Source organism: Gallibacterium genomosp. 1, assembly GCF_001678575.1.
GTDB lineage: Bacteria > Pseudomonadota > Gammaproteobacteria > Enterobacterales > Pasteurellaceae > Gallibacterium.
The window spans coordinates 1-47,606 of sequence record NZ_JTJP01000008.1; the positions used below are offsets into that span (position 1 = coordinate 1).

The 47,606-nt window shown below is 39.4% G+C and carries 46 protein-coding genes, 1 pseudogene and 2 riboswitches; of the genes and pseudogenes, 14 read left to right on the top strand and 33 right to left on the bottom strand.

Annotation, left to right across the window (positions count from 1 at the left end):
- On the bottom strand, positions 1 to 841 hold an 841-nt coding region (locus QV04_RS02275; RefSeq protein WP_065233136.1), incomplete at its 3' end, for an ABC transporter substrate-binding protein.
- 285 nt (positions 842 to 1,126) lie between these two features.
- On the opposite strand from QV04_RS02275, the gene QV04_RS02280 reads away from it, so the two are divergent.
- Complete coding sequence (locus QV04_RS02280; RefSeq protein WP_065230752.1) at positions 1,127 to 2,479, top strand: MFS transporter; 1,353 nt, start codon at positions 1,127 to 1,129, stop codon at positions 2,477 to 2,479.
- A 147-nt stretch (positions 2,480 to 2,626) separates the two neighbouring features.
- On the opposite strand, the gene QV04_RS02285 is transcribed toward QV04_RS02280, so the two are convergent.
- From QV04_RS02285 to ribB, 4 genes are all read right to left on the bottom strand, one after another.
- A complete protein-coding gene (locus QV04_RS02285) occupies positions 2,627 to 3,454 on the bottom strand; it encodes an HlyD family secretion protein (protein ID WP_197494779.1) in 828 nt (275 codons plus the stop codon).
- A 3-nt stretch (positions 3,455 to 3,457) separates the two neighbouring features.
- Positions 3,458 to 3,634, bottom strand: coding sequence for a biotin/lipoyl-binding protein (locus QV04_RS11945; protein WP_419177505.1), 177 nt, complete (start codon positions 3,632 to 3,634; stop codon positions 3,458 to 3,460).
- A gap of 281 nt (positions 3,635 to 3,915) precedes the next feature.
- Entirely contained in the window at positions 3,916 to 4,176 is a 261-nt protein-coding gene (locus tag QV04_RS02290) for a DUF3302 domain-containing protein (protein WP_082985555.1), read from the bottom strand.
- Between the two features lie 180 nt (positions 4,177 to 4,356).
- Positions 4,357 to 4,995, bottom strand: coding sequence for a 3,4-dihydroxy-2-butanone-4-phosphate synthase (gene ribB, locus QV04_RS02295; protein WP_065230753.1), 639 nt, complete (start codon positions 4,993 to 4,995; stop codon positions 4,357 to 4,359).
- A gap of 148 nt (positions 4,996 to 5,143) precedes the next feature.
- Positions 5,144 to 5,283, bottom strand: a riboswitch (FMN riboswitch).
- A gap of 89 nt (positions 5,284 to 5,372) precedes the next feature.
- On the opposite strand from ribB, the gene ubiK reads away from it, so the two are divergent.
- The 3 genes from ubiK to QV04_RS02310 all read left to right on the top strand — a co-directional run bounded on the left by ubiK (position 5,373) and on the right by QV04_RS02310 (position 7,761).
- Positions 5,373 to 5,633, top strand: a complete 261-nt coding sequence (ubiK, locus tag QV04_RS02300; RefSeq protein WP_065230754.1) for a ubiquinone biosynthesis accessory factor UbiK — start codon at positions 5,373 to 5,375, stop codon at positions 5,631 to 5,633.
- A gap of 166 nt (positions 5,634 to 5,799) precedes the next feature.
- Entirely contained in the window at positions 5,800 to 7,062 is a 1,263-nt protein-coding gene (gene nadR, locus QV04_RS02305) for a multifunctional transcriptional regulator/nicotinamide-nucleotide adenylyltransferase/ribosylnicotinamide kinase NadR (RefSeq protein WP_065230755.1), read from the top strand.
- 6 nt (positions 7,063 to 7,068) lie between these two features.
- Positions 7,069 to 7,761 (top strand): metallophosphoesterase family protein, encoded by a 693-nt coding sequence (locus QV04_RS02310; RefSeq protein ID WP_039172520.1) that lies wholly within the window; start codon positions 7,069 to 7,071, stop codon positions 7,759 to 7,761.
- A gap of 47 nt (positions 7,762 to 7,808) precedes the next feature.
- Here QV04_RS02310 and QV04_RS02315 read toward each other — a convergent pair whose 3' ends face one another.
- Entirely contained in the window at positions 7,809 to 8,042 is a 234-nt protein-coding gene (locus QV04_RS02315) for a heme iron utilization protein (protein WP_039172518.1), read from the bottom strand.
- Between the two features lie 399 nt (positions 8,043 to 8,441).
- Here QV04_RS02315 and QV04_RS02320 point away from each other — a divergent pair, with 399 nt between their 5' ends.
- Positions 8,442 to 9,290, top strand: coding sequence for a TonB-dependent receptor domain-containing protein (locus tag QV04_RS02320; RefSeq protein ID WP_082985556.1), 849 nt, complete (start codon positions 8,442 to 8,444; stop codon positions 9,288 to 9,290).
- Positions 9,291 to 9,344: 54 nt separating this feature from the next.
- Here the strand turns inward: QV04_RS02320 and QV04_RS02325 are convergent, their stop codons facing one another.
- From QV04_RS02325 to ttrB, 4 genes are all read right to left on the bottom strand, one after another.
- A complete protein-coding gene (locus QV04_RS02325; protein WP_197494781.1) occupies positions 9,345 to 10,367 on the bottom strand; it encodes an ABC transporter substrate-binding protein in 1,023 nt (340 codons plus the stop codon).
- Positions 10,368 to 10,485: 118 nt separating this feature from the next.
- Positions 10,486 to 10,574, bottom strand: a riboswitch (TPP riboswitch).
- 100 nt (positions 10,575 to 10,674) lie between these two features.
- Complete coding sequence (locus tag QV04_RS02330; protein ID WP_065230757.1) at positions 10,675 to 13,764, bottom strand: tetrathionate reductase subunit A; 3,090 nt, start codon at positions 13,762 to 13,764, stop codon at positions 10,675 to 10,677.
- Positions 13,757 to 14,797, bottom strand: a complete 1,041-nt coding sequence (gene nrfD / locus QV04_RS02335) for an NrfD/PsrC family molybdoenzyme membrane anchor subunit (RefSeq protein WP_013746062.1) — start codon at positions 14,795 to 14,797, stop codon at positions 13,757 to 13,759. The genes QV04_RS02330 and nrfD overlap by 8 nt, the downstream gene beginning before the upstream one ends.
- Entirely contained in the window at positions 14,797 to 15,522 is a 726-nt protein-coding gene (gene ttrB, locus QV04_RS02340; RefSeq protein WP_013746061.1) for a tetrathionate reductase subunit TtrB, read from the bottom strand. The genes nrfD and ttrB overlap by 1 nt, the downstream gene beginning before the upstream one ends.
- A 134-nt stretch (positions 15,523 to 15,656) precedes the next feature.
- On the opposite strand from ttrB, the gene QV04_RS02345 reads away from it, so the two are divergent.
- The 3 genes from QV04_RS02345 (at position 15,657) to QV04_RS02355 (ending at position 19,607) form a co-directional block, all read left to right on the top strand.
- Positions 15,657 to 17,375, top strand: a complete 1,719-nt coding sequence (locus QV04_RS02345; protein WP_065230758.1) for a sensor histidine kinase — start codon at positions 15,657 to 15,659, stop codon at positions 17,373 to 17,375.
- A 9-nt stretch (positions 17,376 to 17,384) separates the two neighbouring features.
- Positions 17,385 to 17,966: a response regulator gene (locus tag QV04_RS02350; protein ID WP_065230759.1), complete on the top strand. Its 582-nt coding sequence runs from the start codon at positions 17,385 to 17,387 to the stop codon at positions 17,964 to 17,966.
- A gap of 252 nt (positions 17,967 to 18,218) precedes the next feature.
- A complete protein-coding gene (locus QV04_RS02355; RefSeq protein WP_065230760.1) occupies positions 18,219 to 19,607 on the top strand; it encodes a glucose/sorbosone family PQQ-dependent dehydrogenase in 1,389 nt (462 codons plus the stop codon).
- Between the two features lie 53 nt (positions 19,608 to 19,660).
- Here the strand turns inward: QV04_RS02355 and QV04_RS02360 are convergent, their stop codons facing one another.
- The 3 genes from QV04_RS02360 to QV04_RS02370 form a co-directional block, all read right to left on the bottom strand.
- Positions 19,661 to 20,563 (bottom strand): DMT family transporter, encoded by a 903-nt coding sequence (locus tag QV04_RS02360; protein WP_065230761.1) that lies wholly within the window; start codon positions 20,561 to 20,563, stop codon positions 19,661 to 19,663.
- 21 nt (positions 20,564 to 20,584) lie between these two features.
- Positions 20,585 to 21,358, bottom strand: coding sequence for a M48 family metallopeptidase (locus tag QV04_RS02365; RefSeq protein ID WP_039165939.1), 774 nt, complete (start codon positions 21,356 to 21,358; stop codon positions 20,585 to 20,587).
- A gap of 84 nt (positions 21,359 to 21,442) precedes the next feature.
- A complete protein-coding gene (locus tag QV04_RS02370; RefSeq protein ID WP_065230762.1) occupies positions 21,443 to 22,366 on the bottom strand; it encodes a cupin domain-containing protein in 924 nt (307 codons plus the stop codon).
- Positions 22,367 to 22,461: 95 nt separating this feature from the next.
- On the opposite strand from QV04_RS02370, the gene QV04_RS02375 reads away from it, so the two are divergent.
- A complete protein-coding gene (locus QV04_RS02375) occupies positions 22,462 to 22,800 on the top strand; it encodes a carboxymuconolactone decarboxylase family protein (protein ID WP_021461617.1) in 339 nt (112 codons plus the stop codon).
- Between the two features lie 74 nt (positions 22,801 to 22,874).
- Here QV04_RS02375 and ppa read toward each other — a convergent pair whose 3' ends face one another.
- From ppa to argE, 4 genes are all read right to left on the bottom strand, one after another.
- Positions 22,875 to 23,402: an inorganic diphosphatase gene (ppa, locus tag QV04_RS02380; RefSeq protein ID WP_039091130.1), complete on the bottom strand. Its 528-nt coding sequence runs from the start codon at positions 23,400 to 23,402 to the stop codon at positions 22,875 to 22,877.
- A 111-nt stretch (positions 23,403 to 23,513) separates the two neighbouring features.
- Positions 23,514 to 24,137 carry a LysE/ArgO family amino acid transporter gene (locus QV04_RS02385; protein ID WP_065230763.1) on the bottom strand — a complete coding sequence of 208 codons (624 nt, stop codon included), beginning with the start codon at positions 24,135 to 24,137 and terminating at the stop codon, positions 23,514 to 23,516.
- A complete protein-coding gene (gene trmL, locus QV04_RS02390) occupies positions 24,134 to 24,619 on the bottom strand; it encodes a tRNA (uridine(34)/cytosine(34)/5-carboxymethylaminomethyluridine(34)-2'-O)-methyltransferase TrmL (protein WP_013746051.1) in 486 nt (161 codons plus the stop codon). Before trmL ends, QV04_RS02385 begins: the two co-directional genes overlap by 4 nt.
- A gap of 67 nt (positions 24,620 to 24,686) precedes the next feature.
- Positions 24,687 to 25,835 carry an acetylornithine deacetylase gene (gene argE, locus QV04_RS02395; RefSeq protein WP_065230764.1) on the bottom strand — a complete coding sequence of 383 codons (1,149 nt, stop codon included), beginning with the start codon at positions 25,833 to 25,835 and terminating at the stop codon, positions 24,687 to 24,689.
- 78 nt (positions 25,836 to 25,913) lie between these two features.
- Here argE and argC point away from each other — a divergent pair, with 78 nt between their 5' ends.
- From argC to argH, 3 genes are all read left to right on the top strand, one after another.
- Positions 25,914 to 26,921 carry an N-acetyl-gamma-glutamyl-phosphate reductase gene (gene argC / locus QV04_RS02400; RefSeq protein WP_065230765.1) on the top strand — a complete coding sequence of 336 codons (1,008 nt, stop codon included), beginning with the start codon at positions 25,914 to 25,916 and terminating at the stop codon, positions 26,919 to 26,921.
- Between the two features lie 4 nt (positions 26,922 to 26,925).
- Positions 26,926 to 27,699 carry an acetylglutamate kinase gene (gene argB / locus QV04_RS02405; RefSeq protein ID WP_065230766.1) on the top strand — a complete coding sequence of 258 codons (774 nt, stop codon included), beginning with the start codon at positions 26,926 to 26,928 and terminating at the stop codon, positions 27,697 to 27,699.
- Positions 27,700 to 27,772: 73 nt separating this feature from the next.
- Positions 27,773 to 29,146 carry an argininosuccinate lyase gene (gene argH / locus QV04_RS02410; RefSeq protein WP_065230767.1) on the top strand — a complete coding sequence of 458 codons (1,374 nt, stop codon included), beginning with the start codon at positions 27,773 to 27,775 and terminating at the stop codon, positions 29,144 to 29,146.
- A gap of 261 nt (positions 29,147 to 29,407) precedes the next feature.
- Here argH and QV04_RS02415 read toward each other — a convergent pair whose 3' ends face one another.
- The 7 genes from QV04_RS02415 to napF are packed head-to-tail and all read right to left on the bottom strand — an operon-like array spanning position 29,408 to position 35,445.
- Complete coding sequence (locus tag QV04_RS02415; RefSeq protein WP_039082664.1) at positions 29,408 to 30,025, bottom strand: cytochrome c3 family protein; 618 nt, start codon at positions 30,023 to 30,025, stop codon at positions 29,408 to 29,410.
- Between the two features lie 10 nt (positions 30,026 to 30,035).
- Positions 30,036 to 30,506 (bottom strand): nitrate reductase cytochrome c-type subunit, encoded by a 471-nt coding sequence (locus QV04_RS02420; protein ID WP_065230768.1) that lies wholly within the window; start codon positions 30,504 to 30,506, stop codon positions 30,036 to 30,038.
- Positions 30,507 to 30,509: 3 nt separating this feature from the next.
- On the bottom strand, positions 30,510 to 31,373 hold the full coding sequence (gene napH / locus QV04_RS02425) for a quinol dehydrogenase ferredoxin subunit NapH (RefSeq protein ID WP_018345504.1): 864 nt from the start codon (positions 31,371 to 31,373) through the stop codon (positions 30,510 to 30,512).
- On the bottom strand, positions 31,373 to 32,128 hold the full coding sequence (gene napG / locus QV04_RS02430) for a ferredoxin-type protein NapG (RefSeq protein WP_039141336.1): 756 nt from the start codon (positions 32,126 to 32,128) through the stop codon (positions 31,373 to 31,375). Before napG ends, napH begins: the two co-directional genes overlap by 1 nt.
- 29 nt (positions 32,129 to 32,157) lie before the next feature.
- The gene (napA, locus tag QV04_RS02435) at positions 32,158 to 34,635 is read right to left on the bottom strand and encodes a nitrate reductase catalytic subunit NapA (RefSeq protein WP_065230769.1); all 2,478 of its coding nucleotides are present in this window, start codon (positions 34,633 to 34,635) and stop codon (positions 32,158 to 32,160) included.
- Positions 34,636 to 34,656: 21 nt separating this feature from the next.
- Complete coding sequence (locus tag QV04_RS02440; protein ID WP_065230770.1) at positions 34,657 to 34,932, bottom strand: chaperone NapD; 276 nt, start codon at positions 34,930 to 34,932, stop codon at positions 34,657 to 34,659.
- Positions 34,933 to 34,935: 3 nt separating this feature from the next.
- On the bottom strand, positions 34,936 to 35,445 hold the full coding sequence (gene napF / locus QV04_RS02445; protein ID WP_039141329.1) for a ferredoxin-type protein NapF: 510 nt from the start codon (positions 35,443 to 35,445) through the stop codon (positions 34,936 to 34,938).
- A gap of 189 nt (positions 35,446 to 35,634) precedes the next feature.
- Between napF and narQ the strand changes: the two genes are divergently transcribed.
- Positions 35,635 to 37,374, top strand: coding sequence for a nitrate/nitrite two-component system sensor histidine kinase NarQ (narQ, locus tag QV04_RS02450; RefSeq protein WP_065230771.1), 1,740 nt, complete (start codon positions 35,635 to 35,637; stop codon positions 37,372 to 37,374).
- Positions 37,375 to 37,451: 77 nt separating this feature from the next.
- On the opposite strand, the gene fucP is transcribed toward narQ, so the two are convergent.
- The 8 genes from fucP to def form a co-directional block, all read right to left on the bottom strand.
- The gene (fucP, locus tag QV04_RS02455) at positions 37,452 to 38,738 is read right to left on the bottom strand and encodes an L-fucose:H+ symporter permease (protein ID WP_013746038.1); all 1,287 of its coding nucleotides are present in this window, start codon (positions 38,736 to 38,738) and stop codon (positions 37,452 to 37,454) included.
- A gap of 27 nt (positions 38,739 to 38,765) precedes the next feature.
- On the bottom strand, positions 38,766 to 39,413 hold the full coding sequence (gene fucA / locus QV04_RS02460; RefSeq protein ID WP_013746037.1) for an L-fuculose-phosphate aldolase: 648 nt from the start codon (positions 39,411 to 39,413) through the stop codon (positions 38,766 to 38,768).
- Positions 39,414 to 39,416: 3 nt separating this feature from the next.
- Positions 39,417 to 39,857: an L-fucose mutarotase gene (gene fucU / locus QV04_RS02465; protein ID WP_013746036.1), complete on the bottom strand. Its 441-nt coding sequence runs from the start codon at positions 39,855 to 39,857 to the stop codon at positions 39,417 to 39,419.
- Positions 39,858 to 39,866: 9 nt separating this feature from the next.
- Positions 39,867 to 41,276 carry an L-fuculokinase gene (fucK, locus tag QV04_RS02470; protein WP_065233137.1) on the bottom strand — a complete coding sequence of 470 codons (1,410 nt, stop codon included), beginning with the start codon at positions 41,274 to 41,276 and terminating at the stop codon, positions 39,867 to 39,869.
- Between the two features lie 61 nt (positions 41,277 to 41,337).
- Entirely contained in the window at positions 41,338 to 43,095 is a 1,758-nt protein-coding gene (gene fucI, locus QV04_RS02475) for an L-fucose isomerase (protein ID WP_021461605.1), read from the bottom strand.
- 219 nt (positions 43,096 to 43,314) lie between these two features.
- Complete coding sequence (locus QV04_RS02480; RefSeq protein ID WP_021461604.1) at positions 43,315 to 44,067, bottom strand: DeoR/GlpR family DNA-binding transcription regulator; 753 nt, start codon at positions 44,065 to 44,067, stop codon at positions 43,315 to 43,317.
- A 294-nt stretch (positions 44,068 to 44,361) separates the two neighbouring features.
- Positions 44,362 to 44,967, bottom strand: a complete 606-nt coding sequence (locus QV04_RS02485; RefSeq protein ID WP_231924146.1) for a transposase — start codon at positions 44,965 to 44,967, stop codon at positions 44,362 to 44,364.
- Positions 44,968 to 45,348: 381 nt separating this feature from the next.
- Positions 45,349 to 45,864: a peptide deformylase gene (def, locus tag QV04_RS02490; RefSeq protein WP_021461603.1), complete on the bottom strand. Its 516-nt coding sequence runs from the start codon at positions 45,862 to 45,864 to the stop codon at positions 45,349 to 45,351.
- A 200-nt stretch (positions 45,865 to 46,064) separates the two neighbouring features.
- On the opposite strand from def, the gene dprA reads away from it, so the two are divergent.
- Entirely contained in the window at positions 46,065 to 47,267 is a 1,203-nt protein-coding gene (gene dprA / locus QV04_RS02495) for a DNA-processing protein DprA (protein ID WP_065230773.1), read from the top strand.
- A 183-nt stretch (positions 47,268 to 47,450) separates the two neighbouring features.
- Here dprA and QV04_RS11260 read toward each other — a convergent pair.
- Positions 47,451 to 47,606: pseudogene (locus QV04_RS11260) on the bottom strand (IS1595 family transposase); the annotation flags it as partial.

Consider the following 47,606-nt stretch of genomic DNA (forward strand, 5'->3'; position numbering starts at 1 on the left):
CAAAATATTGTATAGAAAAAACTTTATTTCTATGATTATCTAATAATGTATAAATAAACTTTTCAGCTTCTTTTTTATTTTTACTATACTGATGTATGGCAATAAAAGTAGGAGAAGCAATAGAGTTAGGGAAATAAACAAACCCCACATTAGGATCATTTAGTTCATTATTAGCATAACTATCAATACTTATACCAGCTATAGCTAATCCCATTTTTACTTTATCAACAACATTAAAACTACGAGATGATATTACAGATATATTTCCTACAATAGAAAGAAAATCTTGCCATCCTTGTTTCCATCCTTTTTGTTGTAATAACATCTCTAACATAATATGATTACTACCAGAACGGGAGGGAGAACTCATTAAAATACCATTAAAATAATTATTATTTTCTAAACTACTCCAATCTGAGGGAGTCTCAATATTATATTTCTTTAATAATTTTCTGTTATAAAAAATTCCATATCCTGAAAAAGCAACTGCTGCTGTAGTTTCACTAAGTTCATTAGGAACATATTTACTATTAATACGTAAATTTATAGGTAACGTTGATAAAAGATTACGTTTTTGTAAATGATAAAATAAAAAAGGCGATGAACTAATAATCAAATCTACTTCATTAACACTCTGATTCATTAGTAATTTTTCAAGAGACATTACTGTCGTATTAATGAACCTAACACTACTATTCTCCGGTTCTGTTTTCCATTGTTCTGAAATATAAGATGCAACTTCCGGAGAAAATGAAGTTGCAATAACTAAATTCTTTGCATTTACCGTGATAGATAATAAAGTGCAGAATAAAAAAACAGAGAGTTTCTTCTTTAATGTCATTTTTTTCCTCCACAATTTGTGATCAAAATCACAAATTTAAAATATTTTTTTATATTATCTGTATTCAGTAGAGTTTATTTTTTCTCAAAAAAATTATTCTCCAGTATTTATTTAAAATACTCCTTTATTTTTGAGTCAAAATTGACACTATAATTTCCTGTTTTGAGTCATTTTTAACTCAAAAAATAAAATTTTATCTTTCAATTTCAATATATTAGCATATGTTACGATTTCTTATCGTAGAAATAAATATGTATTTATTTTTATTATTAATTGGAGAATTTTATGCTTTCATTTTTAACATCTAAACCCGGAATACCTGTTCCTGAGGCAGAAATACAAGACCGTTATAATCGTTTAAGATGGCATGCACTATTTGGCATTTTCATTGGTTATGTTGCTTATTACATTCTACGCAATAATTTTTTACTCTCTTCTCCGGAACTTATTAGTGATTTTGGTTTTACCAAAAAAGACATTGGTTTTATTTCCGGCACAATGCTAATTGTATATGGCATAAGTAAAGGTGTGATGTCTGCATTAGCTGATAAATCAAATCCAAAACATTTTATGATTTTTGGTGTATTAATGTCGGCAATCGTTAATCTACTAATGGGGTTTAGTGCTTCATTTTGGATTTTCTTATTTTTATGTATTTTAAATGGTATTTTCCAAGGTATGGGAGCTGGCCCTGCTTATGTTGTATTAGCCAGCTGGTTTCCTAGGAAGTCTCGTGGCGTTACCACTGCTATTTTTAATATTTCTCACAATGTTGGTGGCGGTCTAGTTGCACCTATTGCTGGAATAAGCATCGCTTGGCTAGGTCAAGAACATTGGCAAGCTGCACATTTTATTGTTCCTATGGCTATAGCAACATTTATCGCACTAATTTTCTATCTCTTCGGAACTGGTAGAACTTACAATGAGGGATTACCACCAACTAGTAAAATTTTGGGTACAGAAAAAGAAGAGCTTGTAGTAACTAAAGATGAAAATATTAATCTCTCTACTTGGCAAATTTTAAGAGATTATATTTTAAAAGATATCAATGTCTGGTTCGTTTCTTTTATTGATGTATTCACCTATATGATCCGCTTTGGCGTATTAACTTGGTTACCACTCTACCTATTGGAAACTAAAGGATTTTCTAAAGGTGAGATGTCTGCTGCATTTGCAATTTTTGAATGGGCAGCAATACCGTCAACATTGCTAGCCGGGTGGCTAACTGACACCTATTTCAAAGGGCGTCGTATGCCTTTAGCCATCATTACTTTAATCGGAGTTGGATTAGCGATGTTTGCTTATTGGGGCGGTCAAGATCTACTCACAGTTACTATTGGAGCTGGAATCATTGGTTGCCTAATTTATGTTCCTATGTTCTTATCTTCTTTACAAACAATAGAATTAGTACCATCTTTTGCTGCCGGTTCTGCAACAGGATTACGCGGATTATTAAGCTACATTCTAGGAAGCTTCTCTGGTACAGCATTATTCGGTATTCTTGCAGAGCGTTTTGGCTGGGATGCTGGATTCTATTTACTCTTATTCGCAGTATGTGCTTGTATCTTCTGTTGTTATATGACACATCTTGGCGTTCTCCGCTTAGAGAAACGAAAACTAACTACAACACAGCAATAACTAGATAATATAAAGGATACGCTTCTGCGTATCCTTAGCTACTGACAATTTACGGTTTGTCATCATATTGGTGTTATCAACTTCTGCAAGAAGTTCATATAGGGATAACATTATTTTCATCTCAAAGTTCGAGAGTATTCTCTAAGATTAATGATCTAAATAGAGATAATTCTTCCAACTATTCATCCGTAATAAAATCTTCCGCATCATTGATAAATGGTGAGCGTGTTCAGTGTAAACAGCCACTTCAGCCGTTACCCCATATGGAAGATGGTATTCTGACATATCACTCTTCATTTTTAATAACACTAATGGCATCGCTGTATTATCAATAAAAGCTTTAGTATAAAGTGTACCATTTGCCTGTACTTCGTGTTCCCCAATCGTTGGTAAAATTGCCACCACTTCAGCTTGAAAAGTTTTACCTGGAATAGCTGGAAACACCATTTCCGCTTCATTACCAACACTCAATCGCAATAAAGAATTCTGACGAAACGCTGCAATATACATCTTTTCTTGTTGATAGGTAAATGTCATTACAGGGCGAAATGGTAAAGTAGTCGCCATCATTCCCTCTTTAAGATAATTTTGTGAAATAAAACCGTCCGTTGGCGCTCGAACAACTGTAGAATCTAAATCAAATTTAGCTCGATCTAATGCTGCTAGAGCCTGAGCAACATTAGCATGTTGCTCCTTATACTTCATCTGATACACTCCCCTAGCTTTTTCTAAATTAGCTACGGCAACTTCATAATCTGATTTTGCTGAATGATATTCTCGTTGTTTCACATCAAAATCATATTGACTGACTGATTTCAACTTAATTAATGCATTATAACGAGCAAATTCTCTCTGTTTTTGTTCCATAGTTAATTTTAGAGAAGTGACTTTAGATTGTGCTGCTTGATAATCAGCTTCTAAATTTTTAACAGTTTGCTCTGCAATAGCCAATTCCGCACGACGCTGATCAACCATTGCCTAAAAAGGAGTAGGATCAATCTTAAACAATACATCTCCTTTCTTAACAAGTTGATTTGACTTTACAGGATTAACTTCAATTATTGTTCCTTTTACATTCGGAATAATCGGTGTTGAAACATAGTATTGAGTCGCTAATTTAGTATGTGGATGATTATAGTTCATCACTAATAGCATAGATAACAATAATATTATGCCTCCAGCCACTGCTGTGGGTACTGACTACTTATTAAGCGGGATTTTGAAAAATTTAAATACTCCAACACAAAGGCTTGCATAAATAACGATGCTCATTAACTCCATCTATTTGTTCTCCTGTTTATGATGTTTTTCTATCATCGCTAATTTAAGCGATAAAGTATGTACTTCATTACGTAAAAAGGCGAGTTCTGTCGCTAATTTCTGATCCTTTTCATATAATAAAGGTAATTGTTCTGAAATTTCTCGATTAAATTTTTCTAAATTTTGAGCATCTTTCTGATAATTACCATTTTCCCACCCTTTTTTTCATCCCAAAGCGTTGCCCAAATCCATAAAAAAGGCCAAATCACATGAAGAGTAAATAAACTAACCCAACCTGCATAATGAAGCGCTTCAAGATGAGGATGATTACGTTTTTTTGCAATTTCATAAGGAATATCATGAATGATGATAATGGTATAAAAAATAGCAATACAAGCAAATATTAAAAAGAACAAAGCAAGATAACCTAAAAACATAAATATCCTCGTATGATTATAATTTAATAGTTAAAATATTGTATTAATTTAATAAGTTATCTATTAATTTCAGCTATTTTAATAAAAAAGAAAACCTACGATAAAAATCGCAGGTTTATCAATAAGTTAATAATAATTTTTTACATATCCTTCACTATATTTATTTCACTCTATAGTTTATTAATGGCTACTCTTATATTCAACTAAATCCTCAATTGTGACCACCGGATAGCCTTGTGCTATAGCAAATCTTACAATTTCAGGTGTTCTTGCCATTGATCCATCGTCATTAGTAATCTCACAAATAACTCCTGCTCGCTTAAAACCTGCCATTTCGGCTAAATCAACGGAAGCTTCTGTATGCCCCCGTCTTCCTAAGACACCTTTGTCATTTGCTCGCAATGGAAAAATATGTCCTGGACGGTGTAAATCACTCGGTTTTGCATTATCTGCAATCGCTGCTTTCACTGTTGTTACTCGATCCTGTGCTGAAACTCCTGTTGATACACCTTGTGCTGCTTCAATAGTCACAGTAAATGCGGTGCGATTAACACTGGTGTTATGTTCAACCATTGGAGGCAAATCAAGTTTTTTGCACAATTCATCGGTAATACAAAGACAAACAATACCGCTACCATAACGGATTAACTTAGCCATTTGTTCTTTTGTAATGGTTTCTGCCGGATAAATAAGATCGCCTTCATTTTCACGATCTTCATCATCCAATACTAGCACCCCTTTTCCTTGTTTTAATGCATTAATCGCATTAAGTACACGTTGTTCCGGGCTACCAAATTGAGAAAGAATTGACTGATTCATAGTAATTTCCTTGGTTAATGTAATATTATCGCTACTAGAATCAGGGCTTGAGGGAAATACGGTAAGACACATTACAATAATGTGTTTTTAAACGTAATTAAAAAGCGAATTACATAAATAATACATAACTCACTTATTACAACAATACCGCGATTCTCTACCATCCAGACTGTTACTGTCGGCTTTGGATTTTCACCAAATCTGCTTGACTTCATAAAAATATGAACGCTCGTGGGCTTACTTTCGTTTACCACCGGTGGGGAATTTCACCCCGCCCTGAGAATGCGAAAGAAAGTATAAAAGAAAAACAGATACTTGCCTAGTAAAATTCTATTTTTTCCCCTACAATTAACCAAGAAAAATTTAGTGGGGTACATATGTTAAATCCAAAAAAAATAGAAGAGATTATTCAACAAGTTCAGAACAATTTACCACAAGGCATTAAAGATATCGGTAGCGATGTTGAATCAAAATTAAAACAAGTTTTGCAGGCACAATTAGCTAAACTTGATGTAGTGGCACGTGAAGAATTTGATGTACAAACTCAAGTTTTATTGCGTACTCGTGAAAAATTAACCGCTTTAGAAGCCAGAGTTGACGCCTTATTGCAACAACAAAATGATGTTGCACCAAAATAATCTTATCATTTTAATAAAACATAATAATTATTACTTAACTTTCTCTGTTAATGATAATTTGTATTATCTGTTAAAAAAGATAACAATAAATAAATCTGTTGTAGCGCATAAATTATTTCAGCGCTGAGTTTCAACTTTCTGATATTCTATTCATAAGGTGCAGAAAATGACTGATTTTCTTTATTTACAACAAAAACGCAAACAATTGGGAATGAAGGTTGCGGAAGTATGTGAAAAAGCACAAGTAACTCGCGCGTACTATAATCAACTCGTCGGTGGTAAAATTCAAAATCCGAGTGCAAAAAAATTAAATGCCATTCATCACGCTTTGCAGATCACCGATACCCCTAATAAACAAGTAGGTGTTATTTTTGGAAAATTTTATCCTGTTCATACCGGTCATATTAATATGATTTATGAAGCCTTCAGCAAGGTGGATGAATTACATATTGTAGTTTGCAGTGACACAGAGCGTGATTTAAAACTTTACTACGACAGTAAAATGAAGAAAATGCCAACTGTGCAGGATCGTTTACGTTGGATGCAACAGATCTTTAAATATCAGCAAAAACAGATCTTTATACATAACTTAATTGAGGATGGTATTCCCTCTTATCCGAACGGTTGGCCGGCTTGGTCAGGTCGTGTGAAAGCATTATTCAGCGATAAACATTTTAATCCAAGCGTGGTTTTCACCAGTGAACCGCAAGATAAAGAACCTTACGAAAAATATTTGCATTTAGATGTTGTGCTAGTTGATCCAGAACGTACATTTTTTAATGTTTCTGCAACAAAAATCCGAACCCACCCATTCCAATACTGGAAATTTATCCCAAAAGAAGTGCGTCCATTCTTTGCCAAAACTATCGCTATTTTAGGAGGAGAAAGTAGTGGTAAGACTGTTCTAGTGAATAAGTTATCTGCTGTTTTCAATACAACTTCTGCTTGGGAATATGGTAGAGAATTTGTTTTTGAAAAGCTGGGTGGTAATGAACAGGCTATGCAATATTCAGACTATCCACTAATGGCGCTTGGCCATCAACATTATGTCGATTACGCATTACGCCACGCCAATAAAATTGCTTTTATTGATACTGATTTTATTACTACACAAGCTTTTTGTATTCAGTACGAAGGTAAAGCGCATCCATTCTTAGATTCAATGATTAAAGAGTATCCTTTTGATGTTACTATTTTATTAAATAATAATACAAAATGGGTCGATGACGGTATGCGTAGCTTAGGCACTCAACAACAACGCCAACGTTTTCAACAGCTATTAAAGAAATTATTGGAAAAATACAACGTCCCTTATATTGAAATTGAATCTCCTAGCTATTTAGAACGTTATGCTCAGGTAAAACAAATTGTGGAACGCATCTTAAATGACGAATCAGTTTATGATTCCGTTGAGTACAAGGAGAAATAGAGCTTAATGTTGTTATTCGCTGGTGATCCCCACGGTTCATTTGAACATCTTTATCCATTTATTCAGGGTAATCAATCTGTGTCATTGATTATCTTGGGTGATCTTCAACTTACTGACTGTCGAGAGCTAGATAAACTAGCACATTATTGCGACCTCTGGTTTATTCACGGCAATCACGATAGTAAAACACCAGCAGCATTTAAAGCGATTTGGGGTAGCGAATGGAAAAGTAGGAATCTACACGGTCGAGTGGCAGAAATTGAAGGAGTTAAAGTTGCTGGGTTAGGTGGTGTTTTCCGAGGTCAGATCTGGATGCCACCAAATAAACCACTATTTTTTGATCCAATCCACTATTGCCAATATTGTTCACAAGAAAAAATTTGGCAAGGTGGTTTACCGTTACGTCATCGTACTTCCATCTTTCCTTCCGATTTTGAATTATTGGAACAGCAAACAGCGGATATCCTTATTTGTCACGAAGCGCCAAAACCTCATCCCTCTGGTTTTTCTGTTATTAATCAACTTGCAGAAAAAATGGGGGTGAAAAAAATTTTTCACGGTCATCACCACGATAATTTTAATTACACGGCACTTAAAACTCGCCCTCGTCCATATCAAATTTTTAATATTGGTTTTCGCAGTTTAAGTGATATAGAGGGGGAATATTTATTGATTGGAGTAGATGATAGGGAAAAATAGTGCTTGTATTTGCCTCAAATTATCACACAAGCACGGTTTATTACTTTTTACTTAATATGACCTTGATCGAGGTGAACCACATCAATTTGCTTATTCGGCTTTACTTCAAAAGCTTGCCCAAAACCTTTTACAAATAACCCTTGTTGCGGAATTAAGTGAAACAGCGAAAAATCTTGAAATTCTATTAACTCCAACATAATGTCACCATATCGTTGGCGTAATAATTGTGTTCCTACTATCCATTTTTCACTATCTTTAACAACTTCCTCAACTTTCGCCATTGCACTAAAACGACGACGAGCAAAAAATTACAGATCGCAGCATCCAGTTAAACTATAGTCTTAATCCTGACTCCAAATATATCGATACCCAATTTACACTCTATCACAACAACACAAAAGAGTTAGAAGATCAAATAGATAATGATCTCCATGACACAACAAAATTCTCGACTTGGGGCTTTAACTTACAAAACAACAGTGCATTTGATTACATCACATTAACCTATGGAGTTGATTATTATCAAGATAAAGCAAAAACATTTAGACAAACCAATCAAACGGAAGCCGGCTTATTCCGCCCTAATAACTATAATGCTCAATCAGATGTAGTTGGTACTTATTTATTAAGCTATATTCCAATGTTTAATGATAAATTAGTACTATCACCAAGTATTCGTTATGGCAATTATCGAAGCAAAGAAAAAAGCCAAGGAAATTATTAGGAACATCGCTGATCCTTCTTTAACGTTGTTATTGAAAGCCACAGATTGGTTAGATCTTTCCGCACGTTATAATGAAGCCTTCAGAGCTCCCTCATTACAAGAAAAATTTACTTCCGGAAACCATTTTGGCTATAGTAGTCGTAGTCGAGCAACCTCAAATAAATTTGTTTCTAATCCTAATTTGAAACCTGAGGTTGCAAAAAATAAAGAAATTTCAGCATATTTTCATTTTAATAATTTAATCACACAAAACGATCAAGCGGAATTAACCACCACCTTTTTCCAAAATGATGTGAAAAATCTTATTAATCTCGAAACCTACTATTCACATCCGAATAGTGCTTTTAATTTTATGCCGAATCTTTCGCAATATCGTAATATTGCAGACGCTCGTTTGCGAGGGTTTGAAATAGAAGGCAAATACAGCATAGACAATCTTTCTTTTGCATTCAGTTATGGTCAAACACACGGTAAAAATAAAAATAGTGGGGAATATTTAGAAAACATCAACGCCGATAAATATTCAGCCGCTATTGATTATGCTTTATTTGCAAATGCACTCAAGCTGGGAGCAAGAATCAGTTACTATGCAAAACAGGATCGTGTCCCTAAAGGTTATACATCTTATCCAAGTTATACATTAACGGATTTAACAGCTAGCTTTTCGACACTATCGGGAAGTTTAAAAAATATACGTATTGATTTAGCTATTGATAACCTATTTGATAAACATTATGTATCAGCATTTAACTTAATGGAAGGAACCGGTCGCAATGTGAAGGTTGGTGTAAGTTACTACTTCTAAATGTCATTAAAAAAGGAACGAGAGTTCAATCTCTCGTTCCCATTCCAACGTGATCTATTTCAATTTCACTTCATCAAGCCATTTCTTTGTTAAACGTTTACCTTCTTCATCTGAACCGAAACGATCAAAATCAAAATTAATTAAATGTAATTTCTTTGGATCAGCTGAATTTGGAGAAGCTTCTGCGTAAATATTAGTTGGAATTTGATACATTTTTTCTTTACGCCACGGTATTTCTTGTGCTTCTGCACTCAATGCCCAATCCATAAATAATTTAGCATTTTTTAAATTACGTGCGCCTTTGATAATACTGATACCACCTAAAGAATAACTATCCCCTTCACAAGGTAAAATTGCTTTAACCGGTGCACCTTTTTCTTTTTCAGTCTCATAGCCATGAATAAAACCGACAGTTACCGCAGCATCACCTCGCGAAAGATTGGTTTTTTCTGTTCCACTTTGAGCATAATTTGAAATATTTTTATGCAAAGCTTTCAAATAACGGAATGCTTCATCTTCACCAAATAACTGTACCAATGTTGCAATAAAAGTATAACCCGTACCGGAACTTCTCGGATCCGGCATTTGTACTTGATCTTTAAACTTCGGATCAATCAAATCTTTCCAACATTTCGGATACTCTTTAATGCCTAATTGCTTAAATTTTTCCGTATTTACGCCCATTCCCAACACAATCATATAGCCAATTGAAGTATATTCACCGTGCTTATCCAATAATGATTTCAATTGAGGAATAGTTTCTGCCTGCTTGGGGGAACGATAAGGATAAAGTAACCCTAAATCTGCAGCTTGGAAATGTGGTTCAAGCGTACCTCCATACCAAATATCACCTTGTGGTTTTGTTTTTTCTGCTTTAATTTTAGATAAAGTTGAACCAGTACTGTTACGTACAAATTTCGCATCAACATTATATTTTTCACTAAAAATCTGTGTCATTCTTTCGCAAACCCGATATTGAACACTACAGTAAATAGTAAGTTGACCTTCAGCTTTTGCCTGATGAACTGGCATAAACATTACCAATAAACCAGAAAAAATCAGCGTTTTTAATAACATATTTTTAATAAATTTTTGTTGAGAATAATAAATTTGCATAAACACTTCCTTGAAATTGATAAAGAGACTAACTGAGGAGAAATAAAATAGAAGATTCCAATATCAAATTGAAATATAAAGAAATTTCGCATTAGTTCCCTACGTCAGTATTAGCTGAATCAGGTTAACGGGTATTTTCTCAGCCTCAAAGCACCCCGACTAATTCTCGATAAGTATAAAGTTTGTTAAACTTTTATGTCAAATAAATTCCTTTACAAAAAATAAGGTACACCAAAGCGCACCTTATTAAGTTTATGTAGAGTGATTATTAAATCTTAGTGATTTTTGCTGGTAATCCTTGTCGCACCGCTGAACCACAAACCCAATCAACCCAAGGTGAAGCGATCTGTTTGGTATCATCAATCAAGCCAAGGTCATTAATATTAATGCCCCGTTTAATGCGCTCATCGCCAGCAATCACCTTGCCATCAATTTCATAACCGGTTGCGCCAAGTTGTTTATGTCCATAACCGTGTTCAATCGCGATTGTACCCGGCATCACGCCGTCAATAACTATTACTTGCACATTCACTTTGCCGCCAGGTGTCGCCAATTCCACCAAATCACCGTGAGCAATTTTAAATTTAACCGCATCTTGGCTGTTCATTGCCACAATGCCACTTGGTTTAATGCTATGAAGACGTAACAATGGCGCAGTAATGCTGCTCATCAAATTAGATTTAAACGACATTAAAGCAAACGGCCATTCCGCTTTCGGATAACGACTTTCAACGGTACTATTATCCGCAAATTGTGGTGCAAAATATTTCGGGCAACCGTGATAATGCTCGCCGTTTTGGTGATTTTTCGCTTTTGCCACCGTAGGATTCCACACTTGCAAGCACGCTTTCCATTTTGCTGTCATATTTTCACCGTCCCACGCACTGTTAAACGGTGCAAAACGTCCGCCTTTACAGAAAACGGTCGCGGCTTTCAACACCTCTTCCGGTTTTAAAGTTTTATTAAGCAACGGCATAATGCGTTCAACACCGGACAATAAACGATCTTCCTGTGTCGCATCATTCACCGGCTGTTTACCGTCAAAAGCGATGTTGGCGGCAGCACGTAAGAAATAATCTTCACTGCAGTTTAATGGATAAGTCTGCTGCTGATTATCGCTGATGGCATTCTCACCAAATCCCGGCAAGCCCATTGCCTTGGCAACGTGAATGATAAAACTTTCCATACAGATAGTTTCGCCATCGGCATTCTTGGCATTTGCGGATTGAATAACCGGCCAACGCGCCGTGCTGGTTTTAGTCGGCACCCCTGCCCACGGCGTACTAAAGCCCCAGCTTTCAAAGTTGTGTGTATCCGGCACGATATAGTCCGCCAACGCAGTGGTTTCATTCATAAAAACATCCACAGCAATAAATAACGGCAACACTTTCGGATCACGTAACTTCTCTTCAGCGATATGATGAATACCAGTTAAACCATATAATGGATTGGTCATATGGCTAATCCACGCTTTTAATGAATAAGGATAACCTTGCAAGGCGGAGGTAATCATTTCCGACATTTGACCGCCAACAAACGGATACCAAGCTGCACGTGCAGGATAAGGCGAGCCTTGCGCCGCTTTGCGTTTAAACTCACTTGATTTTTCATACTCACGTTTACTGCGCGCTAAATTTGTGCCTTTTGGTTTCACCATATCCGGGAAAGTCGCTAGATTGTAACGAGGACCGGGCGCAAAATCTTTGAATTTACCGCCGCTGACACTCATTCCGCCTTTCTTGTTCATATTACCAATCATCACATTGAGCAATAAAATCGCCCACGCGGTATAAAAACCATTGCTTTGCATTGTGCCGCCGTGAGTAATGGCAACCGCTTTATGTCCGTGTGAAGTAAATTCTTTTGCCAATGCTTCGATTGTTGCCACCGGCACTCCACACAACGCCGCGTACTCTTGCAATGTATGTTCAAAGCAAGACTCTTTTAATAAAGTCAATGCCGATTTCACTGCCACAGCAGAGCCATCTTTTAAGGTAACGGTTTCATCCACCCAAATTTGCGCTTTTGCGGACGATTTAGCAGCAACAAATTGATCATCTTCCGCATTTTTGACTAAATCATAATTTTCCACCACTTTATCTTCCGCATCCGGTGCAACATCAAACAGATCCTGTTCTGTCAATGCTTGACCAAAGCGTGGATGTTGTGGCTCAACGATAAATAAATGGGAGGCATTACAATAACTTGCTGCGCCTGCCTGCTGCATTGCAAATTGGCTCGGTAATGATAAGTAATCTGCATTAAAGCGTTCATTTTCAATAATCCAACGCAACATTGCCAATGCCAACGCTAAATCACCGCCCGGTAAAACCGGCACCCAACGATTGTTTTGCGTAGCGTGTGTTGACGTTAATTCCAATCGAGGAGAAACCACCACATAATCAAAATTATCTCCCGCACGTTTTTTCGCTAATTGACGTGCCTGACGTTTAAACGGGTTGCCTGACTGTGCCGGTGAAGTTCCCATAAAGAGAATAAATTCACAATTATCCCAATCCGGTTTTGCGTGTGAATTTTTATCCAAATCATTCATCACCGCACCGGAACCAGCACGATAGGACAAACCGCAATAAGAGCCGTGAGAAGCAAAATTAATAGTGCCGAAACTGTTATTCGCAAAACGTTGCAATAACGGCTGTCTACCCTCCGGACCGGCAAAAGTCACGAAAAGCTGGTTCGCTTTCGGGCCGAAATCCGGATTTTCCGCATCTACAGGCGTTTTCAAATCGCGAATCGCTTTTAAGCCATCAATATGACCTTCACCAAACAGATCACCACCATTCACCACTTCTTCAATTAATTGTTCAAAGCTAATGGTTTTCCATTTACCTTCGCCACGTTTACCCACACGTTTTAATGGTTGCGTAATGCGATAAGGGCTGTTTACCCCTTCCATAAACGCCGCACCACGTGCACAAGCGGTGGAGCGATTTTCCAAGCCGTTTTCACCTGCTACACTTAATTCTGCCTGTTGTAACGAGGTGTTGTAATTCAAATATTCATCGGCAGAAAGCGGATGATACGGATTACCGCTGATGCGAATGACCTTATTCTGTTTCAAATCCACTCGAGCACGCAAACCGCAAAGTGTCCAACAACCCATACATTGGGTATTACACACAATTTGATCGGTATTCGGCATCACTTTATTATTCTCAACCTTATATTCCGGTGCGAGTGAATTACCGTGAATATTATGTTTGGTTTTTTCACCGGAAGAACCTGTGAAAACGCCATTAGCAATTTCTTTCACTTTTGGTGAATAACCGGCTACAAAAGCAGCAGCACCACCAACAGCCAAACCGCCTTTAAGTAAATTACGACGTTTATTATCCATTACGCTGCTCCTTATTAATTAATCCGAATAATTGCCACAAAATCACACTTACAGTCACCCATAAACCGGCTACCGAAAGCATTCCTAATCCGCCGTCAACGCCCCAATTAAAGTGATATGGGTTCATTAATGCGTTATATTTTGCGACAGTTTGCACTTCAAGTAACAACACCCAACGAACCATTGCGGTTAAGATAAGTGAAGCAATTAATAACAGACATTGCATTGTTTTTGCCTGTGCGCTGAACAGTGCCAACAATAAGGTCAATCCCCAAATCACAGCAGTGAACGCCACCGCCGGACGAGCTTGCCACAAAGTGGATAAATCCAACGCAGTTTCTGATGAGTGATAATAGATAGCTCCAACGGTCGCGGCTAATAACAGCAAACAAGCAATCACTAATGGTTTCATCAGCACTTTATTATTTGTACCGTTAATCATAGAAATCGCAAAATGTGTTAACAGAATTGCGCTCGGCAACGCACTGAAAATAATCAATGGGATAAGCCAAGGCTGATGCCACAACGGACGCGCAGCAACGTTATATACTTCCATTGAAGTATAAAGCAGAATTAAGACACTGCTGATGATAGTTAAAATTCTAAAAATCCAACACCAAAGCGCGTTATTTAAATTGCCGACATAAAGCAATGCCAACCATTTTTGTGTTGGACGTTGCGGTAATTGACGCAATAAAAACAGAATATAACCGACCAAACTCAACATAAAAATTGGTAGGAAAATTGAGCCCCACGCCATCCACGACCAATTAGCCAAATAAGCATAGAAATGCCACACTCTTCCCGGCTGATGTAAATCCGCAGTGAGCGCAATCGGTGCAACAATGGCAAAGCTTAATGCGACTAACAACGCTATCAATTCCGACTTAGGCTGATAGGGTTTAACAAAAAAGCGAAGACAAAGTGCGGCAATAATGGCGCATAATGCCAAGCCGATATAGAAGAAATAACTTACTGCCCAAGGTAGCCACGCAATGGCTTGCGGTTCAACTAAAACTTCGCGAATCATCATTATTCCCCCTTACCTTGCCAAAGCATAGGTTGTCCCTGTACACGGCTTACAAACGCATCATCAAGCCCTAAATAGAAAACGTGCGGCTGTGTTCCTGCTTCCGGTTTCAACACTTTTAATTGATCTTTATGACTATCAAACAGTTTTCTGATTTGGCTGTTCGGATCGGCAAGATCGCCAATAATACGTGCCCCACCGACACAACTTTCCACGCACGCCGGTAATAAACCTGCCTCCAAACGATGCGCACAAAACGTGCATTTATCTGCTGTTTTGGTCTCTTCATTGATAAAACGGGCATCATAAGGGCAAGCTTGAACGCAATAAGCGCAACCGACACAACGTTCATTATCGATAACGACAATGCCGTCTTTTTGTTGATAAGTTGCCTGCACCGGGCAAACCGGCACGCACGGCGGATTATCGCAATGGTTGCATAATCGTGGTAATAACACGTTGTTTACTGTCTGCTTACCATCGGTAATTTCATATTGACGTACCGTTGTACGAAATTCACCGATCGGTGTTTGATTTTCGATATTGCAGCTGACGGTACAAGATTGACAACCGATACAACGGCGTAAATCAATAATCATCGCATAACGATGCTGTTGATCACCGCCACGTCTAGGTGGCTGAAACGCAATACTTTCAAGCGGAATCAAACTTGCGCCGAAAGTGAGTGCGGTCAGCGATTTAAGTGCTGTTCGTTTGACACTATCCATAATTTCCCCACTATTGTCGTTTTGTGCTATTGTTGGTTCTATCGTATTGTGGTTTACCCTAAAATCGGTATCTATTGTGGTTTTCCACATAAATAGTATGGGTATTGATCTGAGTCAAAAAATAGGAGGCAATTTTGAGAAAATTCATTGTGCTTTCACTGACTTACATAATGCTGTCGCTCTTCCCTTTTTTTGCCGGCGCAGATAATTGGAAAATCGGTATTTTGGCACAGCGCGGAGAAACTTTTTTATCACAACAGTGGCAACCGTGGATAAATTGGTTAAATCAGCGTTATCCACAACAGCATTTTTCGTTGGTGCCGTTGCAACTTGACGATCTTTCCCAAGATAAAGCCGATAACATTGACTTTATTTTAACCAATCAATCACAATTTTTTTATCTCAATGATCAGCCGGTCCGTTGGTTGGCAACATTGCAATCCCCTCGTCAGCAACACACCAATGCCGGTAAAGTTGGCAGTGCGATTTTAGTCAATACAGAGAGTGATTTTCATCACATCACTGATTTAAAAGGGAAAACATTAAGTGCAGTTGGCGAAAATGCCTTTGGTGGTTTCTTGCTCGGCTACAACGTGTTATATCAACAAGGTTTAGTTGAAGGTAAAAACATTTTTTTCCGCTTCAGCGGTTTTCCGGTTGATAATACCGTTTTCTGGCTGCAACAGCATAAAGTTGATGCTGCTATTGTGCCTGTTTGTATCTTGGAAGATTTAGCTCGTGAAGGGAAAGTCAATTTCTCGGATTTCCGTGTGCTAGCCCCACAAAGTAACTACTTAGGCTGTGTTTCCAGCACACCGCTGTTACCAAACTGGTCGTTAGCGGCAATGGCACAAGTGCCGGATAACATCGTGAAAAAAATGATGACCATTCTGCTCGGTGATGTTCCGGCAGATTTACCGCAATGGAATCCGCCTTACTCCGACCAACAGGCAGACAATATTTTGCGAAATCTTTTCCGTCATCCACAACAACAAAATTTATGGCAAAGCGTAAAATATTGGATTAATCAGCACCAGTGGCAATTATTGTTGCTTCTATTTTTTATTATTTTCAATTATTTATGGATTAGTTATCAGGTTCATCGTAAAAGCAAAGCGTTAACCCAAGCCCATCAGGAAATGCGCCTTTATGAACAACAACTGATAAAAGCCGACCGCTTAAGTATTTTGGGGGAAATGAGTGCCGGCATTGCGCACGAAATTAACCAGCCGCTTACCGCTATCGGAATGTACAGCGAAGGACTGAAACAACAGCTAAAACAACGATCCGACGCAACATTTGAATTGCAAATTTTGGATAAAATACAAGTTCAGGTTGATCGCAGTCGGCAAATTATGCGCAACCTTACCGGTTGGGCAAAAGGTAAAGAAGACGAAAGGCTACACAATATTGAGCTGAAATCTTGCTTAGAAAAAACAATTGATTTTATCCGCCAACACTATAATTCCCGTGCCAAGATACGACTAATTTGTGCAAAACAGTGGCAAGTTTGCATAAAAAAAACGATGTTGGAGCAGATCCTCTGCAACTGTTTACTCAATGCACTTCAAGCACAGGCAAATAAAATCGTGATAAGCGTACAGGAGAAAGAAAACAGCATTCAAATTTTGATTGTGGATAACGGTAAAGGCTTTTCAGAAACCGAATTGGCATTTCCATTTGTGCCATTCCGCAGCCGGAAAAAAGAGGGCTTAGGTCTTGGGTTAACATTATGTCAGCGCCTAATCCACTCAATGCGAGGTGAAATTTATCTCAAAAATCGTCCTGCCGACAAGGGTGCAATGGTGATTTTGGAATTACCGATTAATCAGGGAATTGGTGACAAACAATAGGAGTTTCTCGTGAAAGTACATATCTTAGATGATGATGAAACGGTGGTCGATGCGGCAACATTTCTGCTTACTCAAGCAGGTTATGATGTTGTCAGTTGGTCAAACAGTAAAACTTTTTTAGAACAGGTTAACCCTTTTGAACCGGGAGTAGTGCTGTTGGATATACGAATGCCCTATTTTGACGGTCGCCAAGTACATAAAATACTCAAACAACAAAACAGCGTATTACAAGTTATTATTATGACAGCGTTTGCCGATGTGGATATGGCTGTCAATGAATTAAAGCAAGGTGCTATCGACTTTTTACAAAAACCGATTCTTTTTGATCAGCTTAAAACTGCATTAGAAAACGCACGCATTCGCAGTGAAAAACGCTTTCAACAATATCAAATTGAGCAATGTTACGATCAACTTAGTGAAAAAGAGAAAGAGGTATTGGCATTGATTATTGAGGGGAATATCAACAAACAGATCGCAGAACGCCTAAATATTTCTGTTAGAACCGTTGAAGTTCACCGTTCACACATAATGGAAAAAATGCACGCAAAAAATGTTGCCGAACTCATCAGAAAAGTGGATTTACTCAATTAGATAAAATCTATAAATGGACTTCACTGTATCCTTTTTCTACTTTCATATTTTATATATGTACTAAGAAAGTATTGTTTTCATTTTTCAATGATTTTTGTCTATTCAATACTAATAACGCAATAAATTGTAAATTATAACACTTAAAACATATCAATCATTTCCAATTAAGAAACAATTAGTTTCATTATCTCACATTGAAAGAGAATATTTTCTGCATATAATCCAGGATTTCTTAAAGAATAGGAGAATATAATGAAAAAACTAATGTTTGCAGGAGTCTTATTTGCCCTTACAGCAACAAACGTAAGTGCAATTGATGTGGTAAGTAAAGATGGCAAAGTGGATTTTGGTTCACGTTTTGAAGCCACGGTATTAACCAATAATGTTGATGGTGGTTGGGAAATGATTTGGGGGCCGAAAGAACAACTTTGGCTGACTGAACGTGCTGGGAAAAACATTGTTAGCATTGATCCCAAAACAGGAGAAAAAACTGTGTTATATCATTTTGCCAATGCCTATGAGCAATTCCCTCATCAAGGCGTGCTAGGCTTGGCATTAGATCCTAACTTTGAGGCTGGCGAGCCTTATGCCTATGCCGCTTATACTTACAACGATGGCGATAAAAAATTCGTTCGTATTGTTCGTTTAACTTATGATGCCAAAGCGAATAAATTGGGCGAGGAAAAAATCGTTCTTGATGACATTATTGCGGGCGTGGATCACAACGCCGGACGCATCAAATTTGGTCCCGATGGCAAAATTTACTACACCACAGGGGATTTAGGGCATAACCAAGGCAAGCACGTTTGTGATGAAATTACCTCACAAAAATTGCCAACCGCTGAGCAAGTGAAAAACCACGATTACAGCGCTTACAACGGAAAAAGTTTGCGTATCAACAAAGACGGCTCAATTCCTGATGATAACCCAGTGATTAAAGGTGTAAAAAGCCACGTTTATACTTATGGACACCGTAATCCACAAGGCTTAGTTTGGGTAGGTAATAACCTTTACAGCACAGAGCAAGGACCTTCCAGTGATGATGAATTAAACAAATTGGAAGCAGGCGGAAACTACGGTTGGCCACACGTTGCAGGCCTTAAAGATGATTTAGCCTATGTTTATGCTAACTATTCGGCGGCAAAAAACTGCCAAAATGTGAAATTCGATCCGAACATTATTCCTGAAGGCGTGCCAACGCAAAAAGAAACAGATTATAAAGAGCCTGTGGTTGATCCTGTAAAAACCTTCTTCACGGTTAATAACGACTACAACTACACCAATGCGACTTGTGGCAAGTTATCATATATTTGTTGGCCAACCATCGCCCCAGGTAATGCGGTTTATTATCCCAAAGATGGCGTAATACCAGAGTTCCGCAACTCATTACTATTGGCAACCTATAAGAGCGGTGCGATTTATCAAGTAAAAATGAACGAAGATGCGAGCAACGTACAAGGCGACACAGCGAAATATTTCACCAGTGCCAACCGTTACCGTAACGCATTGATTAGCCCAGACACCCGTAAAATTTATGTGGTAACTGACAATATGGGGAACGGTCGTCAATTAGATGACACGCCAACATCAAAAATGGCAAACCCGGGATCAATTATTGTGTTTGAATATATTGGTCAATAATACTGAAACAATGTCAAACCAAAGGGATTGAAGTAAACTTCAATCCCTTAATTTTATTTTTTTAACGAACGAATTTTCGATTTTTTCGGTTGTGAGGAAACCGAACCGAGATAAATGGCGAACATCGTAATTGCCGCGCCACACCATTGAATCAGATTGATTGGTTTATCCAGCACGGAATAATCAATCACCAGTGCGGCAATCGGTTCAGAAAGCAGCAACAAACCGGTTACCGCCAATGATAACAACGGCACTGAATAGGCGATCATCCCCCACGCAAAACATTGCATCACCGCACCGTACACAAAAACCCAGAACCAATCCAAGGCGGTTGTCGGATAAAGATTGTCAAAATTAAACAGCAACGAAGGGATAATTAAAGCCAAAATACCGCCGACACTGACCAATAACATTAAAGGGAAAATGGCACAAGGCTCGGCTTCGTGCGTTTTACGAATATAAACCATCGATAACGCCAACAACAAACTGGAGGCAACGCCACTGACAAAGCCCCACAAGGCATTATCGTTGTGCTGGAATTCACTGCCGGTAATCAAATAAACGCCGATAACCGCCAACACTAAACTGAACAACTGCACTGCGGACTGTTTCTCTTTGAAATAGAAAAAGCCGATAGCGGCAAGAAAGAAAATCTGCAAACTGTTCAATAAGGTGGAAATTCCCGGCCCGACCGCATACACACTTTCGTGCCACAATCCCAAATCAAAAGCTAAAAACACACCTGCCAGCAAAGCATAACGAATCGCTAATTTTGATTTTGGAAAGGGTTGTTTAAACACTTTTGCGAGAATAAAAAAGATGATTGCCGCAATCAATAACCGCCAAAACGCAATGGCATAAGCACCCACCGGAACGTGAGCAACAATCAAACTGCCCAAACCGAAAACAATACATCCAATCAAGATGCCGGGAATTGCAAGCTTTTGTTTTTGCATAGAAATTTCCTCAATATGAGATTATTTTTTTGATGCCTGATATAACTCCATTGCTTTCGGCATTAATTTTTCTAAATGTGCTTTACGCGACTGATCGCTCGGGTGAGTAGAAAAAATAGTTGGCACATTACCACCACCACCCAATCGCTGCATTTTATCCCATAAACCGGGAGCAACCTGCGGATTATAACCGGCTTGCGCACTCAACATTAAACCAATCTCATCCGCTTCGCTTTCTGCACTGCGAGAGAAAGGTTTTATTACTCCCAAATCGGCAACAGTGCCGACCACATCCTGCGACAAACCGCTATCCATTCCTTGAGATGCCAACGAAACGGAAACAATCGCTGCCACCACACCGACTGCGGTCTGGCGATTTGCTTGGCTTTTACCGTGCTCCAACAATGCGTGCGCCATTTCGTGTCCCATCACCACCGCGATCTCTTCATCGCTTAAACCTAATTTATTGACTAAACCGGTATAAACCACCATTTTACCGCCCGGCATTGCCCACGCATTCACTTCATTTGATTTAATCACCGACACTTCCCACGCAAACGGCACGCCGGTTTTATTATATTGACGCGCATAAGGCACCATTCGATTAAACACTCGATGCACACGTTTTGCCGTTGTTGAGCTGGTATCAACATTACCTTTCTGCTTTTCCGCAGTAATCGCTTGACGATATTGGTTCGCCGCACTCTGATTCATTGTGCGGGTATCGGCACAACTTGCCACTAAAAATAAGATAAAACAGCTGCTTAAAATACGTTTAGAAATGGTTGATAACATCATCTTTTTCCCCTGTTCTCTCGGTAAAATGCTAACTATCATTTCTTTTTTTCTGTTAAAGATCAATAGCAATTTTTTAACATTTCACCCATTTGCCAGTAAATTTTTGCGATAACGTGCCGGTGTTGTACCGAACTGTGCTTTAAAAGCATCAAAAAATGCCGCCTCCGATTGATAACCAATCTGTGCCATAATTTGGCTTGATGACAAATTTGTCTGCCGTAACAACTTCGCCGCCATCGACATTCTCAGCAAACGAACAAAGGCTTGCACTCCCATTCCGCTTAACTGTTGAAAACGGCGCGCAAAAGTGGCGCGCGACATATAAGCCTTTTGTGCTAACTGTTCAATGGTGTAATTATCCGCCAAATTATGAAAAATCGGCGTAATTGCCTTACTCAAGGCAGGGTCTGAAAACAGCCGAATTAAACTCTGCTGTTCCGACAATGAAGAAAGATGACGTAACGCAAACAGCAATAAAATTTCACACATTGATTTGATTACGGTGGCACTGCCCAAATGACGCGCTAACGCCTCCTGATAAATTAAGCTGGACAACGCATTCAACTGCGGAATCTGTTTCAACGAAACAATCAACGGTTCCGGCAACAATGATAACAAACCGGCAGCAGCTTGATTCCCTGCTCGGTAATGCCCACAAATCATCTGCAACGAAGGATCTTGTTGGCAATTATACCGATACAAAATGCCGTTTTGTTGCTCTACCTGCACGGAAGAATATTCCACCGCATCGCCAATTTGGTGCATACTGCCTTGCGTCCATAAACAGAAATCACCGGCTTGCAAACGGTGCACGCTTTTATCCGATCGCATTTGACAATGACCGCTCAACAGCAAATGAAAACAGGCTTTCCCTTTTTCCGCTTGCGGTGCTTGCATTAAATAGGGCGAACGAAAGCTACAAAAAACATCAATTTCTGTTTTTAAATCTAAAAGTTCCAAAAATTTATCAATACTGTCCATATTCACAAAATAAGACGAAAACATAGTTTTTTGCTATTTTAGCAGCTTTATCGTCCAATTAACATCGTGCAAAATAGCGCCCATCAGACAACAATATGAAGAATTTTAAGGAGCATCTTATGTTAGATTGGAAAAAATTACGCACTCAATTAATGAACCGTTTAGGCTTATTAGGCAAATTACAACCGAATACGATGCAGGCTTATCAACTGCTCAGTAAAGCCGGCGATGACGTGTTGGATTTGAAAACCAAAGAGTTGATTTCGCTTGCTTGTGCGGTAACCACTCGTTGCGATGGTTGTATTGATGTGCACGCCGATGCCGCGATTAAAGCCGGTTGCACACAAGAAGAGATTGCAGCGGCATTAAGCGTGGCGATCGCAATGAATACCGGCGCAGCAATGGTTTATTCCGCACGTGTTCTTGATGCACACGAAGCGTGGAAAAATAATAATTAAGCGCAATGCAGATAAAAAAACAAAAGCCGTTATTTCTGAAAAGAATAACGGCTTAATTGCATTAAATGACAAGATTATTTTTTAGCACGCTCAAAAGAAGCTAAAATTTCTTCACGTGCTGCAGTAACATCTTCCCAGCCGTCTACTTTCACCCATTTTCCAGCTTCTAAAGCTTTATAGCTTTCAAAGAAATGCTGGATTTGTGCTTTTAATAATGCCGGAATATCATTCACATCTTTGATGTGATCATATTCTTTAGTCAATTTGCTGTGTGGTACGGCAATCACTTTTGCATCTTGACCTGATTCGTCAGTCATTTTTAATACACCGACCGGACGGCAGCGAATTACTGAACCCGGTTGTAATGGATATGGGGTTGGTACCAATACATCAACAGGATCACCATCTAAAGAGAGAGTATTGTTGATATAACCATAATTTGCTGGATAGAACATTGCAGTTGCCATAAAACGGTCAACAAATAAAGTACCGGTTTCTTTGTCAACTTCATATTTAATCGGATCTGAATTTGCCGGAATTTCAATCACAACATAAATATCATCTGGTAATTCTTTACCAGCAGGTACATTTTTTAAACCCATTTTTTATTCCTTCTAAGAAAAGTTAATCATTCAGTATATAGGGCATTTTATAAGGCATTGCCCTATAAAAACGTTGCGATTATAGCCCTAATTGCAACAAATTGTCGAGGATTAGCTCAACAGCGTTATTCCATATTGAAATAAGCTCCAAGCAATCATTAGCATAATCACGCCAATCACAAAATCAAGAATTCGCCAAGTGATCGCTTTTCGAAATAGCGGTGCTAACAATGTTGAGCCGTACGCCAAACCAAAAAACCACGTGGCAGAAACACAAAGCCCGCCAATTAAGAATGCGATCTTTTCCTGCCACGCCAATGTTCCGCCGATACCGCCGATAATCACCACCGTATCAATATAAACGTGCGGATTCAGCAAAGTGACGCTCAACGTTAATAAGACAGTTTTGGCTAAAGACGCACTATTTTCTCCGGCTTGCAGTTGCAAACCGGCATTGCCACGATAAGCACTGCGCCAAGCCCGCAAACCGTAAATCAATAAAAAACCGGCACCAATAAATGCCAATGTTACCGAAGCAACTTGATTGTGGCTAATAAATGAACCCAAGCCCAATACTCCGAGAGTAAACAGCACTACATCACACAAAAAACAGATTAAAGCAACCGTAAAAATATGCTGTTTCAACAAGCCTTGTTTCAGTACAAACGCATTTTGTGCGCCGATAGCGACAATTAAACTGCCTGTCACTAATACGCCGTGAATAAAAGCGTTCATAGTTCTCCTTGATAAAGATTAACCGCACCTTGATAACCCAGCTGTCGCCAAGCCTCATAAACAGTAACCGCCACTGAATTGGAGAGATTCATACTGCGGCTATTGGCACACATCGGAATACGAATTTTCTGTTCAATCGGCATTGTATTTAAAATAGCCATCGGAATACCTCTGGTTTCCGGCCCGAACATCAAATAATCTCCCAACTGGAACTTCACTTGACTGTGTGCTGGCCCGCCTTTAGTGGTTAAAGCGAACAACCGTTTCGGTTGTTCACTCTCTAGAAATTCAGCGTAACTTTGATGATGTTTAATGGTGGTGTATTCGTGATAATCCAAACCGGAACGGCGTAAACGCTTGTCATCCCACTGAAAGCCAAGCGGATGAATCAAATGCAAGCGAAAGCCACAGTTAGCACAAAGACGAATAATATTTCCCGTATTTTGTGGGATTTCAGGTTCATAAAGGACAATATCTAACATAATAAAACTTCTTAAAAATTCAAAACAGTTCAATAATTTATTTTTCTTAACTATTATCACAAATTGCTTAGACACAGAAATGCCTAATCAATTTTTCTAATAATGCTTTGGTCGGTTGAATATATTCCGCCGATAAAAATTCATCTGGTTGATGCGCCTGTTCGATTGAACCCGGTCCTAACACCAAAGTTGGACAAAGCTGTTGAATAAACGGCGCTTCAGTACAATAGTTAGCAGACACACAAGGTTTGCCTAATAATTTTTCTACCACAGCCACAATTTCTGCTTTGTGTGAACATTCATAACCCGGAATACCATCATGAAGGTGCTTAATCTGAATCATATCACCGTATTGTTCGATCAACGGTTGTAATTTTTCCTGCACCATTTCATCCAATGATTCCAATCCCATATTCGGCAACGGTCGAATATCAAACTGTAGTTCACAACAACCACAAATACGATTAACGGCATCACCTCCGTGAATAGAGCCAAAATTCATTGTCGGATACGGTACCGCAAAAAAATCATTATGAAACTTCGCTTTCAGCTCATTGCGCAATTCAATTAAATGTGCTGTCGCTTGATGCATAATTTCAATCGCATTCACTCCCTTTTCAGGATCACTAGAATGTCCGGAACGCCCGATTACTGTCACGCTATCACCGAAATGTCCTTTATGAGCACGCACCGGCTGCAACGAAGTTGGCTCACCGATAATAGCACAATCCGGACGAATCTCCGCGTGCTGCACAAACGTTCTTGCCCCCAACATTGTGGTTTCTTCATCCGCTGTTGCCAAAATACGCAATGGCTTTTGCAATTTTGTTAGATCCATATTTCGCAAAGTATCAACAATAAAGGCAAAAAAACCTTTCATATCGGCTGAACCTAAGCCATAAAAACGCCCATCTTTCTCAGTTAGTTTAAAAGGATCAAACTGCCAACGACCAGCATCAAACGGCACGGTATCACTATGCCCTGCCAACAATAATCCACCAGCACCTTCGCCATAAGTCGCTAATAAATTGAATTTATAATTTGAACCAGCAATTGGTAAAATATCGACTTTAAAACCAAGATCGTGCAACCAACTTGCTAATTTCTCAATTAACGGTTGGTTACTATGATCGAGTTTAGGATTATCTGTACTGCTGATTGTCGGAATTTCAATAAGTTGTGAATATAAAGAAAGAAAATCGGGAAGATTTGCCATATTTACCTCAAATAAACATTGATTCAAATAAAATAATTATGCAAAATATTAGCATAATTAATCATTATTTTATTTACTATGCTAAAAACACTCATCATTGGGGCGAGTGGTTATACAGGAGCTGAACTCGCCAACATTATTACTAAACATCCACAATTTGAACTTTGCGGACTCTATGTTTCTGAAAACAGTCTGGATAAAGATAAACCTATTTCCGAGATTTATCCACAACTAAAAAACGTTGTTGATTTACCTTTACAACCATTACCGCAAGATTTAACTGAATTAGCTAAATATGCAGATTGCGTTTTTCTTGCTACTGCTCACGAAGTAAGTCACCAACTCGCACCAATTTTTTTAGACAATGCCTGTAAAGTATTCGATTTATCTGGCACTTACCGTGTGAATAATGCTGAGTTCTATCAAAAGTTTTATGGTTTTAAACATCAATATCCACAATGGTTAGAAAAAGCAGCTTACGGTTTGGCAGAATGGAATGAACAACAGATTAAACAGACTGATTTGGTTGCTGTCGCTGGTTGTTATCCAACCGTTTCTCAACTTTGCCTTAAACCGTTAATTGAAAATGACCTATTGGATGAACAACAATTACCTATCATTAATGCAGTCAGCGGTGTCAGTGGTGCTGGTCGTAAAGCCAGTCTCACTTCCAGTTTTTGCGAAGTCAGCCTTAATCCTTACGGCGTATTTACACATCGTCATCAACCGGAAATCGCCACTCATTTAGGCAGAGAAGTGATTTTCACCCCACATTTGGGCAACTTTAAACGTGGTATTTTGGCGACAATTACGGCAAAATTAAAAGCGAATGTCGATACACAACAAGTGAAATCTGCATTTGAACAGGCTTATCACGATAAACCGTTAGTGCGTCTTTATGACAAAGGTTTTCCAAGCATTAAAGCGGTGGAATTCACGCCTTATTGCGATATCGCTTTTGCGATTAAAGATCAACATATTATTATTGTCGGCGCGGAAGATAATCTATTGAAAGGTGCAGCGGCACAAGCGGTTCAATGTGCCAATATCCGTTTCGGCTTTGAACCAACATTAGGATTGATTTAAGACAATGAAACCATTAGTGATTAAAGTCGGCGGTGCTTTGTTGGACACACCGCAAGCGATGCAAAATCTGATCTCAACTTTGGCACAATTTAAACGCACACAACAGCGACAAATTGTGATCGTCCACGGCGGAGGTTGTATTGTTGACGAACTGATGCAACGTTTAAATCTGCCGGTACAGAAAAAACAGGGCTTACGCGTTACACCGGCGGATCAAATTGATATTATTACCGGCGCATTGGCGGGAATTGCCAATAAAAAATTGGTCGCAATGGCAAAAACTGCCGGTTTAAATGTGGTCGGGTTAAGTTTGGGTGATGGCAATTTAACCACCGCAACACAGCTTGATGCGGAATTAGGACACGTTGCAACCGTTCAACCTAAACAGGCTGCTTTATTAAATACTCTTTTAAAGGCGGATTTTCTACCGATTATCAGCTCAATTGCGATTGATGATGACGGTCGGCTAATGAATGTCAATGCGGATCAGGCAGCCACTGCGATTGCAACTTTGTTACAAGCGGAATTAGTGATGTTATCGGATGTTGACGGTGTGCTTGATCAGCAAAAAAATCTGATTGCCGAACTGAATACGGCTCAAATCGAAAAATTAATTGCAGAACAAGTGATTACAGATGGTATGATTGTCAAAGTGAAAGCTGCACTCACCGCAGCACAAGCATTAAATCAAGCCGTTGAAATTGCAAACTGGAAAAAACCGGAAAAATTAGCAGATTTATTTTCCGGACAACATATTGGCACAAGAATTGCACCTTAATTCGGTGCAACATAAAACTTAATGATAAAGAATGCCGCCGGCTTTGGCGGTTTCATTTTTTGAGGAATAAATTATGGCACTTTGGGGCGGACGTTTTACACAAGCGGCGGATCAACGTTTTAAAAATTTTAATGATTCATTACGTTTCGATTATCGGTTAGCACAACAGGATATCGAAGGTTCTATTGGCTGGTCGAAAGCACTGGTCAGCGTAAATGTTTTCAGCACAGCGGAACAGAAACAGGTTGAAGCGGCACTGCTTGAACTGAAAGAAGCAGTAGCAAATAATCCGGAGATGATTCTGCAAGATGATGCGGAAGATATTCATAGCTGGGTGGAAAGTAAACTCATTGAAAAAATCGGCGATCTCGGCAAAAAACTACACACCGGTCGTAGTCGTAACGATCAAGTAGCGTTGGATATTAAATTATGGTGCAAACAGGAAATCACCTCTTTGCAACAATCTATTCGCCATTTACAAAGCCAACTTATTGTTACCGCTGAAAATAACCAAAATACGGTAATGCCGGGCTACACTCATTTACAACGCGCTCAACCAATCACCTTTGCCCACTGGTGTATGGCATATTTTGAAATGTTGGAACGTGATTTTTCCCGTCTTGCCGATGCTTATCGCCGTTTGGACACTTGCCCATTAGGTTCGGGGGCTTTGGCAGGAACGGCTTATGCCGTCAATCGTGAACAGTTGGCTAAAGATCTTGGTTTCCAACGTGCAACTCGCAACAGTTTAGATAGCGTTTCCGATCGTGATCACATCATTGAACTGTTGGCAACTGCCTCGTTAAGTATGGTGCATCTTTCCCGTTATGCCGAAGACTTAATTATCTTTAACAGCGGTGAAGCCAATTTCCTTGAATTATCCGATCGCGTCACCTCCGGTTCTTCATTAATGCCACAAAAGAAAAATCCGGATGCTTGCGAATTAATTCGTGGTAAAGCCGGACGTGTTATTGGCGCATTAAACGGAATGTTGGTAACGGTCAAAGGTTTACCGCTCGCCTACAACAAAGATATGCAGGAAGATAAAGAGGGCATTTTTGATGCACTTGACACTTGGCACGCTTGCCTTGATATGGCGGCATTAGTGCTCGAAGACATCAAAGTGCATCAAGAAAAAACACGTAACGCCGCCTTGAAAGGCTACTCAAATGCCACCGAGCTTGCCGATTATTTAGTTGCGAAGGGTGTTCCTTTCCGTGATTCTCATCATATTGTCGGCGAAGCAGTGGTTTATGCGATTAGCAAATCCAAAGCGTTGGAAGAGTTACGTGTCGATGAATTTAGACGTTTCAGCGATGTCATCAGCGAAGATGTGTATGCTATTCTTTCGTTGGAATCCTGTTTAAATAAACGTTGCGCCAAAGGCGGCGTATCACCGCAACGGGTTGCAGAAGCAATTGAAGAGGCAAAACAGTTAATTAAATAATGCGCTTATTTATCTTAAACTTAAGCCAAGTCATTACTGACTTGGCTTTTGTCTTGCGGTGCTTTCCTACAAAATCTATCATTTTAATAGACAAAATTGTTTACCTTTTTATCAACAAAAGTGGCAAACTTCGCACATCGATTTGCACATACTTAAAAAAATTTTTTGCTTAATACGATTACTCATTTCTCTCTGTGTTAAGCGAAAAAAATGGTGTCGAAATTTCGACACCATTCCTTTTTTCCACCAAGCACCTAATGCTTATTTATTCTCTTCTTTCACATTACTGAATGTCGGCGGCAAGCCTTTCATATCAGGAAGTTGGTGCGCAATACCTTTGTGACAATCGATACAAGTACGATTTTCTTTAATCGCCAATTCGTGCATTCTGGCAGCCACTGATTTTTGTTGAGAGAAGTCCATACGGTCAAATTTATGACAGTTACGGCATTCCTGTGAATTGTTGGCTTTCATACGCTCCCATTCACGTTCTGCCATATGCGCACGACGCTGATTGAATTTTTCCAACGTGTCGGTGTAACCCATATAATAGGCATAAACCTCACGTGCCGCTTTAATTTTACGCACAATTTTCGGAATAAATTCGTGCGGAACGTGGCAATCAGGACAACTTGCACTGACACCGCTACGGTTTTGATAGTGCGCGGTATGCAAATATTCCGGATAGACATCGTTGGTATGGCAGCTTGCACAGAACTCTTCAGTGTTGGTCTGCTCAAGTGAATAGTTAAATCCGACCCAAGAAACGATACCGGCAATAAACGCCACCACTAACAACGTACCGACTGCAATTTTGCTCGGGCTTCTAAACCATTTCCAAAAACGCTTGATAATATTAGGTTTTTTTTCTGTTGTCATAGTTTACCTCTTATTGTCCGTAACCCGGCAACGGTTTAAATTCATTAGGCACAATCGCTTTAGCATCTGTTTGTGGCACGTGGCACTGCAAACAGAAATAACGTCTTGGCGATGCGTTCGGTGAAATCGCACCGTCACGCGACATAAAGTGCGTCGGGCTGATACGAGTTGCCCCGGTAATACGAGAATTTTCCGCACTGTGGCAATTTAAACATTGGTTCACATTTTTAGTCACTTGCATACCGGTAACACTATGTGGAATAAGCGGCGGCTGATTCACATAGTTTAATGCTGGTGCATTCTGTTCTTTCGGTACATTATGCACTGCTGGTGCAACATTTTCTGCCGCATTTGCCATAGGAATACCCTCTTTTTCTAAAGAAACATTATTCGGGTTCCCCTCTACAGCAAATACCGATACAGAGAATAGGCTCGCCAACAACAAACCGGTGGCAGAGAATACTTTGATTTTTTTTACCATTTTTCACTCCTGAGAAGGATTAAATCTTGTCGAAAACTTAAAAACATTTTCAGCACATACGTCAAGACAACGTCCGCAACTGATACAATCTTTGGAAAGCACAAGTTGGCTTTCGTCTTTTTTACCGTGTAATGGTGAACGTAAAACTTGTGGTTCAGGACAGACGTTATAACAATCCATACAGTTATCACAACGCTGCCGATCGATCACTTTTACGCGGATAATGCCTTTGGCACCAATCACGCCATAAGTTGCGCCAATCGGACATAAATGCCCGCACCAACCGTGTTCCACCACTAATAAATCAAACACAAATACAGCCACAATCAACCAGATACCGGCACCGAAACCGAAGATTAAGCCGCGTCCTAACGCTGCCACCGGATTCAGCCACTCCCACAATAATGTGCCGCTGATTGCACTGCCAATTAAAATTAAGGCTAACAGCCAATAACGTAAATTGCGTGAAAGCTTTAATGTTTGTCGCCAGCCCAATTTGCGCCGTAACCAAGCCGCACTGTCGGTGACCACATTCAAAGGGCAACACCAACCGCAGAACACTTTACTACCGACAATCGCATAAAAGGCAATCACAATGACAACGCCGATTAAGCTCGTCAAACTCGGTAGAAAACCACTGGCTAAACTCTCCAACGTAATTAACGGATCGGTTAAAGGAACGGTATCCAGCAACAGACTGCCGCTGTAATTGCCTTTTAAAATCCAAACATTAAATAACGGCCCGCTCAAAAACATCGCCAAGATACTGAATTGGCTTAAACGACGTAATAACAAAAAGCGATTGGCGTGCCACCAACCCAATTTTTGTCGAGCCTCTTTTCCTGCCTCTTTTGGTGAGTTCGCCATTATTTCACCTCCGGCTGTCGTACCGGCAAACTGATGGTTTCGCCTTCAAACAACGAATGACCTGCCTTATCTTTTTCTTGCCAACCGAAACGGTAATGATGCCCGAGAACCCCTTTTGCCAACTGCATCGGCAACACTTTGATCGCCGCTTCTTCCAACACACAAGCCTCTTCACATTTACCACAGCCGGTACAGGCATCGGAATGCACTGTCGGAATGAGATAGGCGTGTTTGCCGGTGCGTTCGTTATGTTGCATTTCCAGCGTAATCGCTTTATCGATTAACGGGCAGACACGATAACAAACATCACAGCGTAAACCTTGCCAGTTAAGGCAGGTTTCGTGATCAAGCAGCACCGCCAACCCCATTCTTGCCTGATTAATATCATCGGCATTCGCATCCAATGCACCGCTTGGGCAAGCTTTAGCACAAGGAATATCCTCACACATCTCACAAGGTTTTTTACGTGCGATAAAATAGGGCGTTCCTGCTTGTAAATCAGAAATCCACGATGCTAAATAAAGCATATCGTATGGGCAAGCCTGCACGCACTGTCCACAGCGAATACAGGCTTCGGCAAACTGTTGCTCATCACTCAAAGCAAACGGAGGGCGTAATGCTACGCCATCTTTCGCTAAGCTCTGCTTTTGCGGCAATCCAAGCAAAATACCTAAACTTGCCAATCCACCGACTGTTTTAGTAGCATCTTTTAAGAAACGTCGACGTTCTGGGGTAATTACACGCTCTTTACTCATCACCACTCCAACTAAACTATTAATTTTGTTTAGATTTTAGTGACTTTAACCGCACACTTCTTAAAATCAGTTTCTTTAGAAATTGGATCCGTTGCATCCAATGTCAGCAAGTTAGTTAACTGTCCTTGATCAAAGAACGTAGTAAACACTAAACCTCTTGGTGGTTTATTTCGTCCACGAGTATCAATAATAGTTTCCATCTGTCCACGACGAGAAGCTATCACAGCCTTATCGCCGTGACGTAACCCACGATCTTTTGCATCCAACGGGTGCATATAAAGCACGTTGGTCGGGAAGGCACGATGCAATTCCGGCACGCGGCGAGTCATCGTACCGGTATGCCAATGTTCAAGCACACGACCGGTTGATAACCATAGATCGTACTCTTGATCCGGCACTTCTGCAGGTGGCTCATAAGGTGCAGCAAGAATGACAGCACGTTTGTCCGGTTTACCATAGAAGCTGACTTCTTCACCGGCTTTAACATATGGATCATAGCCTTCACGGTAACGCCATAATGTTTCTTTACCGTCAACCACCGGCCAACGTAAACCGCGCGCTTTATGATACATATCAAACGGTGCCAAATCGTGACCATGACCTCGTCCAAATGAAGCATACTCTTCAAATAATCCTTTTTGGATGTAATATCCGAAATGTTCCGCTTCATCATTCAGATAATCGCCGATTTCACTGTTCGGATATTTATTGACTTGACCGTTAGTAAACAATACTTCATAAAGTGTTTTACCCTTAAACTCAGGATTTTTCTCTAAAATTTCTGCCGGCCACATCTCATCAGTGGTGAAATATTTAGAAAATTCTACTAATTGCCACAAGTCGGATTTAGATTCACCCGGGCCTTTCACCATTTGATGCCAAAATTGAGTACGGCGTTCCGCATTACCATAAGCGCCCTCTTTTTCTACCCACATAGAGGTTGGTAACATTAAATCCGCAGAAATAGCACTTAATGTCGGATAAGGGTCAGAAACAATAATAAAGTTTTCCGGATCTCGCCAACCAGGTAAACGTTCCTGATTAATATTCGGACCTGCCTGCATATTGTTATTACACATCACCCAAAGTACATTCATCTTGCGATCTTTGAGCATACGATCCTGTAACACCGCGTGATAACCGACTTTTTCAGATATAACACCAGCAGGTATCTTCCAAAGTTGTTCTGTATGCTCACGATGTTTAGGGTTAGTTACCACTAAATCCGCTGGTAAACGGTGCGCAAAAGTTCCCACTTCACGAGCTGTACCGCAAGCGGAAGGCTGACCGGTTAAAGAGAACGGGCCACAACCCGGTTTAGAAATCTTACCCGTTAATAGATGTACGTTGTACATCATTTGGTTGACCCACACACCACGAGTATGTTGATTAAAGCCCATTGTCCAAAATGAAACCACTTTCTTATTTGGATCAGCATAAATTTTTGCCAACTCTTCCAATAAGCCTTTATCCACGCCACTGATTTCGTGTGCTTTATCTAATGTATATTCAGAAACAAACGCTTTGAACTCTTCAAAAGTGAAGTTTTCCATTTTGTCGCTGCCCGGATTTTTCGCTGCTTTTTCACGCGGATCTGTTGGACGCAAACCATATCCAATATCAGTAGCTGCTTTTTTAAAGACGGTATGTTTGCTGACAAAGTCTTCGTTTACCGCATTATTTTGGATGATGTAATTGGCAATATAGTTCAAAATTGCTAAATCAGCTTGTGGCGTGAACACCAAACCATAATCCGCTAATTCAAAACTGCGATGTTCAAAAGTAGAAAGTACGGCAATCTTACAATCCGGATTAGATAAACGACGGTCAGAAATCCGAGACCACAAAATCGGATGCATTTCCGCCATATTAGAACCCCAAAGCACCATGACATCCGCCTGTTCGATATCGTTATAACAACCCATAGGTTCATCAATACCGAAAGTACGCATAAAGGCAACCGCTGCAGAAGCCATACAGTGACGTGCGTTCGGGTCAACATTGTTGGAGCGCAAACCGGCTTTAAATAATTTATTTAAAGCGTAACCTTCCCAAATGGTAGATTGTCCGGAAGTGAAACAACCGACAGCGTTTTTACCATTTTTCGCCATCGCTGCTTTAAATTTCTCTGCCATTGTTTTAAAAGCAACATCCCAACTGACCGGCTGGAATTCGCCATCTTTGGCATATTTACCGTCTTTCATTCTTAACATCGGTTGAGTTAAACGGTCTTTTCCGTACATAATTTTTGGCAAGAAGTATCCTTTAATACAGTTTAAACCGCGGTTTACTTCCGCATCCGGATCACCTTGTGATGCCACAACTCGACCATTTTGAGTCCCCACTAATACGCCACATCCGGTACCACAGAAACGACATACTCCTTTTTCCCATCTGATTGAAGTATCTGCCGCTTCAACATTTTTGATAGGAATTGTCATACCGATAGCCGCTGCTGCCGCTGTGGCTGCATTGGCTTTCATAAAATCACGTCGACTTAAATTCATCATTATCTCCCCACTAAAAAATCACTCGCCTAAGTCCTGTTGGTGATAAACCAAAGAAACATTAATCACACCGTCAATATTGCGGGCGTTCTCCATATTTTCCAATAAAATCCGTTGGTTATGTGATTGCATTACGACCACTAATTTTCCCAATTTCGGATCGGAACCGTGTATCTCAGTATGTGGAACTGCTAACAAAGCTACGGAAATTTGATCCAGTTTATCTGGACGACCTTGTACTACTACACCACATACATGCCACTCTTGGGCATTTTCCATAGAAATATTTTCAGTCATTCTCTATATCTGATTCTGTACTAACATTGAAATTGCTTGCACCGGACAAGCCGATACGCAAGCACCACAACCATTACAATTTTCCAAATTCAATTGCGGTTGTGCGACTTTCCCTAACATCGGTTTAAAAGAAATCGCTCGCCACTCACAACTATCCTGACAGCTTCGGCACTCAACCTGCTTATTGGTCAAACAATTATCTGCTATTGAAATTTTATGCTGCCAAGCTTCAGTTGTGGTCGGCCGGAATATCGGTTGTTGACAGGCTTCAACACATTTCTGACAAAATGTACATTCCGACTGCTGAAAAGAAACCTGCGGATAACCGCATTCATCCTTGATTAACACCTGCGTTTCACATTGCGTAATACAATCTCCGCATTGTGTACATTGTTGGAAAAATATCTCTTTGTCCGCCCACGGCGGTAAAATCGTTTTTTTATTTACTACCACTGTTGATTCACGGATCTTTCCACTAAGGAATTTTCGCCGAGATAAGTCTATATTCTGCATAATTGACGCAAGCTTTATAACGATTAATTAATCGGTGATTATTATCGAAATAAACTACCGCAAGTCAGTAACCTCTATGAGGTATATTCTGTTTTTTTGCTTTTTTCTTGAGATAAATCAAAACAACGAGTTCCTATTTTTTACAAAAACAGTGGTCAGTTATCGCCATAATATTGTCACCGGAGTAAAATGCCAGCCTTACTTTTTAACGATTTGGAGAAAAACGTGGCGAAGTATTCGGTTTTAACTCGCATTGCAAAATATTTAATCGGTATTATTTTATTGGCAAGTTTTTGTATTTCCTTAGTATTTGCGCTTTTAATCAGTAGCCAAAGTGATGCAGAAGCGATCAATTTAGCCGGTTCACTGCGTATGCAGGCTTATCGCCTGATTTACCAAATGGAACACGAGAAAGATACAGTTGCACACAATTTGCAGCAATATACACAAACTTTGCAGGAAAAAACATTAAATGATCTACAAAATAGCTACTTTGTGCCAGATAATGTAAAAGCTGCTTATCAAAATGTGATCAATAATTGGCAGCAGATGAGCAGTTTTGTTCGACAACAACAAATTAACCAATATCAAGCTCAAGTCGATCGATATGTTACTAAGGTAGATGATTTTGTCGCCGAATTGCAACATTTCTCCGAACGTAAAATTATTATGGCGATACTAATTAGTATCTTCTCAATTATCACTATTTTGCTGATCGGCTCTTATATGCTGTGGTATATGAAGCGCGAAGTGCTAAACCCAATCGAAAAATTAGTACGAGCGAGTACGCAAGTTCAAAACGGACATTTTAAACATATTCCGTTAGATGTGGATAAACCAAACGAACTTGGCACGCTTTCTGAAACTTTTACCAAAATGGCTAACGAGTTACAGAAACTTTACTGGTTCTTAGAAGAAAAAGTGAACGAAAAAACGAAAAAATTAAGTCAATTAAATCGTACACTCTCAATGTTGTTTCATACTTCACAAAAAATTACCCACATTGATCTGGATTACAATCAATTAACTGAAGTGATCTCCGAAATTCGCGCCAGTGAACATTTACGCTATATTAAACTGATTGTTTATGGCGCAGAGCATCTTGATCTCTCATCAGGCAAAGCGGAAGAGAATTATCCGTGGCAAGAGCAAAAAATCAGTGTCAACGGCAAAATTCTCTCCTGTTTACGTTGGCAAGCAGGCTTACCTTGCCCTGATTTACGACTAATGCAAAGTGTTGCACAAATGCTTGGGCGAGCAATTTACTTTATTCAAACTCAACGCCAGCAACAACAATTAGTATTAATGGAAGAACGTTCAATTATCGCCAGAGAACTACACGATTCATTAGCACAAGTGTTGGCATTTTTACAAATCCAGCTCACTTTGCTGAAACACGCTTTAAAAAGCAACGATCCGCAAGCTAAAGAAAAAAGTTTTAAAATTATCACTGATTTTGAACAGGCACTTAATGATGGTTATGTACAATTGAGGGAGCTTCTTTCCACTTTCCGTTTAACCATTCAAGAAGCCAATCTCAAGTTAGCGTTGGAGCAGGTAATTGAATCATTGCGTAATCAAAGTGATGCCCAAATTACCTTAGAATGTTCACTGCCATCACAAATTTTCACGGCACAACAGTTGGTACACGCATTACAAGTTGTGAGAGAAGCGTTACTGAATGCGATTAAACACTCTCAAGCGACCTTAATTGAGGTGATCGCACATACCAATCAAGACGGCGAAAATGAAATTATTGTTGCCGATAACGGTATCGGCATTCCTTCTTTGGATGAACCGGAGGGACATTACGGCTTAAATATTATGCAGGAACGTACTGCTCAACTGAATGCTACCTTAACTATTCAACGCCGCCCAACAGGAGGGACGGAAGTCAAAATTTTACTAGCTAATACCTTTACAGAATGATGACGACTGTCAATCAAACAGAAAAAACCTGCACCTTATGTTTCTAAATATTTTAAGGTGCAGGTCAATATTATTTATTATTTCAATACCTTCCAACAGCGATAACCATAAATAGCAATCACAATAAAGCATATTAATGGTAATACAAATGATGCATTCACTGCTGGTAAACCAGCTACTGTACCGAGATCAATAATTGCACCCTGTAATGGAGGCATCAATGCACCACCTACGATAGCCATTACCAATCCTGCTGCCCCTAAAGTGGACTCTTCTTTTAAACCACATAAGGCGATCCCATAAATTGTTGGGAACATTAGTGACATAAAGCCTGAAGTCATAATTAAGCAATATACACCAACAACACTATCACTGAAAATAACTCCTAAAATTGTAACTAATCCGCCCAATGCAAATAACATCAACATTAATTCAGCTTTTAAATACTTCATCAAGGCTGTACTGACAAAACGACTGATTAAGAAAAGAGCCATAGCCATAATATTGAAATGTTGTGCTTCCGCTTTAGTAAAACCTAAACGTTCTGCATATTGAATAATAAAGGTCCAGCACATAATTTGTGTTGCAACATAAAAAACCTGTGCGATTACCCCTTCTCGATATTTAGCATTCTTTGATAATCGACCAAGTGCTTCACCAAATTTAATTTTAGGTTGCTGTTCCGTGCGTGTTTTAGGCATTTTATATAATGCAATGATGATAAAAATCGCCAAAACAACAAAACCTAAAATAATATAAGGATCACGAATAACTGCTAAATCGTGTGTTTTAATCACTGTTTTTTCTGCAGCAGATAATGTTGGAAATATCAAATTCCCAGCGGCATCACGCTTATCTGAATCTAAATTTGTCAAAACAAATTGTGATGCAACAAACATTCCCAAAATAGATCCTAAAGGGTTAAAAGACTGAGCTAAATTCAAACGACGAGTTGCTGTTTGAGGATCACCCATTGATAAAATATAGGGATTTGCTGTTGTTTCTAAAAAAGCCAAACCAAATGTGAGAATATAAAGCGAAAATAAGAAAAATGAGAACATTTCATATTTTGCTGCCGGGTAAAATAATAAAGCCCCAACACAGTATAGTGCTAATCCTAATAACACCCCTGCTTTATAATTAAAACGACTCACAAATAGAGCAGCAGGTATCGCCATTGTGCTATAGCCACCATAAAAGGCAAATTGTACTAATGCTGCTTGCGATGCAGGAATTTCCATTACAGTCTGAAATGCCGCCACCATTGGGTTAGTAATATCATTTGCAAACCCCCATAATGCAAATAATGTTGTCAGAAGAATAAAGGGGATCACATACTGCTTTTCTAACACTTTTGCTTTCATAATATAGTCTCCTTTTTTGATACATTATTACTCTTCAATACGTAATCCGTAAGATTTAAACTTCTCCAGTACTTCAGCCATTTGTTGTTTTGACAATAGTGGAATATCTAATCCTGTTGCCAATAATTTGATATACCATTCGGCTAATACTTCCACTTCGTGGGCTAACCATAGTGCTTTATCAAGATTTTTTTCAGCTGCAATCAAGCCGTGATGAGCCAATAAAATGGCTTTTGAAGTTTTAATACCATCTGCTACATATTCAGCTAATTGATGTGTGCCAAAGGTAGCATAAGGTACACACGGAATATGATCTGTCCCTCCTACAGCGATCATATAGTGAAAAGGTGGTATTGATTTTTCTAAGATAGAAACTGCCGCGCAATTAATTGCGTGATTATGTACTACGGCATTAACGTCTTGTCGTGATTGATAAACGGCTAAATGAAAATGCCATTCACTTGATGGTAGTTTTCCTTGTTCATAACGCCCATTTTTATCGACAAAAACAATGCTATCCACTGTCATTTGCTCATAAGGTGTTCCCGTTGGCGTAATCAACATTCCATCTTGATAACGCACACTAACATTACCCGCTGTACCTTGGTTCAATCCTAAGCGAGTCATTTCTAAACAAGTATCAATAATTTTTTGTGAAAGTTGTTGTCGATTCATAATTTAATCCTTAACAGGGATAACCCCTTTTTTAATCAAAATATTGCCATATTTTGCTGTTTCACCTGTTACCACGATGGCATAAGCTTGCCTTGCTTTTTCATAAAAGGCGAAACGCTCAATTCGCTTGATATTAGGCAAAATAGATTCGCCTGCTGTTTGCATTGCTACTAAATAGCGACCTTCTACTGATGGATCCAGCTGATCGCCTGCAACGGCTTGCATCATAATTAACGGTGCATCCACATATTGATCTAATTCAATTAATGGACTAACTGCTGATAATAATCTGGGAATACCAATACCATCTGCACGAATTACCCGATGATGCAATTGGTGTGCTGGAAAATGAGCATCAGCAAACACAATTTCATCACCGTGACCCATTTCAGCTAATACTTTAAGCAATTCTGGTGAAATAACAGGATCGATACCTTTTAACATTGCAACTCCTTAGATTTTAGGTTCAACACGTTGCCGTAAAGATTGCATTGCACTTTGGGCAGCATTAACATCAGGAAAAACACCAATGCCAGTAAATGTCGTCATCGCTGCTCCTAATGCTGTAGCTTCAGAAACCTGTACAACGTCAATAGGTAATCCCAAAGTATTAGCGCGCAATTGATTCCACAAAGCATTCTTTGCACCACCACCAACACAAATCAAACTTTCCGCTTGAAAATGTCCCACTTGCTGTAGTAAAGCTAGGTTCTGTTTCAATTTATTTGCTAAATATTGCAAAGTAGCTCGATAAATCTCACCTCGAGTAGTATGCATTGTTAGACCAAGAAATTGCCCAAGCTGTAATGATTGTTGGTTAAATTCAAAATTACCTTGTAAAGATACGGTGCTTTCACCAACTACAGTTGCTTCATCAATCATTGTTCGGTAATAATTTTCTTTGCCATAACAATCACTGAATAACAACCTACCAACCCATTCCAAAATACCTGAACCCACCCATTGAATTGCCGGATTAAATAGACCTTTGACACTATCCCATTCTGTAGTCAGCCCTTGTGAAAGGTAATCTGGGCGAACGATAGCTCGTTCAGTTCTTGCCATCAAAATTTCCCATGTTCCTGAGCTTAATACAGGCTGATTTAATGCTGCACCCGATCCTAATATCGCAAATTGCGTATCGTGTCCGCAGGAAATAACCGGAATTCCTGATGACAAGCCCCATTGTTTAGCAATTTCAGATAACAACGTACCAATTTTTTGACCAGCATTGACTAATGGTGGGAATTGACTCTTATCAAGTTGTAGCAATGCTAAAACTTCCGAATCCCAATCTTGCGTTTGCAAATCTGTCATCATTGAAGTGCCAGCCATTGTGCTATCAGTGCTTAGCACACCCGTTAAACGATAAGTGAGCATCGAAGAAATAAACAAGAATTGTTCAAAACTAGCATAATGTTCTACATCGTTTTGTTGTAACCAACGTAACTTGTACAACGTATTGAAACTATATTGCCCAATGCCATTACGTTGATATAAAGCGGCAACATCAAATTGATCAGCAAGCTGTTGCATTACACTGATCGTCCTCGGGCATTTCCAAGAAATTATTGGTGTAGCTTGTTTACCATTGATAAAAAATGCCCCATCCACTCCAAAAGTAGTAACACCAATCACATCAACAGACAGTTGTTTTTCACGCAACTGTTGACAGACGTGTTTTGCACAAGCAAAAAGTTTTTCCACAATCTGCTCAAAATCCCAAATTTGATAATCCTTATGTTGCGGATCTTCAGTGGTTTGATTTGCTTGATGTGCATTAGCGATGATTTGTCCTTGTTGATCGATTGCAATGGCTCGTACATTCGTTGCTCCACAATCTAAAATCAGCGAAATTGACATAATCCCTCCGATATTTCATTCAAGTGCAGCCTTAAACACTGCACTTGAAAAGTGATTTTCATTACTTATATAAAGGTCCAAAATTAGTGCAAGCACGATAGTCTTGTCCTTCTTTATCTTGACCAAAAGCACTCCAAGCACTCGGACGGAAAATGTCACTTTCTTTAATATTATGCATACAAACAGGAATCCGGAGCATTGATGCTAATGTGATCAAGTCAGCACCGATATGTCCATAACTCACTACACAGTGATTTGCTCCCCAATTAGCCATTACTGAATAAACATCTTTAAAAGCACCTTGTCCTGTTAAACGAGGAACAAACCAAGTACAAGGCCACGTTTCATTAGTACGTTGACTCAAGGTATTGTGTACCTCTTCAGGTAGTTCAATTGACCATCCTTCTGCCAGTTGTAGCACTGGCCCAAGCCCTTTAACAAGGTTGATACGACTCATTGTAAATGGTAAGCCACCTTTGGTGAGAAATTGAGAGGATAAACCGCCTCCACGGAAATATTCGTGTACCGCAGCACACCACCGCGTATGAGCAAGACAACGTTTACCGTCCTCTTCAGTAATTTCCCATACCGGTTTGATCAAATGATTTCCTGTTTCGTCTAAATGTTGGCCTGTACCATCTAATGCGGCTGATCCTGAATTTAATAAATGTAAAAAACCTGATGTCGGACGGAAGCCTGTAACGCGCTCAACAGAATCCTCACTCCAATAAGTTCGTACATCAGCAAAAATTTGTGCTTGTCCAGTTAATTGATGAGCGAGTAACATCGTGACGCCATTAAGTGAATCATTTTCAGTCGCCATAATGAAAGGTGGGCGAATGCCATTCCAATCGTAAGTGGAGTTAAGCATTGCTTCCATAAAATCACCATTTGGCAAGTGATCTGTCCAATGACGTTGACCTTGGAAGCCAGCAACGATAGCATTATGTCCTAATGCTTCTTCGCCAAAATTAAGCTCAGCCAACTTTGGATTTCCTATCATCAAATCACGCGCAATAATGGTCATTTTAACAACAGTTTCCCAAAGTGCTTCTTTCTCCTCTGCTGTACGCTGATATTCTTCTTTATTGACATCTATACCCTCTTGACAATATTGCTTCACCCAAGACAATGCCAATTTAACTTCTTCAGGATCGTAAATTTCACGATCAAGACGGCGTTTAATTTCTGTCATATCAACATATTCATTCCGCATTCCTAAATAATGTTGAAAGAAAGATTGATCTACTATTGAGCCAGCAATTCCCATTGATACAGAACCGATAGATAAATAAGATTTACCTCGAATCGTTGCCACAGCTAAACCCGCTTTAGCAAAACGTAACAATTTTTCTTTCACATCATCAGGAATAGTAGTGTCGTCAGCTTCTTGAACCTCTGTGCCATAAATAGAAAATGCAGGCAATCCCATTTGGGTATGTCCAGCTAAGGCAGCAGCCAAATAAACTGCTCCGGGACGCTCTGTACCATTAAATCCCCAGATTGCTTTTGGCATATGTGGATCCATATCAATCGTTTCCGAACCATAACACCAACAAGGGGTAACGGTAATGACAACACCGACATTCTGTGCTTTAAATTTTTCTGCACACTGTGCAGCTTCTGCAACACCACCGATACAACTATCGGCGATTACACACTCAACAAATGAACCGTCTGTATGACGAACGTGAGTTTGTAACAAATCGGCAACAGACTGAGCCATTGTCATCGTTTGTACTTCTAATGATTCACGAACCCCCATACGACGACCATCAATCGTTGGACGAATACCAATTTTAATTTTTGTTGATTGCATAGCTATCTCCTTAGTTTGACGCTGTAAATAAATGTTTTACACGCAGTAAAAATTCACTAAGGAAATCTTCTACCTCTAATACGGTAATTCAAAGGATTTTTTTGAGAAAGGTATTTTTTTGTGAGGGTTATCACAGAAAACAGGCAAAAAATTCATTTTTTTGCACTAAAATATGACTGATTAAACTATTTTTTATACAAAACGGTCAATTCAGTCATTTTAAACAATAGAAAGGCTCACTGCCATTTTTTCACAATAATGTTGCAGTTTTTTAGGAACTGTTCCCTGTGTAAATAACATATCTAACTGAGAAACCTCAGCTAGCTTAACCAGATTTTGCTTGCCAAATTTAGAGGGATCAACCAATAAAAACTTTTGTTCAGACATATCCATCATTTTACGTTTCATTGATGCATTTAACTCATTAGATTCCCAAATACCTCCCTCATTGTCTACTCCAACACAAGAAAAAATACCAATATGAATATGCAAACGAGAAAGTAAATGTTCGGATAACGGCCCATAAAAAGCATCATATTTTGCGGAATAAACTCCACCTGTTGCAATTGTTTTAATATTCGGTTTATTCACCAATGCAGTAATATTACGCATTGAGTTAGTCACTACTGAACAAGGAATATCGGGTAGAAGTTGCGCCACATACCAACTAGTGCTACTTGCATCTAATCCAACAACAACCCCCTCATATATATACTCCACGACTTGCTGTGCAATAGCCTTTTTTGCCTCGGCATTGGTACGCTGACGAATATGAAATGCACTGCCAATATCATTCGTCTTTTTACTCAACGCTCCACCGTGAGTACGATAAAGTAATTGATGTTTTGATAATAAAGCTAAATCTCTCCGCACAGTTTCAACTGAAACATTCAATTTCTCAACTAGCTCATTAACCGAAATCTTACCTTGCTGATTAACCATTTCTAAAATTAAATTATGTCGATCTTTCATTTCACTGCCTCCTAACAAACCATCAAATATTTTGACATCCTCCCCACCCTAAAAAAGGACGGGGATTCCTACCAGTGCCCATTTAAAACAATCGGCTACTCTCGGTGGGTTCTTGCTGCTGACCGCCAGTGCGGTTCACTTCACAAGCTCGACGGCTGTGTCCCTGCCTGATATTTTTACGCTTGGACGACTACTCGTCCTCGCGCCAATACATTTAACGCTCCAACGACATCCGCATTTTCTCTGTAGCCACATTCTACGCATTCAAAATCAGCCTGTGTTTGGCGATTTTCCTTAGGCGTTTAACGGTTCAAAATATTCGCCATTTGAAAGCGTTGCAAAACGTGCAACCCCCATATCAATACCGATTTCTCCGCTTTTATGAGTAGGGATTTCGTATTCAAATTCCGTTTGAATACTAACAAAAAAGCGACCGCACTTGTGGCTCACCGTAATGTTTTTGATTTCGCCTACAACATCACGGCTGTTGCGGTAGCGAACCCAACCGATTTTTGGCAGATATAAACGGTTATTTTGTTGTTCCAGTTTGCAACCTTGCGGAAAGCGAAAGCACTCTTTCAAGCCTTTTTTCTTGAATTTCGGGAAATCAGAACGCTGTTGAAAGAAATTTTTAAACGCACTTTCTAAGTCTTTTAGCGACTGCTGAAGCACTTGAGAATGACAGTCTTTAAGCCAAAGTAGCTCTTTTTTCCATTGCGGAAGCAAGTTAGCGATTTTGGTGTAACTGAACTTGCAGCTGTTATCTTGCTTGTATTGCTCATTTTGCCACGCTAACGCCCGATTAAACACAAAACGAGAACAGCCACAGAACTGCTTAATTCTGCGGATTTGGCTGCCATTTGGCATTATCTCGAACTTAAAGGCTTTGCGTAGTTGCATTGACAAGGCTTAGAATGTGATTTTTCCGCATTCTACACTTGGTCTATAAAAAAAGAAACGGAAATTAGACACGACAAACCTTGTATTTTTAATGTGTATATATTCGCCAATACATCGAGCAACAACAAACATCCAATTAGTTAGGTTTGAAACGGCTCACACCGTTTGTACCTTATATCCCCGCACTTAAGGACAGAATTTTAAGGCACAATCTGATAAAAACTACTTCACAATCACAATATCTAATAAAACCTCACTAAACGTTTTTAATCCTAATTTAAATTGAAAAGCATTAAAACATTTAAGAAATAAAAAAACCTACGATGAAATATCGTAGGTTTGTCAACAGCCTGAAATCTTGCATTAAGCGAATATTTTTTATTACTTATTAGCACGTTCCAGCTGTTTTTTATATTTCACCAGCTTATCTTTAATGCGGTTGCGTTTCAGTGGGGAAAGATAATCAACAAACATCACACCGTTTAAATGATCGATTTCGTGCTGAATACAGATTGCCAACAGATCGCTTGCTTCCAATGTAAACGGCTCACCGTTGCGATCCAACGCTTTAACCGTGACTTTCTCTTTGCGTGGCACTAAGCCTCGGAACCCCGGCACTGATAAACAGCCCTCTTCAATCCCGGTTTCGCCGTCACTCTCAACAATTTCCGGATTAATCAGCACCAGTTGATTGCTTTTATCGCCCTCAACATCAATCGTGATAATACGTTGATGACGGTTAACCTGCGTTGCCGCTAAACCAATCCCTTCTTGTTCATACATTGTTTCAAACATATTATCGATAAATTCCCGAATTTCATCGTCCACCTTTTCCACCGGTGCTGCCACCGTTCTTAAACGCTCATCGGGAAAACATAACACATCTAATATCGCCATACGCTCTTCCTTTTTTCAAAACCTTGCATTTTACTGATTTTTTCAATAATTAACACACCCAATTCTACCGCAAAAAGCGGATTTATTTTTAATCTGCGATCCGCTTCGCACTTTTTCAAACTCAACACTGACAACGGCTATTAATGGGGTAAAGTGCCTTTTTTTCAATCTGTTTTCGACTTTTTCAATCGTTTTCTGCTATGCAAACAGTAACCACACTTTTACGTTTAGCGCTGCTGCCACAATTCGGTGCTATCAAAATTCAACAACTACTTGAACAAATCACACTTGATACGCTGCTCAGCTACGATCGACAAACACTCAGCCAAATCGGTTGGAACACTGCGCAAATTCAGGCTTGGTTTTCACCGCCGCAATCGATTATCGACACCGTTCTGAATTGGCAGCAACAGGCAGGAAACCATATTATTCACTATTTTGATCACACTTACCCGTTATTACTAAAACAAACTCACTCCGCACCACCTTTACTATTTGTTAAAGGTAACATTGATATACTCTCTTCGCCACAAATCGCTATGGTAGGTAGTCGCTATTGTTCACCTTATGGCGAACATTACGCCCAAACCATTGCCGGAGAATTGGTACATAACGGCATCACGATTAACAGCGGTTTAGCCTTAGGCATTGACGGCATTTGTCATCGTGCCGCTTTGGATAACCACGGTAAAACCGTTGCCGTTTTAGGCAGTGGATTGAATCAGCTCTATCCGGCTCGCCACAAAAAATTGGCACAACAGATTCTGGAAAACAATGGTGCGTTGGTATCGGAACTATTTCCCAACACACCGCCTATTGCAGAAAATTTTCCACGCCGAAACCGTATTATCAGCGGTCTCTCATTCGGCACCATCGTCATCGAAGCCTCGCAAAAAAGCGGTTCATTAATTACTGCACGTCTGGCATTGGAACAAAATCGCGAAGTGTTCGCCGTTCCAGGTGCATTGGACAATCCATTGAGTCAAGGTTGCCATCACTTAATCAAACAAGGGGCGTGGTTAATTGAAAATGCACAGGATGTGTTGGAGATTCTAACACCGCAAATTTCATCATTAATGCCGTTTACACCAGCAATAGCAGCGCAAACACCAACGCCAACCGGCAATAGCTCTACTGCACAAAGCACGATCGCAATATCGCCACAAGCAAAATCCGGTTACACTCCGCCGACCATCAACAAAAAAGCGATGATCAAACTTGATATTCCGCCACAACATCAAGCATTAATGCAACAATTAAACAGTGCAACTGCGATTTCACCGGATGAACTTTCGACTGCATTAAATCGCCCTATCGATCAAATTCTTACCGATCTATTGGAACTGGAAATTCTCGGTGCAGTGCAACAGATTCAAGGCGGTTATATTAAAAATATCGTCTAATTCATTGAATAAATTAACTTCACGATATTCACTATTTTTATAAACAGAAATAGGTACTACATTTTTCAAAGTACTTTAAACTAATGACGAAGATCCAGAAAAGAAACAAGACTTTTTATCTGATAAATAAAGGTAATAAGACTGCATTTTGAATAAAATTTTAGGGGCTGTAGTAGATTAGCCCTAAATTTCACACCATTTTCGCAATATTTTTAACTGCTCTTTTGGTGTCCCAAAGTTAAACCGAAATTCACATTCCTTCAAGAATAAAGGAAAGTTTTTTCGGTTAATTCCATTATATTTTCGCAGTATCCGCTTCACCTGATTCCAAAAATTTTC

Excerpts from the sequence above, each read along its gene's own strand:
- QV04_RS02280 (WP_065230752.1), top strand. The coding sequence starts at position 1,127 with ATGCTTTCATTTTTAACATCTAAACCCGGAATACCTGTTCCTGAGGCA.
- QV04_RS02285 (WP_197494779.1), bottom strand. The coding sequence starts at position 3,454 with ATGGTTGATCAGCGTCGTGCGGAATTGGCTATTGCAGAGCAAACTGTT.
- QV04_RS11945 (WP_419177505.1), bottom strand. The coding sequence starts at position 3,634 with ATGCTATTAGTGATGAACTATAATCATCCACATACTAAATTAGCGACT.
- QV04_RS02290 (WP_082985555.1), bottom strand. The coding sequence starts at position 4,176 with ATGTTTTTAGGTTATCTTGCTTTGTTCTTTTTAATATTTGCTTGTATT.
- ribB (WP_065230753.1), bottom strand. The coding sequence starts at position 4,995 with ATGAATCAGTCAATTCTTTCTCAATTTGGTAGCCCGGAACAACGTGTA.
- ubiK (WP_065230754.1), top strand. The coding sequence starts at position 5,373 with ATGTTAAATCCAAAAAAAATAGAAGAGATTATTCAACAAGTTCAGAAC.
- nadR (WP_065230755.1), top strand. The coding sequence starts at position 5,800 with ATGACTGATTTTCTTTATTTACAACAAAAACGCAAACAATTGGGAATG.
- QV04_RS02310 (WP_039172520.1), top strand. The coding sequence starts at position 7,069 with ATGTTGTTATTCGCTGGTGATCCCCACGGTTCATTTGAACATCTTTAT.
- QV04_RS02315 (WP_039172518.1), bottom strand. The coding sequence starts at position 8,042 with ATGGCGAAAGTTGAGGAAGTTGTTAAAGATAGTGAAAAATGGATAGTA.
- QV04_RS02320 (WP_082985556.1), top strand. The coding sequence starts at position 8,442 with ATGGCAATTATCGAAGCAAAGAAAAAAGCCAAGGAAATTATTAGGAAC.
- QV04_RS02325 (WP_197494781.1), bottom strand. The coding sequence starts at position 10,367 with ATGTTATTAAAAACGCTGATTTTTTCTGGTTTATTGGTAATGTTTATG.
- QV04_RS02330 (WP_065230757.1), bottom strand. The coding sequence starts at position 13,764 with ATGGATAATAAACGTCGTAATTTACTTAAAGGCGGTTTGGCTGTTGGT.
- nrfD (WP_013746062.1), bottom strand. The coding sequence starts at position 14,797 with ATGATGATTCGCGAAGTTTTAGTTGAACCGCAAGCCATTGCGTGGCTA.
- ttrB (WP_013746061.1), bottom strand. The coding sequence starts at position 15,522 with ATGGATAGTGTCAAACGAACAGCACTTAAATCGCTGACCGCACTCACT.
- QV04_RS02355 (WP_065230760.1), top strand. The coding sequence starts at position 18,219 with ATGAAAAAACTAATGTTTGCAGGAGTCTTATTTGCCCTTACAGCAACA.
- QV04_RS02360 (WP_065230761.1), bottom strand. The coding sequence starts at position 20,563 with ATGCAAAAACAAAAGCTTGCAATTCCCGGCATCTTGATTGGATGTATT.
- QV04_RS02365 (WP_039165939.1), bottom strand. The coding sequence starts at position 21,358 with ATGTTATCAACCATTTCTAAACGTATTTTAAGCAGCTGTTTTATCTTA.
- QV04_RS02370 (WP_065230762.1), bottom strand. The coding sequence starts at position 22,366 with ATGTTTTCGTCTTATTTTGTGAATATGGACAGTATTGATAAATTTTTG.
- QV04_RS02375 (WP_021461617.1), top strand. The coding sequence starts at position 22,462 with ATGTTAGATTGGAAAAAATTACGCACTCAATTAATGAACCGTTTAGGC.
- ppa (WP_039091130.1), bottom strand. The coding sequence starts at position 23,402 with ATGGGTTTAAAAAATGTACCTGCTGGTAAAGAATTACCAGATGATATT.
- QV04_RS02385 (WP_065230763.1), bottom strand. The coding sequence starts at position 24,137 with ATGAACGCTTTTATTCACGGCGTATTAGTGACAGGCAGTTTAATTGTC.
- trmL (WP_013746051.1), bottom strand. The coding sequence starts at position 24,619 with ATGTTAGATATTGTCCTTTATGAACCTGAAATCCCACAAAATACGGGA.
- argE (WP_065230764.1), bottom strand. The coding sequence starts at position 25,835 with ATGGCAAATCTTCCCGATTTTCTTTCTTTATATTCACAACTTATTGAA.
- argC (WP_065230765.1), top strand. The coding sequence starts at position 25,914 with ATGCTAAAAACACTCATCATTGGGGCGAGTGGTTATACAGGAGCTGAA.
- argB (WP_065230766.1), top strand. The coding sequence starts at position 26,926 with ATGAAACCATTAGTGATTAAAGTCGGCGGTGCTTTGTTGGACACACCG.
- argH (WP_065230767.1), top strand. The coding sequence starts at position 27,773 with ATGGCACTTTGGGGCGGACGTTTTACACAAGCGGCGGATCAACGTTTT.
- QV04_RS02415 (WP_039082664.1), bottom strand. The coding sequence starts at position 30,025 with ATGACAACAGAAAAAAAACCTAATATTATCAAGCGTTTTTGGAAATGG.
- QV04_RS02420 (WP_065230768.1), bottom strand. The coding sequence starts at position 30,506 with ATGGTAAAAAAAATCAAAGTATTCTCTGCCACCGGTTTGTTGTTGGCG.
- napH (WP_018345504.1), bottom strand. The coding sequence starts at position 31,373 with ATGGCGAACTCACCAAAAGAGGCAGGAAAAGAGGCTCGACAAAAATTG.
- napG (WP_039141336.1), bottom strand. The coding sequence starts at position 32,128 with ATGAGTAAAGAGCGTGTAATTACCCCAGAACGTCGACGTTTCTTAAAA.
- napA (WP_065230769.1), bottom strand. The coding sequence starts at position 34,635 with ATGAATTTAAGTCGACGTGATTTTATGAAAGCCAATGCAGCCACAGCG.
- QV04_RS02440 (WP_065230770.1), bottom strand. The coding sequence starts at position 34,932 with ATGACTGAAAATATTTCTATGGAAAATGCCCAAGAGTGGCATGTATGT.
- napF (WP_039141329.1), bottom strand. The coding sequence starts at position 35,445 with ATGCAGAATATAGACTTATCTCGGCGAAAATTCCTTAGTGGAAAGATC.
- narQ (WP_065230771.1), top strand. The coding sequence starts at position 35,635 with ATGCCAGCCTTACTTTTTAACGATTTGGAGAAAAACGTGGCGAAGTAT.
- fucP (WP_013746038.1), bottom strand. The coding sequence starts at position 38,738 with ATGAAAGCAAAAGTGTTAGAAAAGCAGTATGTGATCCCCTTTATTCTT.
- fucA (WP_013746037.1), bottom strand. The coding sequence starts at position 39,413 with ATGAATCGACAACAACTTTCACAAAAAATTATTGATACTTGTTTAGAA.
- fucU (WP_013746036.1), bottom strand. The coding sequence starts at position 39,857 with ATGTTAAAAGGTATCGATCCTGTTATTTCACCAGAATTGCTTAAAGTA.
- fucK (WP_065233137.1), bottom strand. The coding sequence starts at position 41,276 with ATGTCAATTTCGCTGATTTTAGATTGTGGAGCAACGAATGTACGAGCC.
- fucI (WP_021461605.1), bottom strand. The coding sequence starts at position 43,095 with ATGCAATCAACAAAAATTAAAATTGGTATTCGTCCAACGATTGATGGT.
- QV04_RS02480 (WP_021461604.1), bottom strand. The coding sequence starts at position 44,067 with ATGAAAGATCGACATAATTTAATTTTAGAAATGGTTAATCAGCAAGGT.
- QV04_RS02485 (WP_231924146.1), bottom strand. The coding sequence starts at position 44,967 with ATGCAACTACGCAAAGCCTTTAAGTTCGAGATAATGCCAAATGGCAGC.
- def (WP_021461603.1), bottom strand. The coding sequence starts at position 45,864 with ATGGCGATATTAGATGTGTTATGTTTTCCCGATGAGCGTTTAAGAACG.
- dprA (WP_065230773.1), top strand. The coding sequence starts at position 46,065 with ATGCAAACAGTAACCACACTTTTACGTTTAGCGCTGCTGCCACAATTC.